We start from the raw sequence: 57,671 nt of genomic DNA, 5'->3' as shown, positions 1-57,671 counted from the left end.
CCTGGTTGGTCTTCGGGTCGAGGCCGATCGAGGTGTGCGTGACCGCGGGGAGCGCTTGCAGGGCGTCCTGCGCGGCGGCCAGCGCGGCGCTGGAGTGCTTGACCAGCCTTGCCTGCGCGCCCGTCGCGGTGACCTGGTCCGCGGCGGCCTGGTCGAGCACGTTGACCACCGGTTTCGCCGCGGCGTCGAGGTAACCGTCGGCGGCACGGGCGCCGAGCGAGGTCGTGACCTTCTGCAGGGTTTCGGCGCTCGCGGCCTGCGTGCGCAGCAGCTGCGTCGCGGCCGCCTCGGTGATCCCGGCCTCCGCGGCGAGATCCGCGACGGCGGCGCGCTGGACCGTGGGCGAATAGCCCTCGATGGTGGTCGCGGTGGCGGTGGCCGGGGCGACGAAGCAGATGGCCGCGCCCGCGGCTACCAAGGTGATGGCGGAGCGGGCGACGAGACGCCGCCCTGGAGACGTTGTGCGCATACCGGCAAACTCACTTTCGCGAGGGGAGGTCCGGCGCGAGGGATACCGCGCCGTTCACGCTGGCGTAGCCCGGACACGACACCGTGGCCGGGACCGGTGATCCGGTGCGCTCAAGGGTGATTCCTGCCGAGATGCGGTAGTAGCGACTTTCGTCGCGATCCGGGAAAAATAGGTACCCCCGATCCGGCTACCGCATTGTTCCCGCGCAGCAACCGGCCCGGCGGGGGCAGCGTCCCGCCCAGGTCCTCCGGCGGCGTTTTTACCGGTGTCCCTTCGGCTCCCGGCTGCTTGACTTGCCGGATGATCGACGGGAAGGACATGTTCACCGACCTCGGGCCGCTGATCGGCAGGCACCGGGTGGACAACCGGAAGCGGTGGGCCAACGCCGCCTGGGCGCTGGTGATCGCGGTCGCCAGCGGCTGGCTGGGGCTGTGGGCCCTGCTCGGGGGCGACGCCGGCAGCGCCGGCGGCCGCAAGGTGATCGGCGTGCTGCTCGGGCTCACCCTCGTCGCCGCGATCATCACGGTCTCCCAGGCGACCCGGGCGCTGCGCGGCGGGCGGGACGAGTTCGTCGAGGTGCGGGAGCACGGCGTGGTGCACGCCGGACGGCGACGGCTCGCGGGCTGGTCGTGGGATCGGGTCACCGCGATCACCGTCAAGGGCGGCGAAGCCCGGCACGCGCTCCAACGGCACCTGGGCACGGGGTACACCTGCGTGCTCCACTTCGCCGACGGCGAGCGGGTCCGGGTGGACGGGCTCACCGCCGACCACAGCGCGGTGGGCCGGACCGCGCTGGCGCGGTGCCCGGACGCGAAGCGGCTCACCGGTGAGGAGTGGCAGCGCGAGCGCGGCGGCTGGCTGCTGGCGGGCGCCGCCGCGTGCCTCGCCGCGATCGTCGCCGGGATCCTGTACCTCGTCACACATCCCGACAGCGAGGAGCGATACGTCGACCCGGACACCGGGATCTCCGGGGAACACCTCGTCCATGGCGTCTCCGAAGCCGGGATCGCCGTCATCGTGATCGGCGGTCTGGTGTGCCTGTGCGCCGCGGGCGGCTTCCTCACTTCCTACGTTCGGGGCAAAAGACTGCCGCGGTGAGCTTTTCCGATTCCCGGACCGCCGTCCGCCTGGCAAACTGCTCCCCCATGCGACACGGCGACCACGACGTCCACGCCTCTTCGCCGGAATGGGCGGACCTAGCCGAACGGGCCAGGGAAAGCGCCAAGTCGCACGGAGCATGGATCGCTGTCGGAACGACGCCAGACGCGCGGGTAGACGGGCCGCTGGCAGGAATTCCCTTGGCGGTCAAGGACAACATCGACGTCGCGGGGTTCGCCACCACCGCCGGTAGCCCGCTCTTCGACGGTTCCGTGGCCGAGGCGGACGCCGGAGTCGTCAGCGTCCTCAAGGAGGCGGGCGCGACGGTACTGGGAAAGACGAACCTCCACGAGCTCGCGTTCGGCATCACCAGCGACAACGCGTTCACCGGCCCGGTCCGCCACCCGCTGGATCCGTCGCTGTCGGCCGGTGGTTCCAGCGGGGGCAGCGCCGTCGCCGTCGCGCTGGGCATCGTGCCGATCGGCCTCGGCACCGACACCGGCGGGTCCGTCACCATCCCGTCGGCCTTCTGCGGGATCGTCGGGTTCCGGCCGTCCACGGGCCGCTACCCCGGCGGCGGGCTGGTGAACCTGTCGCACAGCCGGGACACTGTGGGCGTCCATGCCCGCACCGTGCACGACGTCCGGATGGTCGACGAGGTGATCACCGGGACCTCGGCACCGGGCGGGCCGCTCGCCGTGGCCGGTCTGCGGATCGGCGTGCTGCGCAACCGATTCCGCGACGTCGACCCCTCCGTCGCGGCCGCCGCGCACGCCGCGCTGGCCGCGCTCGAAGAAGCCGGTGCGAAGCTCGTCGACGTCGAGGGACGCGACGACCTCACGACGGCCATCGAGTCCGGGATCGAGATCGTCCGCTTCGAATGCGCGCGCCTGCTGCGGCAGCGGCTGGTGCTCACCGGGTCACCGCTGGCCACCTCCGGATTCGACGAGATCGCGTCGCACGTCGCCTCACCGGACGTCCGCGCGTTGATCGAGGGCTTGGCCTCCGCACCCGCGACCGCGGAGCGCTATGCCGCCGCGTGCGCTGCCCGCTGGCGCTTGCGCGCGGCCTACCGGGAAGCGTTCGAAGCCTCTGGCGCCGAGGCACTGCTCTGGCCCACCTGCCCCGTCCCGCCGTCTCGCATCGGCGAGAACGAGACGGTCGTGCTCAACGGGCGCACCCTGCCGCGCTTCCCGGCCGTCATCCGCAACACCGAGCCGGGCACCGTCGCCGGCCAGCCCGCGGTGACCGTGCCCGCGCCGGCCACCCCCGGCACGCTGCCGGTCGGGATGTGCCTCGAAGGCCGGATCTTCGAAGACGGCGAGCTGCTCCGGATCGCCACCGCCGTGGAAGCCGTGTTCGCCGCGGACCGGAGCGCGACAACGTACTGATCGCGCGAATTCCGGCGAAGTACTCTCGCCATCTGGGATGTCCTTTGTGGATGTCAGCCTGTGAAATTTCACAGTGCGGTCAAGGGAATTCGGCGCATCATCGCGTCCGTGAGGCCGTGAGCGCGGAAAATCCCGTGCTCAACGGACGTTCACGGCGATGTCCCCACAGGACAGTCCACCTGTACCAGCCGTGACGGAGCAGACACAAGGAGTTCCAGATCACAGGGCGCTTTCCCGCGACCGTCCGAATGCGAAGCGTAAATTTAGTTGTAGTGCACATCTACTTTCCGGTGTCAGTGCCGCCACCGGAACCCAGGAGGTCGAGACCCAAGGAGGGCTGAACGATGGCGAACAACGCCGGGGCCGACGAACGGGAAGCACGCCGGATCGCCGAGCTGTCCAAGACGGACCCGCAGGTCCGCGACGCTCAGCCGCTCGCGGGCGTCACCGAAGCGATCCACCGGCCGGGGCTTCCGCTCGCGGAGCTCGTGGCGACGGTGATGACCGGCTACGCCGACCGGCCCGCCCTCGGCGACCGCGCCGCGGAACTGGTCACCGATCCGGCCACCGGCCGGACCACCCGGCGCCTGCTGCCGCGGTTCGACACGGTGACCTACCGCGAGCTGTGGTTCCGGGTCGACGCGATCGCTGCCGAGTGGCAGCACGACCCCCACGCCCCCGTCCACGACGGCGATTTCGTGGCCACGCTGGGATTCACCAGCGCCGACTACGCCGCGCTCGACCTCGCGTGCATCCGGCTGGGCGCGGTGTCCGTCCCGCTCCAGGCCGGTGCCACCGCGGGTCACCTCAAGCCGATCATCGCCGAGACCGGCCCGCGCCTGCTCGCCACGAGCGTCGAAAACCTGGCCACCGCCGTCGAAGTGGTCGCGGGCAGTGAATCCGTGCGGCGGCTGATCGTCTTCGACTACCACCCGGAGGTCGACGACGAGCGCGAGGAGTTCGAGGCCGCCCGCGCCAGGCTCACCGAGCTGGGCAGCGCGATCGCGCTGGACTCGCTGGCCGACGTGCTGGAGCGCGGGAAAGCGCTGCCGCCCGCGGCGGAGTTCACCGACCCGGACGAAGACCGGTTGGCGCTGCTGATCTACACCTCCGGCAGCACCGGGACGCCCAAGGGCGCCATCTACACCGACCGGCTGGTCGTCGAGCTGTGGCGCGGCTTCTGGCCGGAACGGGCCGAGCTGCCGCTCATCGGCGTCAACTTCATGCCGATGAGCCATCTGGCCGGACGCGCGGTGCTGTTCGGCACCCTCGCCAAGGGTGGCACCTCGTACTTCGTCGCGAAGAGCGATCTGTCCACGCTGTTCGAGGACATCGGGCTCGTCCGGCCGACCGAGCTCATGCTGGTCCCCCGCATCTGCGACATGCTGTTCCAGCGCTTCCAGAGCGAGCTGGACGCGCGGGGCGCGGATCGCGCCGCACACGAGGACGAGGTGAAGGCCGAACTGCGGAAGAACTTCCTCGGCGGCCGGATCGCCTGGGCGGGCTTCGGATCCGCGCCGCTTTCGGCCGAGCTGACCGCGTTCATGGAGTCCATTTTGGACCTTCCATTGCACGATGCCTACGGCTCGACGGAGGCCGGTGGCGTCCTCTTCGACCGGAAGATCACGCAGGGGCGAGTGCTCGACTACAAGCTCATCGACGTCCCGGAACTGGGCTACTTCCACACCGACTCACCGCATCCGCGCGGCGAGCTGCTGCTCAAGTCGACCACCCTCGTGCCCGGCTACTTCAAGCGTCCCGACACCACCGCCGAGGTCTTCGACGAGGACGGCTACTACCACACCGGTGACATCATGGCGGAAGTCGCGCCGGGCGAACTCGTCTACGTCGATCGGCGCAAGAACGTGCTGAAGCTTTCGCAGGGCGAGTTCGTCGCCGCGTCACGGCTCGAAGCGCTGTTCGCCGCAAGCCCGGTGATCCGGCAGATCTACGTCTACGGCAGCAGCGAGCGCGCGTACCTGCTCGCGGTCGTCGTCCCCACCCCGGAGGCGCTCGAACGCGCCGGCGGCGTCACCGAGAAGGTGAAGACGCTGGTGAGCGAGTCCTTGCAGCGGATCGCCAAGGACGAAGACCTGAACTCCTACGAGATCCCGCGCGACTACCTCATCGAGACCGAGCCGTTCTCGCCGGAAAACGGCCTGCTGTCCGGGATCCGGAAACTGCTGCGGCCCCAGCTCAAGGCCCACTACGGCGAGCGGCTGGAGCAGCTGTACGCCGAGCTCGCCGACCGTGAAACCAGCGCGCTGCGCGAACTGCGCGCGACCGGGCGGGACAAGCCGGTGTTCGACACCGTCGCGCGGGCCGCCGCGGCGGTGCTCGGCTCGGCGCCCGGGGAACTCGGCCCGGACGTCCACTTCATGGACCTGGGCGGCGACTCCCTGTCCGCGTTGTCGTTTTCCACCCTGCTCAAGGAGATCTTCGGCGTCGAGGTGCCGGTGGGCGTCGTCATCAGCGCGGCCAACAACCTCGGCGCGCTGGCGGACTACGTCGAAAAGGCCCTCCAGCCGGGAGCGAAGCGGCCGACCTTCGCCACCGTCCACGGCGAGGGCAGCACCGAGGCCAGGGCCGCCGACCTCACGCTCGACAAGTTCATCGACGCGGACACCCTGGCCGGCGCGGCGGCGCTGCCCCGCCCGGACCGTCCTGTCCGGACAGTCCTGCTCACCGGCGCGAACGGCTACCTCGGCCGCTTCCTGTGCCTGGAATGGCTGGAACGGCTCGCGCCGGACGGCGGCAAGGTCATCTGTGTCGTCCGCGGCAGTACCGCGGAGGCCGCCCGCAAGCGGCTCGACGACGCGTTCGAGAGCGGCGATTCCGTGTTGCGGTCGCATTTCCAGGATCTGGCCGCCGAGCATCTCGAGGTGCTCGCCGGCGACATCAGCGAACCGGATCTCGGCCTCGACGAGCCGACGTGGCGGCGGCTGGCCGCCGACGTCGACCTGATCGTGCACCCGGCCGCGCTGGTGAACCACGTACTGCCCTACGACCAGCTGTTCGGCCCGAACGTCGTCGGCACGGCCGAACTGATCCGCCTGGCGCTCACCACAAAACCCAAGCCGGTCACGTACCTCTCGACCGTGGCCGTGATCGCGGCGCAGGCCTCGTCCGGCGACGAGGAGTCCGATATCCGCGTCACCAGTCCCGTTCGCGTCCTGGACGACAGCTACGCCAACGGCTACGCGACCAGCAAATGGGCGGGCGAAGTGCTGCTGCGCGAGGCCCACGAGCGGTACGGCCTGCCGGTGGCCGTGTTCCGGTCCGACATGATCCTAGCGCACAGCCGGTACACCGGTCAGCTCAACGTGCCGGACATGTTCACCCGGCTGCTGCTCAGCCTCGTCGTCACCGGCATCGCGCCGGGTTCGTTCTACCGGACCGCCGCACCCGCCCACTACGACGGCCTGCCCGCCGACTTCACCGCCGAGGCCATCGCCACGCTCGGCGCTGGGACCACCGAGGGCTACGAGACCTACAACGTGCTCAACCCACACGAGGACGGGATCTCGCTCGACACCTACGTCGACTGGCTGACCGCGGCCGGTTACCCGATCGAACGCGTCGACGACTACGACGAGTGGTTCACCCGCTTCGAGACGGCGATCCGCACCCTGCCGGAGAAGCAGAAGCAGCACTCGCTCCTGCCGCTCCTGCACGCGTTCGCCCAGCCCGCCGAACCCGTGGCGGGCAGCGGGATCCCGACCGCGCACTTCCGCGCCGCCGTGCGCGACGCCGAAGTGGGCGCGGACAAGGACATCCCGCATGTGACGGCGTCCTTGATCCGCAAGTACGCGGACGACCTCAAGCAGCTCCACCTGATCTGACCGGCGGCTTCCGGCCGGGCGGGCTGAAGGGGACTTTCCTCTCGTCGCATGCGAGGAAAGTCCCCTTCAGCTCATGCTGTGCGAGGAAAGTCCCCTTCAGCTCTCCGGCGCCGGGAGGACGCGGCCGCGCACCTCGCCGAAGCCGATCCGGGCGCCGTCCGAGCCTGGGGCGGTGGCCGAGATGACGACCTCGTCGCCGTCCTCCAGGAAGGTGCGTTCCTCACCGGCCACCCGGATCGGCTCCTTGCCGCCCCAGGTCAGCTCGATGAACGCGCCGCGCTGGGCCTTCTCCGGTCCGGAGATGGTGCCCGAGGCATACAGGTCGCCGGTCCGCGACGACGCACCGTTGACCGTCAGATGCGCCAGCATCTGGGCGGGTGACCAGTACATCGAGCGGTACGGCGGCCGGGAGACCTCTTGCCCGTTCCAGGAGACCGACAGGTCGATGTCCAGCCCCCACGGCTCGCTCTCCCGTAGGTACGGCAAGGGTTCCGGGTCCTGCACCGGAGTGGGCACGCGGGCGGCCTCCAGTGCGAGCAGCGGCACCACCCACGGCGAGATCGACGTCGCGAAGCTCTTGCCGAGGAACGGGCCCAGCGGCACGTACTCCCAGGCCTGGATGTCGCGGGCCGACCAGTCGTTGACCAGCACCGCGCCGAACACCCGCCGGGAGAACTCCGCGGCGGGCACGGCCGAACCCAGCGGCGAACCGGTGCCGACGATGAACCCCAGTTCGGCCTCGATGTCGAGGCGGCGGCACGCGCCGAACGTCGGCGCGCTCTCGCTCGGCGCCTTGCGCTGGCCGTTCGGGCGCACGATGTCCGTACCGGAGACCACGACCGTCCCCGCCCTGCCGTGATACCCCACAGGCAGGTGTTTCCAGTTGGGCAGCAACGGTTCGGCGTCCGGCCGGAACAGCCTGCCGAGGTTCGAGGCGTGGTGTTCGGAGGCGTAGAAGTCGACGTAGTCCGCGACCTCCACCGGCAGGTGCAGCCGCACCTCGCCCACCGGGTGCACGGCGCCGTCGGGCACATCCCCGGCGATCAGTTCGGTGATCCGGCGGCGCGTCTCGACCCAGAAGTCGTATCCCCGCGCCATGAACGCGTTCAGCGTCGGCCGCGCGAAGACGTCGTCGCCGAGCGCGACGGCGAGGTCGACGACGGAATCGCCGGCCCGCACGCCGACCCGTGGCTCCGCGCCGGGTGCGGAGAACACGCCGTAAGGCAGGTTTTCCTTGCCGAACAACGAATCCCGGGGGATTTCGATCCTGGTCACGCGGTCTCTCCCTCTTCCTCGGCCAGCTCGGCCGGTACCAGGCCGAGCGCCGCCAGCTCGGTGACGGGCTCGATGACACTGCAGGTGCCGAACGACCGGAACCGCTCGCGCACCGAACCATCCACAGTGGACACGCCGGCGGCGACCTTCTCGCTGTCCCGTTCGGCGAGCACGGCGACCAGCTCGGCGTCGCCGGCGCCGGACATCGCCGCCGCGGTGGCCAGCAGCAGGTTCAGGAACCCGTGCTGTTCGAAGCCGGTCTCCGGATCGGTGTTGCGGATCGCGTGGTGCAGCCCGGCGGTCGCCTTGAACGGCACCCCGGCGTCCACGACAGCGCGGATCGCGGCGGCCAGCTCGGCTTCGTCCGGATACAGGTCGGCGCGGACCCCGCCGGTGCGGAACTTGGCCTGACGGCCCGTTTCCGCGCAGGCCGCGATGAACTCCGCGCGGCGCTCGTCACGCGGGATCTCGACGAATACGGGCACTTCGCCCGCCGGGGCCAGCGCGCCGAAGAACTCCGCGGCGCTCATCCCCTCGGGCGCCGCGATTTCGAGGCCCTGGAGCCGGACAGGCAGTTCGGCGGCGGTGGTCATCACGCCGGGCAGCTGCGCGGGCCCGCCCGGCGCGGTCACCGCCAGCTCCAGCGGACCGGCCAGGAGCGCGCCCAGCCCGTCCAACGCGGGCGCGGCGAGGATGAGCGGGCCGACCAGCTCGGCGTAACGGGAACGCCGATGCCGGGCATGCGCGGGCACGGCCTCGGGCAGGGGCTTGAGTCCCGGTGGGAACACCGCCGCGTCGTCGAGCAACCCGGCAAAGACGCTCATCAGGCCGTTCCTTCCTCCGGTTCAGGGCGATGTAGTCAAGGTATTTACTACCTGAGGGGGACGCAAGGGTCCGAGGGTCCCCTCCTGCTCAGGTACGGCCGCGCACGTCGAACTGGTCTCGGTTGGCGATGAGCTTGTCCAGCAGCATGACCAGGATGCGCTGCTCGGCCTCGGTCAGCACGTTCGTCCATTCGTACTCGCGGCGGTTCTGCCGCTCGAACACCTCGACCATCTCGCGCTGTCCGCGCTCGGTCAGCGTCAGCAGCACCGAACGCCCGTCGCTCTCGCTCGGCGCCCGGTCCAGCAGTCCGTCCCCGACCAGGGGTTTGGCCAGGTTCGACACCGCGGCGCGGCTCATCCCGGTCAGTTCGGCGGCCTTCTTCGCCTCCAGCGGACCGGCGAGCCAGGTGACGAACAGCAGCCGGAACGCCGACCACGACCGGCCCCTCGGCCGGTGCACGCTCGCCTCCAGGTCGTAGGTGACGATGCTGGACGCCCGGTTGAGCGTCAGCAGCACCTCGGTGGCCAGCTGGTGCTCGAACCCGAACTCACCGGCGAGACGGCGGTGGGCGAGCTCGATGAACGACCAGAAGTCGAGCTCGCCCTCGGCCATGATCCCGCCTCACCGTCCGGACAAGTAGTCAACGTCTAAACTACCTGACACCGGCGTCTCGCGCGGACCGCGGGAGGCCTTGAGGAACGCGAGCATCACCGCGCAGACCACCAGGCAGCCGATCGGGAAGTAGAGCCCGACGGTCACGTTGTCGGCGGTCGCGTTCTTCCCGATCACGTACGGGCCGAAGAATCCGCCCAGCGCGGCGATCGAGTTGATCGCGGCCAGCCCCACCGCGGTGTGCTCCTTGGACAGGATCCGCGAGGCGAGCGCCCAGTACGGGGCCAGGTAGCCGAGCACGCCGACCGCGACCAGCGACAGGCAGATCAGCGCTGCCACCGGCGTGTGCCGGAACTGGATCGCCCCGAACAGCCCGATCGCGGCCAGCAGCATCATCGCGATGACGTGCCCGCGCCGCTCACCCGTCCGGTCGGAGTTGCGGGCGACGAGCAGCATGCCGAGCGCGCCGACCACCCACGGGATCACGCCGAGGAAGCCGATGTTGGTGGCCGAGTACGAGGAGTCCATCTGCTTGACGATCTGCGGCAGGAAGAACGTGAACCCGTACAGCCCGCACGCCGCGAAGAAGTTGGCGACGGCAAGGTGCAGCACCCGCCGGTCCTTCATGATCCGCAGCTGCCCGAGGAAGGTTTCCTTCTGCTCCGGCACGTAGTCCTTGTCGATCTCGCCCTGCAGCCACTTGCGCTCCTCACCCGAGAGGAACCGGGCCTGAGCGGGGGTGCTGGGCAGCAGGACCAGCACGAGGACGCCGATGAGCACCGCGGGCAGGCCCTGCAGGATGAAGACCCAGCGCCAGCCCGCCAGCCCGAACCAGTGCACGTGGTCCAGGATGACGCCGCCGGTGAGGCTGCCGAGGATCATGGCCAGCGGCTGGGCGAGCGCCAGCGTCGCGATCGCGCGGCCGCGTTCCTTGCCGCGGAACCACAAGGTCAGGTACAGCAGCAGCCCCGGATAGAGCCCGGCCTCGGCGACGCCGAGCACGATCCGCGCGATGTAGAGCTGCGGGACGTCCCGCACGAATCCGGTGACGGCGGTGACGATGCCCCAGCTGATCGCGATGCGGGCGAGCCACACCCGCGCGCCCAGCTTCTTCATGATCATGTTGCTCGGCACCTCGAAGACCACGTAGGCGAGGAAGAAGATCGCCGACGCGGTGCCGAACACGGCCGTGGTGATCGCCAGTTCGCGCTGCATGCCGAGCTGGGCGTAGCTGATGTTCGAGCGGTCCATGTAGTTGAACACGTACAGCAGGGCGACCAGCGGGAGGACGCGTCTGGTCACCTTGCGGACGGTCCGGCTGCCGATGTCGGTGTCCACGGTTGTCTCCTCGTCGTTGAGGCGGATGGTCATCGGGCGGGAAAGGCGTTCGTGGCGGCGATCCGGCCCATGGTGATGGCGTTGGCGACGGCGTTGCCGCCTCCGACGTAGCGCTCGCCGAGCACGCCCGCGCCCGCCTCCCCCGCCGCGAACAGGCCGGGGATGACGTCGCCGAGTTCGTCGCGGACCGCCCCGCGCGCGTCGATCTCCAGCCCGGCGTGGGTGCAGACCAGCTCGGCGGGCAGCGTCCGCGCCGCGTAGAACGGCGGTTCGCCGATCGGTTCCGGTGGCTCGGCCGATCCCTTGTTGGCCAGCGTGCGGTGCCGCAGGAATTCGGGATCGGTCCCGTGCGGCAGCTGCTCGTTCCACCGGCGCACGGTCGCGGTCAGCGCCGGAGCGGGAACGCCGATGTGCTCGGCCAGCTGCTCCAGGCTGTCGGCGCGGACAGTGCGCCCGGCCTCGGCCTCGCGCAGCACGGCGTCGGCGTCCCAATGCGCGTACCCGGCGGGCAGCGAAAGCCGGGCGCGCTCGTCGAAGACCGTCCACACTGGACCGTTCTGCGCGTCGATGATGCCGCTGGAGACCGCGTAGGAGGCGTCCTCGTCCATGAACCGGCGGCCGCGGGCGTTGACGAGGATCCGCGACTTCGGCGGGAAACCGGACTGCCAGTGGTGCAGCCGCTGGAAATACGCGGTCGGCAGCATCAGTCCCCAGCCGTCTCCGGCCACCGCCGCGCCGGCCTGTTCACCGAACCGCAGGTGATCGCCCCGGCTGCCCGGCGCGGCGACCACGAACAGGTCCTCGCCCGCCCGCAACGCCGTCGGGTAGTACCGCGCCAGGAGCGCGGGATCCTGGGCGAAACCACCGCTGGCCACCACGACGGCGCCGGCGCGCACCTCGACGTCGTCCGCCACCACACCCGTGACCCGGCCGTTCTCCGAGATCAGCCGGTCCACCCTGGTGTTCAGCACGATCTCGGCGCCGTGTTTCCTCGCCGCCTTCGCCAGCACTTGGACGATGCCGTAGCCCTGGTCCTTCGGCACGTGCCCGCGCCAGACGTCCTCGACACCGGCCTGGCACAGGCCCGGCATGTGCGCGTTGCCCGACACTCGCGCCGGGATCTCGACGCCGAGGCCGATCAGCCATTCCAGTGCCGGGCCCGCCTGCGCGCAGAACGCCGCCACCAGGCCGGGTTCGAGCATCCAGTGGTTGAGATCCATGTAGTGCTGGAAGAACTTCTCCGGCGAGTCCTCGATCCCCAGCCCGGCCTGAACGCTCGTGCCCGCCGCGGTGAACATCCCCGCGGACAGTTGCGTGGATCCGCCGAGTTCCGCCTCGGACTCGAACAGCAGCACCCGGGCGCCCCGTTCGGCGGCGGTGACCGCGGCGGCCAGTCCGGCTCCCCCGCCGCCGATCACGATGACGTCGTACTCGCTCACAGATTTCCTCCCGTGTCCGCGAGGATCCGGTGGTAGAGCCCGTTCGAGACGAGCCCTCCGTCCACGGTGACCTCACTGCCGGTCATGTAGCTCGAGCGATGCGAGAGCAGGAACAGCACGGCCTCCGTGACTTCCTCCGGACGCGCCATCCGCCCGGCGGGGACGCTGGCGAGCGCGGCGTCGACGAAGGTGTCCGATCCCGCCAGCAGCGCCGTTTCCACCAAACCGGGATGCACCGAGTTGACCCGGATTCCCCATTTCGCGAAGTTCCCGGCGGCGGATTTCGACAGCCCGGTCAGTCCCCATTTGCTCGACGAGTACGCGGGCGAGAAGTAGCCGATCTGGCCGGAGATCGAGGAGATGTTCACGATCGAGCCGCCGCCCGAGTCCCGCATCGGCTCCGCGACGGCCTTCATGCCGTAGAACGGGCCGGACAGGTTGACGCGCAGTACCCGCTCCCAGATTTCGTCGGTGGTGTCGAGGAATTCGAGCCGCCGCGAGATCCCGGCGTTGTTGACCAGCCCGCCGAGCGAGCCGTGGGCCGCGTGGATCTCGGTCACCACCCGTGCCCAGTCGGCCGGGTCGGTGACGTCGAGCCGGTGCGCGGACGCGGACCCGCCCGCCGCGATGATCTCGTCGGCCACCCCGCCGGCGTCCGCGACGTCGGCGAGACAGACGTGCGCACCGCGGGCCGCGAGCGCGCGGGCGTGCCCGGCGCCCATGCCCGCCGCGGCACCGGTGATCAGCACGACGTCCGGGTACTCGCCGTCAGACATGCCGTGAACCGCCATCGACGGCGATGCTGTGCCCGGTGACGTACCGGGCACTGTCCGACAACAGGAACAGCAGCGGGCCCGCGACCTCCTCCGGCGAGCCGAGCCGGTGCAGCGGCACGACGTCCAGCGCGTGCTGGAGCGCGGCCGGATCCTCCTTGACCCAGCGGGTCATCTCGGTGTCGACGTAGCCGGGCGCCAGCGCGTTGACCCGGATACCGCGGTCCCCGAACTCCACTGCCAGGGATTCGGTCAGGTGCGCGACCGCGGCCTTGGACGTGCAGTAGGCGCCGCGGCCCCGCCGCACCCGCACCGCGGAAACCGAGGACATGTTGACGATCGCGCCGCCGGGCTCCATATGCCGCGCGGCGGCCTGCGCGCCGAACAGCACACCCTCCACATTGACCGACAGGGTCGCGCCGATCTGTTCGGCGGAAATCTCGTCCGCGAGCGCGAACGGGAAGATTCCCGCGTTGTTGACCCAGAAATCGAGACGGCCGAACTGATCCAGCGCCAGCTGTGCCACCGCTTCGTGGTCGTCCGCCTTCGTGACGTCGGCGCGGGTGCCGACGACGCGGCCGGGCTTCTCGTGCACCGAACCGGCGGCCAGTTCGCGGTTCAGCTCCTCGGCGGTGGCCGTCATCCGCGCCTCGTCGATGTCGGCACCGACGACGTGGACGCCGCGGGTGGCCAGCGCCGCGGTGAACCGCGCGCCCATCCCCTGCGCCGCGCCGGTGACCACGGCGACTTTGCCCGGGAACTCCGGGTAGACGGCCGTCATCGACTCGTGCCGGGTTTCACTCATGCGCTGTTCTCCTGTTCGTCGTCACGACGCACGGTGCGGCGGCGGATCCGCCAGGCCCCGGCGCCGAGGACCAGTTCGTCGGTGATCGTGGTCTGGCGGACCAGCCGCGAAGGGCCGCCCGCGGGCGTGGCCACGATCTGCAGATAGGCGTAGGCGGTGGCCGTCCCCGGCCCGCCGGGCACCACGAAGACGTTCGTGACGACGTGCCGGACGACCTCGCCGGCTTGCCGGCCGCCCGCGAAGAACCGCTCGGCGAAGCGGGTCAGCTCCGCCGTGCCCGTCACGGGTGCCGGGTAACTCGGCGAGTGGAATTCGCCGTCCGCGGTGAACGTGCCCGCCCACGCGCGAGCGTGACCGTTGTCGATGAAATGGCTCTGCGCACCGTAAAGCTGGTGGACACGCGCGAGCGTCTCGGGATCGACGTCGACGACGGCGGTGTCGAACTTGGCTGGCACTACCTACCTCCGCGGCTGCACGTCTCGCCCGACGTGCTATTATAGCACGCATTGTGCGAACTTCGGAAACAGTAGGTCGGGTTCCGCGGGCCCGTCAAGAGGAGCGTGATGTCCGAAAACCCTGTCCAGCTCGACTCGGGTATGTCGAAAACCCTCCACAACGGACTGGAGATCCTCGAACTGCTCGTGACGCACCCGCGAGGACTGACGCTCACCGAGATCGCCGACGAGATCGGTGTCCACCGCACGGTCGCCCACCGGCTCGTGCGCACGCTGGAGGCGCACCGGCTGTGCCGCCGCGACCGGTTCAAGCGCATCTCGCTGGGCAACGGGCTGGTGCGGCTCGCCGAGCCGGTCGAACAGGATCTGCGCACCCTGGCCCGGCCGATCCTCGAAGAGCTGACGGAGCTGGCGCAGTCCACCGCGCATCTCGTGGTCCGCGAGAACGAGCGGCAGGTCCGGATGCTGATGATCGTCGAACCGCGGCAGGCGCGGATGCACGTCAGTTTCCGGCCGGGACAGATCGACCCGATCGACCGCGGCTCGGCGGGGCTGGCGATGCTGGCCGCCGCGCCCGCGGCGCCGGACGAACGGGACGAGATCACCCGGGCGCGCGGCCGGGGTTTCGCCGTGTCCTACGGGGAAATCGCACCCTCGGTCATCGGCATCTCCGCGACGGTCCCGCATCGCGACCCGGCCGGGGGAATCAGCATCGGCCTGTCGCTGTTCGAGGCACCGGACGAAGAACGCCTCGGCCGCGCCGTGGTCGACGCGGCGCAGCGGCTGGGCTCACTCCTGCGCTGACGCACATCAGGTCCGCTCGGCAAGGCCGATGCCGCCGCAGGAGTTCCCGGGGCGGCGTCTCCCGGCACACTCAGCTCACGCCCGGAGGGACGGCCAGTCGATGTCCTCGCCGCCGGCCCGCCGCACACGGCCGGAGATCCGGGCGATCGTCGTCGGGGTCCACGAGTGGACCGCGGCCGGGGAGCTCGCTCGGGTGGTCGATCTGGGAGACATCAGCGGTTCTTCCTTCACGGGACTGGTACGCGGTCGCGCCACGGGCGGTCAGAAGACGATGGTGCAGTGCGGCAGCGGTGTGTGGCCGAACGCGGCGTCGGCCACGGCGAGCAGCTCCGGGTCGCGGGCACGGACCCGGCCCGCGGCGGCCAGTGCGGCCAGGCTGGTGCCGCCCAGATAGACCGCGCCCAGCTCGGCCACGTCGAGGGCGAGGTCCGGTTCCCCCGATCCCCGTTCCACGACGGCCTTTCCCGACTCGTCGGCGACCAGCCGCCACAGCCCGGCATTGCCCGGCAGGAGCGCGTCGGTGACGGAAAAGGTGATGGACAGGGCGGTGCGATACCGCCTGAGCGCCAGTGCCCCGGGGACATCGGCCAGCCGGACCCACATCCCGTCCCGCACCGCCTGCTCGGCCGCGCGGGGATCGGCGAGCATGTGCAGCACCGGTTCGTCCGGTGTGGACAGTTCGAAATGGACGGACCCGCTGAGGTCGAGCCCGAGCACGTGACGCCAGAGCGCGGCGCGGACGGTGGTGTCCACGGCGGCCAGGTCCCGGATGTGCAGCTCGTGCCGCCGCCCCGCCGGCGTCACCTTCGGCACGACGCGATAGACGAGGTATCCGCCGTCGTGCAAGGCGAAGCGCAGGTCCGAAGGAGCCGCACCGCCGACCGGGTCCTCCAGCAAGAGCGTCCAATGCCCGTCGTCCCGGTGCAGCCAGCCGGCGTGGGATGGCGCGATCCGGTCGTGCAGCTCGCGGATCGCCGCCATCGCCCGCTGCCTCGGCAGTTCCCTGACCCGGCCCTCGGCGATCGGCACGCCGGGGCGCAGCCTCGCGCCGTGCCGGACGACGAGCGGGCCCTGCCAGGTGGCCGGGGCGTACCCGAAGCGCGTGTAGAGCGCGCCCTGCGACGGCCACAGCGCGCTGAGAACGGGCCCGTGTTCAGCGAGGTCCGCCAGCTGGTGCCGCACCAGGGTGGCGAAAACCCCGCGCCTGCGGTGGCTCGGTGACACCGCCACCGAGGTGACCGCGCTGACCTGCGCGACGATCCCGCCGGGCAGCGTCATCGGCCGGGTCGGCGCGGCGGCGACACCGACCAGCTCGGTGCCGTCGAAAACCCCGTAGTGCGCGCCAGGACGGGCATGGAAGGCCGCGCGCTCGCGCACCAGGCCCGCGGGCGGGATCTGCCCGAGGAACGCGTCGTTGAGCACGGTGAGATAGGCGTCCACCGCGCTCGTTTCCAGGCGGGTCACCCGCAGCTCGGTCACTTTCGCTCTCCTCGTCGAAGCGGAACGTTCAGTCCGCGGCCCGCGCGCCGGCGCGGTCCGCCCGGATGGTCAGCGCGGGCAGGAACGCCTGGGCCAGCGGGCCGATCGAGACCGCGTAGAGCACGGTGCCGACGCCGAAGGTCCCGCCGAGCAGCCAGCCCGCGACGACCACGGCCACTTCGAGCAGGGTCCGCACCAGCCGCACGGAACCACCGGTGCGCGCCACCAGGCCGGTCATCAGCCCGTCCCGCGGCCCCGGCCCGAGCCTCGCGCCGATGTAGCAGGCGGTGGCGACGCCGTTGAGCACGATGCCGCCCGCCATCACCGCCGAGCGCAGCACCAGGCCGTCCAGCTGCGGGACCAGCGCCAGGGTCAGGTCGACCGCCAGCGCGATGACGATCACGTTGGCCACCGTGCCGATCCCGGGCCGCTGCCGGAGCGGGATCCAGGCCAGCAGCACGATCACCGCGGTGATCGCGGTGATCACGCCGAAGCTGAGCGGCAGATGCTTGTGGAGACCTTCGTGCAGCACGTCCCACGGCGTGAGGCCGAGATGGGCCCGGACCAGCATCGCCATGCTGGCGCCATAGAGGGTCAGCCCGCCCAGCAGCTGCACGAGCCGCCGCACCGGGCTGACCCGGATCGTCAACGGTGAGAGGTCCGACGCCTCGCGCGCGGCCACGGCTCAGGCACCGTCCCCTGGCAGCGGCAGCGGGGCGCAGACCCGGGAGCCACGCGGGCGCATCACCGCGGACGCGCGGATGTCGGCGACGGTGAAACACCGGCGCAGCCAGCGATCCGTACCGTCGTAGCGTGGCCGGAAACCGGTCCGGCCGTGCACGGCCCGCCGGTTGTCCACGATCATCAGGTCCCCCGGTTCCAGCACCGTCCCGCGCAGTTCCGCCATCACCGCCGCGCGCAGCGCCAGCAGCGCGGCATCCGCGTCCTCGTCGAGGCTCTCGGTCGCGCCGAAGACGACCGAGACGTCCGGATCGGCCACCGGGCCGGTGAGGATCGCCGAGGCCGGGGCGTACCGCGCCGGTCCGCTGCCGGTGAACGAGGTGCTCAGCCGGGTGCGGAACCGCGGCTGCCGCAGGATGTCCACAGTGGACTCGTCGAGCGACGGCAGCACTCCGCGCATGCTGCCGACCACGGTGAGCCCGGCCAGTTCGTGGTCGCCCCGCAGGCAGTGCAGGGTGAGGAAGTCGGGGCGGAAGGGGTGGAAGGTGTCCTCGACGTGCAGTTCGAGCAGCGCGCTGTTGCTGTTCTCCTGCCGGGTTTCCGCTCCCTTCACCGGGATCGTGTCCTGGACGAGCCGTCCGGCCTTCTCGTCCGCGTAGGCGATCACCCCGCCGAGCACCGAGCTGATCGCGAGCTGGCCCAGCGTCGTCACCGGCAGTTCCCGCCAGTCCCGGGGCCCCATCCCGTCCGGCGGTGTCGGCGGCAGCGAAACGTCCACCGGCACCCGGCGCAGGATCAGCCCGCCGATGTCGTTGCCGTCGTCCCGGAAGGCGATCAGCTCACGCAGGATCCGGGGCGGCAGCGAGCGGCCCAGCGCCTCGGCGGCCGCGAGCAGCCCGGGGTGATCCAGCGGGAGGTCTTCGACCTCGTGGAGCAGCAACGCGATGCCGGTCAGCAGGGACGTCCTCTCGTCGTCGGAGAACTCCAGCACACACGTGCCGGGCAGCGGCGCGCAGCTCCAGTCGGCACGCTCGCTCAGTGCGGTGGTTCGGGCTTCGGTCACGACGGCACACTCCCCTTGTCTTGTCCGGTCTGGTTTTCTTCCTGTACTGACACGCGGATCCGCCGCAGGGCTCGTTCGGCCAGCGCGCCGGCCGACACCGCCGAAGTCCCGGTGGCGATCACGTACCCGATGCGGTCCTCGAACGAGTTCCGGCGTTCGTAGGCGGTACCGGTGCGCGGTGCGACACTCACCTCGGCCACCCCGGGAAGACCGCGGGCGTCCGCGACACCGTCGATCGCCCGGACGATCCCGTCACGACCGGGGATCACGAACCGGATGGCGGCGTGGCGCCGCAGCGTGGGAGTCACCTTCGGGGTACCGCCGGTGACCACTTCGAGCACGGCCGTGATCGGGTCGACCCCCGAAGCCAGCAGGACCAGCTGCGGGATCATCCCGCCGGCGGGGCGCGGATTCACCTCCACGACAACGGGTCCGTCCGGTCCGTACCGGAGTTCGGTGTGGGCCGCGACCGCTCCCGCGCCGAGTGCGGACAGCGCCCGGAGCGCCTCGCCGGCGATCAGGCCGGCGGTTTCGGCGGGCAGGGCGGCCGGGAAGTCGTGCCCGGTCTCGACGAAGTGGGGCTCGGGCCCGAGCAGGGTCGCGGTCACCCCGAGCACGTGGGTTCCCACGGTCTCCACGGAGAACTCCGCACCGGCCAGCTGCTGCTCGACCAGGACCATCGGGGCACCGGCCGGTGCGAGCAGGCGCTCCGCCCAGCTCCCGGCCTCCGCGGTGGTACGACAGGAGCGGACACCCGCCGAGCCCGTGCCGGTCACCGGCTTCACCACCACCGGCAGGCCGATCTCGGCGGCCGCGGCCGCCGCCTGCGCGGGGGACGCGCACACCCGGTACGCCGGGGTCCGTAGCCCCGCGGCCGCCATCGCCCGCCGCTGCTCCCCCTTGTCACGGCACCGTTCCACCGCGTCGGCGGATTCGCCGGGCAAGCCCAGCAACGCCGCCGCGCGGGCGGTCACCAGCACGGCGCGCTCGCTGCTGGTGGTGATCCCGCGACAGCCGTCGCCCGTCACCTCCCGCACCGCGGCGGCCACCGCGGCCGGGCTGCCGGTGTCCGTGACGACGTGGTCGACGCCGTCGGCTTCGAGGTAGCCATACCGCGCCGGATCGGCGCAGAGCAGCAACGGCCGCAGGCCCAGTTCGCGAACCCGGCGCGCGAAAATCCGGCCCGTGCCGGTGGTGTTGCTCTCCACCAGCGCCACCCAGCCGGCGGTCATGAGCCACTCCTCGCCGTCAGCGCGGCCACCGCCCGCGCGAGTTCCGTTTCGGCACCTGCCCATCCCCGGCGGAGTTCGCCGAGCCTGGCCACGTCCGCCGCCCACTTCCCCGCGGCCGCGCCGAACCCGGCGGCGAAGGACGCGGGCCCCGGCCCGCCGCCGTAGTCGCTGAGCTCGGTGACGCGGGAAACGGTGCAGGCGCGCAGTTCCCGATCGAGATCGGCGTCGCTCCCGCCGAGATCGCGGGCCCGCCGCGCGACCGCCGTGGCCAGCCGGTCACCGGACACCGGCCCGGCGGCGCAGACTTCCCGCACGGCCTCGCCCACGACGCGGTGCGCCGCGCGGAACGGCATCCCCCGCCGGGTGAGCCGGTTGGCGAGCGCGGTCGCCGTGGTGCCACCGGTGTCCGCCCGTTCGAGCATGTCCGCCCCGCGCGGCCGGGCGCGAGTCAGCACCAGCCGGAGCAGGACCAGCGCGTCCAGTGTCGTGGCGAGCCCGTCCCAGACCGGGCTCGTGCCCTCGGTCCCGGCCTCCACGGAGTTACCGAACGGGGTGCCGTGCATGGCGCCCGCGGCGGCGGTCCAGGCGGCCGCCACATGCGCGCTCTTGGCACGCACGTGTTCCAGCAGGAACGGATTGCGCTTCTGCGGCATCGCGGAACTCGATCCCACCAGTTCGTCGGGCAGCGACAGCAACGGGTTCTCCGCCGTGCACCACAGCAGCAGGTCGGTCGCGAGCCTGCTCGCCGTCACCGCCAGCGCACCCGCCGCGGCGAGCGCGCGCAGCACGTGATCGCGCGCCGCGACGGCGTCCACCGAGTTCGGCACCGGGCCGTCGAACCCGAGCAGCCGGGCGGTCACCGCGGCGTCGATCGGCAGATCGGACCCCCCGATGGCGCTCGCCCCCAGTGGACATTCCCGCAGTGATCCTTCGACGGCGAACAGGTCCTCGACATGCCGTCCCATCGCCGTGGCGGCCCCGAGCAGCCAGTGCCCATAGGTGATCGGTACCGCGGGCTGGTACTGGGTGTAGGCGGGCATCACCGTGGCGCGATGACGTCGTGCCGCCGACAGCAGCACCGCGGACGACCGGAGGGTTTCCCGGAGCAGCACGGCGATCCGCTCCCGCAACCGGAGCCGCAGGGTGGTCGCCTTGAGATCGTTACGGGAACGCCCCAGATGAAGCTTGCCGCCGTGCTCGATGCCGGTGACGCCGATCAGGTGCTCCTCGTAGAGCAGGTAGGCGCCGCGAGGTGCGTGCCGCCCGCGCAGCGGCGCGAACCCGTTGTCCCGCAACGCCTGGATGTGGGTGAGCAGGACCGCGGCGGTCGGCGCGCCGATCAGCCCCGCCCGCTCCAGCATGACCACGTGTGCGAGGTCCACTGTGGACGAATGACGCAGTTCGGTGTCCAGCTCCGCGTCGACGACATCGGCGAACACGATGGCGCGCGCGGTCGCCGACAACCCCCGCGCGAGCCGTCCGGTCCCTCCCGCCGGAGGTGTCATGCGCTCACCCGCCCAGATTGCCGGTGCTCCACGAGGCTGCGGCGATCCCACCGCAGCGCGGCCCAGCCCGAAGTCGTCGTGGTGACCGAGGAAAGCCAGCGCGGACCGTCCGGCACGGGAAGGCCGGCCAGGCCGCCGGCCCGCAGCCAGTCGTCGTCATACACCGTGTCGATGTAGCGGTGCCCTTCGTCCGGCAGCATCACCACCGTGGTCGCGTCGGGATGCTCCGCCGCCCACCAGCGCGCGACGCTCACCGCCGCCCCGCTGGTCGGTCCCATGAACAGCGCGTGCCCGCGGTGCAGTTCGCGGGTCGCGGCGTACGCCTGCCCCGCGCCGATCCAATGGACCTCGTCGAACACCGCGTGGTCCACGTTGGCGGGCAGGAGGCTGTTGCCCAGTCCCCGCAGCTGCCGCTCCCCGTCCGGCTGTCCGAAAAGGACACTGCCGTGGGTGTCCACGGCCACCGCGCGCAGGCCGGGAAACGCCGAGCGCAGGTGCCGGGCGGTACCGCACATCGACCCGCCCGAGCCGACCGGGCCGACGAGGCAGTCCACCCGGCCGAGCTGGTCGGCGAGGACCTCGGCCACCAGGTGGTAGGACGCGGGATTGCCCGGATTGCCGTACTGCTCGGGGCAGAAATGGTCCGGGGTGCTCGCGCGGATCTCCGCGAGCCTGGCGAGCCGGGCGCCCTGGACACCGCCCGGCTCCCCCGCCGAGGTGACGATCTCCACCCGCGCGCCGAGATCGGTCAGCCTGCGATGCAGCCGGACGTCGATCACCGGGTCCCCGACCAGGGTCAGCGGATTGCCGGTGAGCGCGCACTCCATCGCCAGTGCCAGCCCGAAGGTGCCCGAGGTGGTCTCGATCACCGCCGTGCCGGGCCCCAGCACGCCCGCTTCCCTTGCCTGGCGCAGGATGTGCCGGGCCGGTATCAGCTTCATCAGGAAGAACGCCGCGCCGAAGAGGTTCGGTCCCAGCCGCACCACCCGGGGGACCCGGTAGGTGTCGACGACGTCCGCCAGTGTCGCGGTGCTCATCGGGCCTCCTCCCGCTCCACCGGGCGGAACAGCGACACCGCGTGGAAACCCGCCTCCGACAACAGATCCGCGCAGTCCCGCGCCCTTCTCCCCGCGCCGGGATCCCGGTCGTCGAAGATGACCCCGGCGATCGTCCCGCTGTGCGCGACCTGCACCCCGAGCCCGCCGGTCCGCCCGGCGGCCGCCCGGATCCGGGCGAGACCGCGCTTGGGCAGGAACCGCTCGTTGATCCGTCCACTGTGGTCGGCGATCTCCGCCACCGCGGCCACGTCCTGGTCACGGCAGGCCGTGCGCAGCCCGTCCAGCAGGACGGGGAACAGCGCGGCCTCGGCATCCGAGTACTCCGCAGGCGGGAGCGCGAGGGTGTCGACACCACCGTCGCCCTCGGCCGTGTCGCATCCGACGACCAGGAGCGGCGGCAGTGCGGGCAGGTGCTCCAGCACTACGCCCTCGCGATGGGCGAACAGCACCGGCTGCCGCGCGATCATGGTGGAGTCGGCCGCGCCCTCGGCCGCGACCGCGATCTCGGCGACCTCCTCGTCGGCCAGGGTCGCCCGCAGGCTGTCGGCGACGGCGCGGATCGCCGCCGTCACGTCACTGGTCGAGGAACCGAGTCCCAGCCCCGGCCGCAGGTCGCTCTGCACCGTGAGCCTGCCGCCGACCGGCCCGCCCGTCAGCCGGCGCCCGGTGAGTTCGGCGGCCGCCGCGGCCTTGCCCCGCCATGACGGGACGACCGTGACGGCGGTGGCACCCGGCTCCTCGGGCTGGAAGACCGCCACGCTGCCGCGGCCGGGGCACGGCAGGGTCACCAGTGCCCGGACGGACCGGCCGCGATCCGCGCCGAAACACCCTTGCAGCAGTTCGCCGTGATGGGAGTGCGCCCGGCCGACTCCCAGCCGGTGGGACAGAAAGGAGTGGACGGTGTCGAGTCCTTGCGAAGCCACGATGGTTACCCCCCAGGGGAGCGTCGCTGTTGACAGGTGGGAAGTTCAGGCCAGGCTGCGGCCCACGATCTCGTGCGCGAAGGCCATGATCGTCCCTTGTGGACTGATCCCGGTCGCACCGGGCAGGACGCTGGCGTCGCACACGTAGAGATTCGAAAATCCGTGCGGCCTGCCGAGCTCGTCGCAGACCCCGCCGCGTTCCGGGAGCCCCATCCGGCAGGAGGCCATGGCGTGCACGGACACCATCTCCCACTGCCGCAGGTCGCCACGGGCCACCAGCTCGGTGGCCTCGCCGAGGTCGCGGACGGGCGCCGCCAGGGGAACGCCGGGGTAGAGCTCCACCGCGCCGCCGTCGAACAGCAGCCGCGCCGTCTCCCGCATGCCGAACCGCAGCAGGTCGCGGTCCCGCGCGGTCAGGCCGTGCCGGATCAGGCTCGTACCACCGGGAAGCGCGCGGACGGACGCCGTGCCTTCGACGCGGACCTGGGTCGTGAACACCCCGACCCGGTCGACGGCACCGAGCAGCCGGTTCACCGTCTCCGGCCCCTGCCCCACCAATGCCGCGGCGAGGCTGCCCGGCGAGAGGTTGGCGGGCATCACCAGCAGACCGCGGGACGAGAACTCCTGCAGCTGGGCGGTGAAGATGGTGCCAGCACGGGCCCGGATGTCCCGGTCGAACAGGGCGATCGTGCGCAGGTTCACGTGGAAGGCCAGCTCGCGCCCCGCCCGCCGCCGCTGAATGTCGCTGCGCTGCAACACCAGGGGGCTGCGGATCGCCCCGGCGGCCAGGTAGACGCTCTCCGGCCGGTAAACCACCTCCGCGCCGCCGGGCCGCGCCGCGACCACGGTGCGTACCCTGCCGCCCTCATGGCCCAGCCTGCGGACCCGGCAGTCGGGCACGACGTGCGCACCGGCGCGCTCCGCCGCGGGCAGATACGTCATCAGCATGCTCTGTTTCGCACCGGTCGGGCAGCCGGTGACGCACCGGTTGGAGTGCGTGCACCCGTTCACCGCCCGGCGCGCGTGCTTCCACGTCAGGCCGAGCCGGTCGGCCGCCGCGGCCAGCGCCCGCGAATCCTGGTTGCCCGCGCCGTGCCGCTGTTCCACCACGCCCAGCCGGTTCTCGATGCGGTCGTAGTGCCCGGCCAGCGCGGGACCGCGGTAACCGCCGATGCCCGACCGCTCGGCCCAGCCGTCGAGCAGCGCGTCCGGGGCACGCCAGAGCAACCCGCCGTTCACCACGGTGGTCCCGCCCACGCACCGGCCCTCGCCGAACGGGATGTTCGGCGACCCGTACATCGGCACGAGACCACCGCTGCGGTACATCCGCCGGAGGTTCTCCGCGGGGCTGGCCGCCGCGATCTCCCGCGTGCTGTACCGGCTGCCCTCCTCCAGCACGAGGACGTCCCGGCCGGCCTCGGCCAGGGTGGCGGCGGCCACGCTGCCGCCCGCCCCCGAGCCGATCACCAGCGCGTCACACGGGATCTCCCGGCGGCGCGGAGCCATCACTTCCTCCTCAAGGGACGGTTGCCGTCCAGCGCGCCGTAGAGGGCCAGCGTGGTGGTCACCCGGTAGACCTCGGCGATGACCGGCAGCCGCGTCCACCACGGGGCGCCCGTGCCGCCGGGCCCCGCCCAGCGGGACAGCAGGGCCGTCGCGCGCAGCGCGACCCCGAACGCGATCCGGTACGGGAGTTCGAGCGTCCGCAGGGTGGCCGCGACGTGGCCGACGGCGAGCCGCCTGCGGCCCTCGTCCCGCAGCGGCGGGAACTGCCGCGCCCAGAGCCCCGGCAACCCGCTGCGCTCGAGCACCCGCGTGCCCTGCCCGCCGATCGCGACGGTCACGACATCACCTTTTCCCGCACCAGTCCCGCCACGAGCGCGGTGAGCCCCTTGCCGAGTACGTCGTCGAGCGCCGACAGGAAACGCTCCACCTCTTCTTCGCCCGTGACCAGCGACGGCGAAACGATCAGGGCGATCTCGCGGTTGGAGCCGTAGAAACTCAGGATGTCGTGATCGCGGTAGAGGGCGCCGACCACCGCCGCGGTGACGATCTTGGACCGCACCTGCGGATCGCGGGCGAAGCTCGACGGCAGGCGCTTGAGTACCGCGTCGAGCGCCGTCGATCCCGCGCTGAGGAAGACTCCGTGCAGCGCGCCGACACCTTCGACCCGGTCGACCAGCTTCGGGTGCTTGGCCGCGATCGCGCGGAGGCCCCGCTCCAGCTGTTCGCCGATCGCGGTGGCACGGGCCGGGTAGTCGTCTTCGACCGTGATCGCGACGGCTTCGAGCGCGGTCGCCGCCTCCTCGCCGAACCCGAAGTACGTCGTGCTGTGCAGGGTCGCGTCCGACAGGTTGTCGTAGGCCTTGCGGAAGACCGGTTCCCGCGCGACGTAGCCGGAGATCGAGGATTTGCCGCCGCCGAACGACTTCGACGTCGTGAGGATGTCCGGCACCAGCCCGGGATAGCGCATGAAGTAGAACAGCGAACCGGTCTTTCCCCAGCCGGTGTACACCTCGTCGAAGATCAGGACGATGTCGCGCTCGTCGCACAACCGCCGTGCCTCGCGCAGGAAGTATTCCGGCGAGGCCCGCAGGCTGGACGCGCTGTACGGCTCGACGATCACGGCGTAGACGTCGCTGCCGGTGGCCGCCGTCTCGTGCCTGCTCAGCGCGAGACGCAGCGACTCGATGTCGCCGAAGGCGAACGAGTCGGTGCCGGGGATCTTCGGGTAGTGGAAGTGCAGCTCCGGGGAACCGGTCAGGCTGCCGGCGCCGAGCAGCTTGCCGTGGAAGGAGGTGTCGGCGTGCAGCACGGTGCCGCGGCGGCCCTCGTGGTACTTGTAGGCCATCTTCACCGCGCCCTCGACCGCCTCCGACCCCGAACTGGGGAAGTAGCCGATGTTCAGGTCGCCGGGGAGCAGTGCGGCGAGGTTGTGGGCGAGCGCGGCCGCGTACGGCGACAGGAAGTTCTTGTGCACCTCGAGCCTTTTGTGCTCCTGAAAGCGCTGCCGGGCCTTCAGGATCCTGGGGTGGTTGTGCCCGTGGTTGAGCACCCCGATGCCGCCGGTGAAGTCCAGGACACGGCGTCCGTCCTGGAGCCGGATCCAGCAGCCCTCCGCCGAGTCCACGAGATCACGGCCGAAGCCGAAGGTCCCGATCAGCGACACCTGGCTCTTGCTGATGTACCGCGCGTAGAGCTCGTGAAGTTCGGTGGTGTCCAGGCGCTCGGCCTGCTCCACGGTGATCAGCTCAGGCATGGGACGCTCCTGCGGGCTCGGCGGGGGAATGACGTGCTGGGGTGGTCCGGAGGTGGTCGGCGATCAGCTTCCCGGCCGACCTGCCGTGCCGGATCGCGTAGTTGGTACCGCGGTCCTCCGGGTAGATCTGGGCCATGCTCGACAGGTACAGGCCCGGCACCTCGGCCTGCATGGCAGGGATCAGGCGCGAGTACTCCGGCGTGATGACCGGCTGGGCGTGGTCGGCGCGCCACACGTGGAAGTCCTGGACCCACCGCTCCTGGAACCCGGGGAACATCTTCTTCAGGTGCGGGAGGCTGAACCGGAACACCTCCTCGTCCGGCATCCGGTAGAGGTCCGCGGACGTCGGCAGGTACTTCGACAGGTACACGACGTGCCTGCCGCCGTAGTTGCGGACGTCGTCGAGGTTCGTGTGCTCGATGACGCCGACGTAGGGGAACGACGGATCGGTGACGTTGAGCCAATAGGTGTCCGACAGCGGCCGGTCGTTCTCCAGGACCAGGCAGATGTTCGCCAGGTACCGGATCCGCCCGAGCTGCCGCCGCACGGCGTGCACCGCCGGATGTGCCCGCGACTCGTCGGTCAGCAGGCCCGCGACGATGCTCGGCGCCGCCGTGGCGAGCACCCGGTTGACCGCCAGATCGCCCTTCGAGGTGCGGACGCCCACGACACCGTTGTCGCTGCTCAGGATCTCCTGCACTTCGCAGCCGGTCACGATGCGCACGCCCAGTTCGCCGAGGCGGCGCTGCCAGGCCTCCAGCAGGGCGGAGCAGCCCCCATGCAGGTAGTAGAGAACCTCGCGGCCCGCCTTGTTCCTGCTCCCGCCGCGCAGGTTCAGCTTGGTCCACATCCAGGTCGCGCCCACCTCGGCGGCGTACTGCCCGAACTTGCCCTCCAGCAACGGCCGCCAGACCGTCTCGTACACGCGCCTGCCGCCGAGGCGGATCAGCCATTCCTCGGCGGTCATCGACTCCAGCTCGCGCCAGTGCCGGACCCGCTTCGCCTTGAGCGCCAGCAGCCCGAGCCGGATCCGGTCCAGCGGCGGCAGCGGCGCGAACCGGAGCACGTCCAGCGGGCGGGACAGCCGGTAGATGGAATTCGCGTAATACAGGCCGGTGCGGCTTTCGTGCTCGGTGACGATGTCCGCGATCCCCAGTTCCTCGCACAGCCCCGTGATCTCGCTGTCCGAGGAAAACCAGTGGTGGTAAAAGCGTTCGAGCATCCGGCCGCCGACGTCGAAACTCCCGCCGAGCCCGCCGACGGTGGGTTCGGCTTCGAACACCACCACCCGATGCCCCAGTTTCGCCAGTTCGTGTGCGGCCGCCAAGCCCGTGAAACCCGCCCCCACGACGGCGACGTCGGCCACATATCCCTCCAGCCCGGCGTCGCTATCCCGTTCCTTCACGAAACCCTCCGAATACCGTCGGCCAGTTCGGCCGACCGACGTTCCTGGTTCTGCATGACGTCTTCGACGATGTAGGGCGGGCGTCCCCGCACCTGTTCGTGCACTACCTGCAGGTACTCCGCGAGCACCCCGGTCAGCAGTGCCTGCAGCCCGAACTGCGCGGCGGCGCCGCTGAATTTCTGCCTGCGCCGCACGCTTTTGGCCGCCGCGGCGGCGGCGAGGCTCGCCAGGCCCACGGTCATCGGCAACCGCAAGGGCATCGACGAAGTACTGATGAGTCCTTGCCGCGAGAGCCGTATCATTTTCTTCAACGTATATTTCGTCTCACCCGCGGCGCGCGGCGCGCGGACGAATTCGACGACAGTTTCCGAAAGCCCGGTCCAGCTGATCACGCCGCGCAGGTAGAGCTGATTCTCCGGAAGGCTGATGATCGCGTCGACCGCCGCCCTGTCCAGGAGCCGGAAATCACCCGTGTCCAGCGCGACGGGATGATCGGCGACCTGCCACAGCGCGCGATAGAAGCAAAACGCCGTCCATTTCTTGAAAAGGCTTTCACCGTTTCTGGACAATCGCCGCCCGGTCACGATCCGCCAGCCGGCCCGCCATTGGGCGACCATCTCGACGATCACCTCGGGCGGATCCTGCAGATCGGCGTCGATCATCACGACCGCGTCACCCGCCGCCGCCTTCAAGCCGGCGAAAACCCCCGCCTGGTGGCCGAAATTCCGCCCGAACCGCACCACCCGAACCCGCGGGTCGCGCTCGACGATCCCGGCGAGCAACTCGGCCGTGGAATCGGTGCTGCCATCGTTGACATAGACGATCTCGTAGCCACAGCCGTCCAGCTCACGCAGCACGCAGGACAGCCGCGCATGCGTCTGCTCGATGACTTCCTCTTCGTTGAAGCAGGGGACGACGACACTGATCAGTGGCGCCCCCTGAAAAGGGGACCCCTCCTTGCCAGATTCCCGCTTGAGCAATTGTGCACCGCCTTTCATCGAGCACAAAAAGTCGCATCACGACTCTTCGCCCTAATGGAGGTTACGTGCGAAGGCAGGGATTCATGAAAGCCGACGGGCACCCCTGCCCGAGGACTCGCCCCGACCCGATCCCGGAATATCGCTCCGGATGCAAGAAACGTTTGACTCCCTCGGTTCCGAGGGTATACCGAACCGAGATCACACGCAAGAGTGCGAGCGTGAGCCCAGTCACGCGAAAAAAGCCCCCGCAATTAGTGCACATCGCACACGAACACAGAAGGAGTAGGGGGTCAACGCTGGGTATGATACCACTACGACATTAGAGCGAACAGCACCGCATTCGCGCACAGGCGCACGAAAATCAATCGACAAATAAATATGAGAGGCCGCGGCGAACCAGCGCATCCCGCGCAACGGAATTACCGCGAAGTTCACTCGCGCATACTGTGCCGTTCGTTACTAATCCGACCACAGTCACGGCGGAAACGGGTCTATACGAGCACACCGGTTGCGAACCGTCTCCGCCTACTTCTGGTCGGATTAGTAAAATGAACATAAAAAGCGGCGAGGCCGCGGCGCCGGAAATCCGGAAACGCTTCAGCGCCCTTCGGGCCGCTCGCCGGGGACGGAACGCGGGACAGTCCCGCGGTTGTCCCGTTCCTCGGCCCGGTGCCGGAAATCGCGGCGCGCCAGGTCCAGCAACACGCCGGAGGGGTTCATCGTCCGCAGTGTCCAGGCGTCGATCGCCCGCACCACCACCCGGAGCCGGGACACCCGGGCACCGTCAGCCGGATCCACCATCAGTCACGCCTCCTCGTCCTGTCGCCATCCCGGCCGCCCGCCCGCTTGATCCAGCAGACGAGCGCCAGACACGCCAGACCCAGCACCGCGAGCAGGATCGGCACCGAAACCACCGACGTCACCTCGATGCCCATGCCCAGCAATGGCGGGAAGACCACGCCGCCGACCATGGACGCGGCGAGCACGTAGGCACCGGCACGCTGCGCGTCCCGCGGCGCCAGCTGGTGCAACCAGGCCAGCCCGGTGGGAAAGGTCGGCGCGATGAACAGCCCGACACCGAAGTAGGTGAACGGGGCGAGCGCGGGAATCACCGACAGCGCCGCGCACACGAGCACCCCGGCCGAACTCCAGATCACGATGCCGGACGCCGGCCAGCGCGCCGCGACCGGGACGATGGCGAACCGGCCCAGCGTCATCGCCAGCCAGTAGGCCGCGGTCGCGGTCGTCGCCGTGCCGAGCGAGTAGCCGACGGCCTCCAGATGCGTGGGTTCCCAGCCGCCCACCCCGGATTCGAGCCCGATGTTCAGCACGTAGAAGACCACGAAGGCCGCCAACACACCGAAACTCCGCTTCTTGGCAACATCGGCGGCGGCCTCACTCGCCGGCTCGTCGCTTCCGGCGGACCGCTCACGGACGCCACCGATGCCGAGCAGCAGCAACGCGGTCAGGCCCGCCACGACGAGGAAAACCACCGGATAGTGCCGGGGCCCGATCCAGGCGATGACCGCGGGTGCCACGATCGACCCGATCCCGAACTGCGCGTTCAGCAGATTCAGCATCGCGGTGCCCCGCTTGCCGAATCCGATCGCGAACATGTGGTTCAGGCCGTAGTCGATACCGCCGAAGCCCACCCCGCCCACGAACGCGAAGAACAGGGCCACCGGCCAGGACCCGGCAAGGACGAAACCCGCGGCGCCGGCCGCCATCGCGACGTAGCAGGCGCCGAGCAGCAGCCGGCTGTGCACCCGTGCGTACCACCGCGAGAACACCAGCACGCCGAGCAGCGCCCCGACGAAATGCGCGCTGAGCGCCAGGCCCGCGCTGGCCGGGGTCAGCCCGAAATCCTCGCGGAGCCCGGGGATCGCCGGCCCGTACAACGCCTGCAAGGCACCGATCAGCACGAAGGCGGCGAACGCGGTGACCACCCCGCTCGTGGTGAACAGCCGCTCGGTCCGCGGGTGCGTCGCGATGGCGATGACGGCCTCCCATGTGAACGTTCACGTTACCGGTCACATGCAGTATGGCAGCTCACCCCGGGGAGTCAACACACGACCGGTCAGGTCGATCCGCCCACCACGAGTCTGGGCTGCAGGAGCACCTGCGACGTCGCCGTTTCCTCCGGCGGATTCGCGATCATCGCCTCGACCTGTTCCACGGCCAGCGCCCCGAGCCTGCGCGTGTCGATGTGCAGGGAAGTCAGCGTGGGCGTGACCAGCCCGCCGATCGCCAGGCCGTCGAAACCCAGGACCGCGCAGTCCCCGGGCACGCGCAGTCCCCGCGCCCGCAGGGCCCGCAGCGCGCCGATCGCCACGACGTCGTTGAACGCGAAGATCGCGGTCAGCTCCGGATCGCCGTCCACCAGGACATGCGTCGCGGCCGCCGCGCCGTCGAACGACTGGTCCGTCATCCGGATCCGGCCTTCCGCCGGCGGAATCCCGTGCTCGGTGAGCACCCGCACGAACGCCTCGCGCCTGCGATGCCGGTCGCAGGTGGTCGAGCAGTCCAGCATCCCGATCTCGGTGTGCCCCCGCTCCAGCAGATGCCCGATCCCCTGCCGCACGGCGTCTTCCACATCGATCTGCACCCCGCACGCCTGCGGTCCGTCGAGCTCGTTGTCCAGCGCCACTACCGGGACGTCCCATTCCCGGCCGGACGACGGCACGCCGGCGCTGGTGAAGTACCCCACCACGGCGTCGGCGGACCGGATCGTCGCCCGCAGCACCTCCCGCTCGTCGGACCGCCCCGTGGTGCGGATGGTGACCTGCCAGCCCCGCTCCCCCGCCGCGTCGAGGACCCCTTCGATCACCTCGGGGAAGAACGGGTTGGTCAGATCCGGGACCAGCAGGCCGATCGTCTTCACGTCCGGTTTCGCCAGTGCCCGCGCGTGGCGGCTCGGCCGGTACTTCAGGACGTTCGCGGCGTCGAGCACCCGCCGCCGGGTCTCCGGATCCACGTTCGGGCTGTCGTTGATCACCCGGGACACGGTCTGATGGGAGACCCCGACCATGTTCGCGACGTCGCGAATCGTGGCGGGACGGGAAGGGAGCACCATGCCGACATCGTAAGTCAGCGCGCTCCCCTGCCGCGGTCACTCGACGGTGAACCGCACCGAGCCGGTCAGCCTCCGGACCAGGTCACGCGCGGCTTCCGGAGTGTCCGCGCCGGCCGCCACCACGCCCGCCCGGTCACCGGACTGGTGTACCGGGCCGATCCGATCGCCGGGGGTGACGGTCAGTTCGGCGTGCAGCACGGCCGGATGCGCCCGCACCCGTTCCCAGCCCTCGATCCGCACCAGACGTCCGGGCGGCGGGGTGAGAAAGCCGACCGCTCCCGCGCGGGCCGGCTTCGGGCATTCCCTCGACGGCCTGCCGAGCAGATCGTCGAAGATCACGCCGAACAGTTCCAGCCCCGGAACGGCGTGGGCGAGCAGCCGGTGCAGCCAGTCCCCGCCGGGCCGGACGTGCACCTCGCCGAGCACGACTTCCCCGGCGTGCAGCCACAGTTCGACGTGGAAGACGCCGAAACGCAGCTCCAGCGCGGTGAGCGCGGCGGTCACCTGCCGCTCGATCTCGGCGGCGCACTCCCCCGGCAGAACCGCGGGGAGCAGATGACCGCTTTCGACGAAATGGGGCGGGGGCAGCTTTTCCTTCTCGGTCACCGCGAGCACGCGGGGCCTGCCGCCGAGGAACACGCCTTCCACGCTGAATTCGGGACCGGACACGAATTCCTCGACGAGGAACAGCTCGCGGTCCGGGAGTTCCGCCAGCGCGGCGGGGAGATCGGCGGGGGCCGACACCTTCCGCACGCCGATGCTGGCCATGCCGTCGCGCGGTTTGACCACCCATGGGCCGGTGGAGCACGCCAGGAATTCGGCCGCCTCGGCGGCGCCGGTACACAACCGCACGGCGGGCTGGCGGAATCCGGCCGCGGCGAGCGCCGTCCGGCAGGCGTCCTTGTTACGCACGCGGGAAACGGCTTCCGGCGAATTCCCCGGCGCACCGAACACCTGCGCGCATTCCGCGACCGCGGCCAGCACCGTGTCCCGCAGGCCCAGCACCGCGTCGAACCGGTCGCCCGCCGCGAGCCGGTCGCGCGCCCACCGCGCGCAGGCCACGGGGTCATCGGGATCCACAATGGACACCTCGTCGGCGAGCGCGGTGACCTCCCTCGTCCCGGCCAGCAGATCGGGGCGGCTGAGGATGTGGGTGCGGACGCCGCGGGCCCGTGCCTGGTTCAGCGCGTCGGACACGATGTCCCGGCTCGACGAGATGGGGCTCGCCCCGCCCACGAACAACAGGCGCATGGCCTTACCGCGCCAGCAGACGGCGCAGCCAGTCCAGCCGAGCACGCTGGGCGGTTTTCGAGACGACGGCGTCCGGCACCCATTCGTCGAAGCTGTGGAACGCGCCCGACCAGACGTGCAGTTCGGCCTCGCCGCCCGCCCGCCAGATCCGGCTCGCGTACTCGACGGCTTCGTCGCGCAGGGCCTCCACCGAACCGACGTCGATGAACGCGGGCGGGAGACCGGCCAGGTCGTCCGCCCTCGCCGGTGCAGTGTAAGGGGAAACGTCGCCGGTGCCCCGGCGCTCGCCCAGCAGCGCCGTCCAGCCCGCGAGGTCGGAGAGCCGGTCCCACAGGCCGACACCCTCCATCTGGAACGACGACGGCGTGTCACACCGGTCGTCGAGCATCGGGCACTGCAGCATCTGGCCCAGCAGCGCCGGCCCGCCCCGGTCGCGGGCCAGCAGGCTGACCCCGGCCGCGAGGCAGCCGCCCGCGCTGTTGCCGCTGATGACGATCCTGGCCGGGTCGAACCCCGGCTCGCCCGCGACCCATTCGAGCGCCGCGTAGCAGTCCTCCAGCGGTGCGGGATCGGGGTTTTCCGGCGCCAGCCGGTAATCCACCGCGACCACCGCGAGCTGGAGCTCCTGTGCCCGGTCGAGCTCGCCCGCCAGTTCGACCGTCCGGTTGTTGCCCGCCACCATGCCGCCGCCGTGGGTGTTGTAGAGCACCGGATGCGGCCCCGGCGTCGCGGTCGGGCGGCACACGAGCACGGGGACGTCCGGGGCGCCCGGCGGCCCCGGCACCCACAGTTCCCGGAGTTCGAACGCGCCGCCCCGCCGGATGTCCTCATCGGACAGACTGCCTGCCACGGTCCGCGCCCGGCGGTCGGCGATCAGCTCCGGGGTCAGCGGCCCGCCCAGATCCGCGAGAATGTCCCGCAGCGGTGCGGCCAGTTCGTGGTCGAGCGGCGGTGGCGGGCCGACGCGGGTGCCTTCGGAACCGGTGCGGGCGATCGTGCCGGTCATTCTGCTCCTGCCGGGTTCGACGCCGCGGCCAGCTGACGCTGGAGCAGGGCGTAGGGCGGGTTCGGGGTCAGATAGAAGTGATCGCCCGGCACGACGTGCTCGTCCAGGGCCGAGCTGGTCAGTTCCCGCCACGGCCTGCGATCGGCGTCGACGTCCTCATCGCCGAAGATCGTGGTGACCGGGCACTGCAGGACGGGTTCCATCGGATTCGGGTAGGCGTGGAACATCGCGCCGTCGCTGACGATGTAGGGCAACACCAGTTCCTGGAAGTACGGATCCGCCACCAGTTCCGCGTCGGTCCCGCCGAGTTCGACCAGCCGCTGGGCGACCGACTCGGGCGACTGATCCTCGTATTCGGCGGCGTCGGGCAGCGGGGCGTCGCGCGACCCGGAGGCGAACAGCCGTGCCGGGCCGCGCCCGAGTTCCTCCAGCCGCCGGGCGGTTTCGAGCGCGACGACCGCGCCGAGGCTGTGCCCGAACAGGGAAACGGGACGGTCGTCGCCGAGCGACACCACCGCGTCGGCGATGTCCGCGCCGAGCTGGATCAGATCCGTCGGCGGCTCCTCGGCGATCCGCTCCGCGCGGCCCGGGTAGCACACCGCGAACACCTCGATGCCGGGCAGGTTTCCGCCCCAGTCACGGAAGAACGACGCCGACCCGCCGGCATGGGGGAAACAGACGAGCCGGGCTTCCGCCTCCGGTCGTTCGACCGTGCGGTGCAGCCAGACCATCGCGTCCCCGGTCATCGGGCGGGCCCCTCGGCCGCGCGCTGCCTTCTGGCCCGCAGCATCCTGGCGCGGCGGGCCGCCGCCTGACGCTGCTCGGCCGACGCCCCCTCCGCTCCCTTGCCGCCCCCGCTGATCAGCTCCGCCTGCGCGGCGACCGTGGTGTGGCGGAACAACGTCACGACCGACGGCCGGGTGCCGGTGTGCTGTTCGAGGGCGTTCTGCAGCTGGAACAGGGTCAGTGAATGGCCGCCGAGGTCGAAGAAGTTGACGTCGACGGGCACGTCGGACAGCTGGAGGACCTCGGCCCAGGCCGCCGCCACCCTGGCGGGCATCCCGCCGGGTGCGGCGTGGCCGTTCCCGGCGGGGCCGGTCCGCCGCAGCACCTCGTCGGCCGCGGCGCGCAGCTTGACGCGGTCGAGTTTGCCGCTGAAGGTGACCGGCAGGGCGTCGAGCAGCTCGATCCGGCCGGGCAGGGCGGCGGGGCCCAGCCGGTCGGCCAGGTGCGCGCGGATCGATTCCGCGGTGACACCAGGGGAAACCACCGCGAAGGCCACCAGCCGGGTCACCCCGGAATCCGGCGACACCGCGCCCGCCTGTACGCCCGGCGCGCCGAGCAGGGCCGCCTCGACGGCGCCGAGTTCCACCCGGTGACCGCGGATCTTGACCTGGTGATCGCTCCGGCCGAGGAACTCCAAGGTGCCCTCGTCGGTCCAGCGAACCCGGTCACCGGTGCGGTACATGCGCGCGCCCTCCACGCCCGCGAACGGATCGCGGGTGAACGCGCGGGCGGTCGCCTCCGGACGGCCGAGATAGCCGAGGGCCACGCCCACGCCGCCGATGTACAGCTCGCCGGCCACTCCCCGCGGCTGCGGCCTGCCGTCCTCGTCGAGCACGTACAGGCGGGCGCCGGGCACCGGACCGCCGATGGAAACCGGGCCGGGGCGGTCGAACCGGCGGTAGCTCGCCCAGACGGTGGCTTCCGTCGGGCCGTATTCGTTGACCAGTGCGACGGAGTGGTCGTGCACGGCGAAATGCCGCTGTACCAACGCTTCCGGCAACGCCTCCCCCGCGACGATCACGGTGTCGAGACTCGACAGCCGCTCCGTCCCGGCTCGTTCGGCCGCGTCCAGCAGCACGCCGTACAGGGAGGGCACGCACAGGAGCCGGGTCACCCTGTGGGTGTGGACCAGCTCGACCAGCCGCGCCGGATCGCTGACCTCGTCGGGGCCCGCGACGACCAGCGTGCCGCCCGCGGTGAGCGTGCCCCACAGGCCCGCGACCGACGAGTCGAAGGCGAGCGGGGAAACCAGCAGGAACACGGGCTCGCCGGGGTAGACGTGCCGCCGGGCGGCCGTCGAGGCCGCGAGGGCCCCGTGATCGACCAGCACCCCTTTCGGCTCACCGGTGCTGCCCGAGGTGTAGATGACGTACGCGGGGTCGCCGATCCCGGCCACCGGCAGCGTCACGTCCGGCACCGGCTCGTCGTACTCGGCACGGACCCGGAGCACGTCGAGTTCGGCGAGACGGTACGCCGTGCCCGCGGAGACCACGGCGATCTCGGCGTTCGCGTCTTCCAGCACCGCGGCCACGCGGCGGCCCGGCTGGGCCAGGTCCACCGGGACGTAGGCCGCGCCTGCCCGCAGCACACCGAGCACGGCGGCGATCATCGCCACGGACGGCTCGACCAGCACGGCGACCCTGCTCCCGGGCTCGGCTCCCGCCGCGACCACCCGTGCCGCGACGCGCCCGGCCCACGCGTCGAGTTCCGCGTAGCTGACCGATTCCGAGCCGGACCGGACGGCGACGGCGTCCGGCGTGCGCCGCGCGAACTCCGCGGCCAGCTCGTGCACGGGCCGGGGATCGTGCTCCGGCGGCGGGGCGCAGCCCAGCGCCAGCACGTCGGCTGCCGGGCCGCCGGCACTGTGCCCGGTCTCGCGCAGCCGGTCAATCTGTTCCAACGAGAACATCACAACTCCTCCGGCGATCGTCGGATGCGGTGTTCGGGCCGGGTGCCGGGATGTGGTCACCCGGTGCTTCGGCCGGTTCCGCCTGTCTCAGGCTCTCGGCCAGCACGGCGATCTGACGGCCGAGGGTGCGGCCCGCCAGCATGGCCCGCAGCGGCACCCGCACTCCCAGTGCCTGGTGGACGCGCCGGGCGAGATGCGTGATCAGCAGCGAATCACCGCCCAGCGCGAAGAAGTCGGAATCCACGCCGACCTCCGTGGTACCGAGCAGCTCCCGCCACAGCGCGGTCAGCAGCTCGGCCGGATCGGACGGCGCGGCGGCCGGCGCCTCCGGTGCCGTTTCCTCGGCCACCACAGGCTTTCTGCCCATCTCGGGCGCCATCCACCGTGGCCCCGCGAACGGATAGGCCGGCAGCCGGATCCGCCGCCCGCCCGCGCACACGGACGTGATCGCGAGCGGTTGACCGCGGACCCACAACTCGCCGAGCGCGCCGAGCACCTCGCGTGCGGGGGCCTCAGTGCGCTGTGCGGACAACGGGACGGCGGACAGCCCCGCCGCCTCGGCCAGGCCCGACAACGCCCGCCCCGGCCCGGCCTCGATCAGCAGGGCACCGGGGAACCGCCGCGCGATCGCCGCGAGCCCGTCGCCGAACAGCACCGGGCGGCGGGCCTGCTCGACATAGGTGTCCGGGTCGAGCACCGCGCCGGGCTCCACCCAGTCGCCGGTGAGGTTCGACGCGAGCGGCAGCCGGGGACCGCCGAGCCCCACCGTCGACAATTCCCTTGCCAGCGCGGGCAAAGCGGGTTCGATCAGTCTGGTGTGGAACGCGTGGGACGTGTGCAGGATCTTCGCGTGGACACGATCACCGAGGAAGCGCCGGAAGGCGGCCACCTCCTCCGCCGAACCGGCCAGCACACAGCTGTCCGGTCCGTTGGCCGACGCGAGTTCCAGGTCGGCGCCCGCCTCGGCGGCCAGCGCCGACGCCGTTTCCCGGTCACAGCCGAGGGCGAGCATCGCGCCCGGCGGGCACTGGTGCATGGCGTGCCCGCGCGCGGCCACGAACCGGGCGGCGGCGGGAAGCTCGAAGATCCCGGCGAAGCACGCGGCGGTGATCTCGCCGAGGCTGTGTCCCGCCAGTGCGACCGGTTCGACGCCCAGCGCGGCCAGCGCCGTCGCGGCCGCGTATTCCACCGCGAACAGCGCGGGCTGGGCGAGATCGGTCGCCGCGAGTTCCGCGGCGGGGAATCCGGGATCGGACAACGCGGCGCGCACCCGGTCCGCGAGCGGCGACGCGAACGCGTCGAGACAGCGTTCCAGTGCTTCGGCGAATCCGGGCATCCCGGCGAAGGCCGTCGCCATCCCCGGCCGTTGCGTGCCTTGGCCGGGGAACAGGAACACCACCGGAGCGGCGCCCTCGGCGTCGCGCTCGCCGCGTACGACACCGGAGCCGCCGGTCAGCCGTTCCGCGAGTTCCACCGGATCCCGGCCGACGACCGCGAGCCGGTGGGCGAGTTCGGCCCGTCCCGCCGCCAGCGTGAACGAAACGTCGCTCGCGAGTGGCCGTTCGGCGGACAGGTGCGCGGCCAGCCGTTCGGCCGACCGCGTGAGCGCTCCCGCGTCGGCCGCGGAAAGAACCACGAGCCGGTCGACGTCGTCGGCGGTGTCACTCGCGGCGAGCACGGGTGCCTGTTCGAGGACGACATGGGCGTTCGTGCCACCGATACCGAACGAGCTCACCCCGGCCCGGCGCGGCTCCGGCCCGGACCACTTCTCGCGCTCCGCCGGCACGTACAGCGGCGAATCCGCGGACTCGAGCAAGGGGTTCAGCCGGGTGAAGCCGGCCACCGGCGGCACGATCCCGTCCCGCAGCACCAGCATCGTCTTGATGAGCGAGGCGAGCCCCGACGCGGAGTCGAGGTGCCCGATGTTCGCCTTGAGCGCCCCGACCGCCACCTGTCCCGGCGCGGCACCCATCCCAGAGAGGGCGGCGGAGGCCGCCGACCATTCGATGGGATCGCCGACCCTGGTGCCGGTGGCGTGGGCTTCGAGATAGCCGAGCGAACTCGCGTCGACGTCCGCCGCGGCGAGCGCGGCGCGGATCACCGCTTCCTGGCCGGCGACCGAAGGCGCGTAGTAGCCCACCTTCGCCATTCCGTCGTTGTTGACCGCCGAGCCGAGGATGACGCCGTGCGGCTGCGGGCCGTCCTCGAGGACGTCGGACAGGCGGCGCAGGACGACGGCGGCCACACCGGACCCCGCCACGACGCCGTCGGCGTTCTCGTCGAAGGGCCGGCAGTCGCCGGACGCCGACTGGATGCCACCGGGGACGTGCAGGTGCCCGCCCTGCGGGAAGTCGATGCCCGCCGCCACGACGACGGCCTGGTCGCAGTCGCCGTTCATCAGCGCCTGCCCGGCCAGGTGCAGCCCGACCAGGGAAGAGGAACACGCGGTCTGGACGCCGACGGCGAGGCCCGTGAGCCCGAGCTTGTAGGACACCAGGCTGGCGATGAAATCCGGGTCGGTGCCGTGGATGGCCTGATCGAGCGTCTGCGGGTCCAGCGGCCCGTTGGCCAGCATGGTGCGCAGGTAGCCGCTGCCGCTGCCGCTGGCGAACACCGCGGTCACCCGGTCGCCGCCGGGACGGCCCGCCCCCGCGTCCTCCATCGCCTGCCAGGCGACTTCGAGCATCAGCCGGTGCTGGGGATCCATCAGTTCGGCGTCACGGGCGCCCACCCGCAACGCGACGTTGTCGAAGCGGTCCGCGTCGGCCAGCCTGCCGCGGACGGGCACATAGTCGGGGTCGTCGGCCAGCTCCGCGGGCACCCCGGCTTCGAGCAGCTCCTCGCGGGTGAGCCGCGTGGTCAGCGTCCGCCCGTCGAGCAGCGCCGCCCACCACGTGGCCAGATCCGCGGCGCCGGGCATGCGCATCGCCATGCCGGTGACGGCCAGGTCCAAGGACCGGTCGCGGTCCATTCCCACCCCCTCGGCTCCCGCGTCCGGGCGATTCGCGCACGGATGCATGGCAAACAGATTGCCATCTGTTCCCAAGCAATGGCAACCTAGTTGGCATAAGTTGGCAACCACCTGCGGCGGGCCGCGTGCCGCACCGGCCGCCGTCCCCGCCACGAGGAGCCCCAGCCATGACGGACCCCGCCCGGCTCGCCGATCCCGCGTTGCACGCGGAGGAGGACCCCCACGCGGTGTGGCGCTGGATGCGCCGTCATTCGCCGGTGCACCGGCACGAAGCGACCGACCTCCCCGCGTTCTGGTCGCTGACGAGGTACGAGGACGTGCGTGCCGCCTATCGCGATCCGAAGGTGTTCAGCTCGGCGCGGGGTGTGCTGCTGCGCCCGGCGAAGCTCGGCGAGGACCCCGGTGCGGGAATGACGCTGGCGCTGACCGACCCGCCGCGGCACAAGGATCTCCGCGCCGTCGTCGCCGGCCTGTTCACCACCCGCGCCGTCCGGCAGCTGGAGGAGTACATGCGCACGGCCGTCCGGGCGATCCTCGCCGAGGTGGCCGAACTGGAGCGGTTCGACTTCGTGCACGACGTCGTCGGCCGCCTTTCCATGTACACGATCGGGCACATCATGGGGGTGCCCGCCGAGGACCACGAATCGCTCTACCGCTGGACCAACGAGGCGTTCGAAGCGGGGGTTTCCCTTGCCGCGCACCAGGAACTCATGCGGTACTTCATCGACCTGATGTACGCCAGGATGGCCGCCCCCGCCGACGACGTGGTGAGCCTGCTGGCCGGGGACACCGTCGAAGGCGAACTGCTGCCCGAGGAGGAGATCCTGCTCAACTGCGAGAACCTGGTCGGTGCCACGGAAAACGGGCGGCTCGCGCTCGCCGGCGGGATGGGGGCCTTCCTGGAGCACCCCGGCGAATGGGAGCGGCTGCGGGCCGACCGGGATCTGCTGCCCTCGGCCGTCGAAGAGATCCTGCGGTGGACGTCCAGCGCCGTCCACAGCATGCGTTCGGTGACCGAGCCGGTGGTCATCGGCGGCAGGCGGATCGAAGCGGGCGAGTGGGTCGTGCTGTGGGTGCCCTCGGCCAACCGCGACGAAGAGGTGTTCCCCGACGCCGATCGCTTCGACATCGGGCGGACGCCGAACCGCCATCTCGCGCTCGGCGGGGGCGAGCACTTCTGCCTCGGCAGCGTCCTGGCCAGGGCGCAGGCCCGCATCCTGTTCACCGAACTCCTCGACGCGCCACGCCGCGTCGAACAGACCGGCCCCGCCGCCAGGGTGCACTCGATCGCGGTGGGCGGACCCGAGACCCTGCCCGTGCGGTTTGCCTGACCGGGACCGAGAAAGGACACGAGATGGCGAAGCGGAACGTGCTGCTCATCGGCTGGCGCCCGGAAGCGGTGCGGGCGCTGCACACGCTCGGCGCCGAGGTCACCTGCGTGCTCTCCGCGGGCGAGGACCACGAGCGGGAAGGAGTGCTCGACGACGCGCACGTCGTGCCGGTACGGAATCCGGCCGACACCGAGTCCACGCTGGCCGGGCTGCAGCGCAGCGGGGTCTCCCCCGCTGCCTTCGACGTGGTCTGCAGCCAGTACGAATTCACCCTCGTCAACGCCTCCGTGCTCGGCGGTCCACTGGCCCCGCACCGCCCGGAGGACGCGTTGTTGTTGCGCGACAAGGATCTGCAGAAACGACGGATCCGGGCGGCAGGCATCCCGGTGGCGGATTCGGCCCTGGTGGTCCGGCCCGGCGACCTGGCCGCGTTCGACCAGCCGCGTGGCGTGCTCAAGCCGCTGGCGGAGTCCGGCACCCGCGGCGTGCAGGCCTGGCGCAGCCCGGCGGAGCGCGCCGGGCTGGCCCGCGAATTCGACGTCGCGGCGGGCCCGTGGCTGGCCGAGGAATGGATCGACGGCCCCGAACTCCATCTCGACGGCATCGTGCGGGACGGCCGTGTGCTGTTCATCTCCGTCGGCCGCTATCTGGACAACGTGCTGGCGATCCGGCAGGGCGGCATCGTCGCGACCGTGGTGCAGCATCCGTCGGTGTGCGAAAAGCTCTACGACCGCTGCCGCGAACTCGCCGAAAGCTGTATGGCCGCGCTGCGCCACCGCGACGGCGTGTTCCACTTGGAGGTCTTCGAAAACGGCGACCGGCTGGTGTTCGGCGAATGCGGCGGCCGGATCCCCGGCGGGTCGTTCGACGAGATGATCCGCCGCCAGCACGGGGTGGACCTGCACGACGAATGGGCGCGGGCGGTGCTGGAACTGGACTCGGCCGCCGTTCCCGAGGTCGCGGACGGCTGGTACGGCGACCTGTTCCTGGCTACCGGGCCGGGTGTGCTGCGGTCCTGTCCCGGCGAAGCGGAAATCCTCGCGCAACCCGGTGTCCGGCACGTGGTGCTGCGCGCACGGCTCGGCGACACGCTCTCCGACGCCGCGGCCGCCTCCAACGTCAACGCGGGTTCCGCCGTGGTCGAAGGAATCGACGAGCACGACGCCGCGGACCGGATCCGGCGGCTCGCCTCGTGGTTCTCCGCCGAGGCCGTGCTCACTCCCGCCTAGTCCCGCCGGCGGCCCGGCGGTTCCGGCGCGCCGAGACGACCAGCAGCGCGCCGACCCCGGCCAAGGTCGGCCAGGCGAGCAGATGCCAGTAGAGCCAGGCTTCACCACGAAGCCGGAGCCACAGGAAGAGACTGCCGCCCGCGAGCGAGCCCAGTGCCTCGCCCGTGGTCCAGCAGATCTGCCGGAGATTGAAGGACTCCAGGCTGGACTCGATCGGCAGACCGGCGAACGCCGTGCTCACCATCGGGGCGAACAGCATCTCCGCCGAGGAGAACACCACCACCGCGAGCGCGGCCCCGGCCAGCACCGGCAGGCCCGCCCCCAGCAGCAGCATCGCCACCCCGAAGACCACGGTCCCCGCGCCGAGCACGGCGAACGGCCTGACCCCCGCCTTCAGCAGCCGGGTGACCACCCTGGTCACACCGGCCTGCAGCAGCACGATCAGGACCGCGGGCGCGGCGAGCAGAGCCGCGCGCAGCACCACCGAGTCGAACGATCCGGCCACGAAAAGCGCGAAGGCGGAGAAGAACTGGGCGTACACGAACGCGCCCACCACGCACACCACCAGCACCCGTACGGTTTCCGCGCTGCGCAGGGCCCGGCCGAGCACGGCCCGGCTCACCGGCCACCGGCCACTCGTGGGCGGCGGATACTCCCGCGACGGCAGGGCGAAGAACAGCGTCGCGGCGCCGCCGGTGTAACACAGGGAAACGAGGGCGAGCAGCAGCCGCGGGTCGACGGCGAAGGTCAGGCTCGCGACCAGCGGGCCCACCGCGGCCGCGGCGTTCACCGCGATCTGCAGCAGGGAATAGATCCGGTTGCGGCCGATGTCGTCCGGCACCAGTTCGGCGATGAACACCCTCGACAGGACAAAGTGGACACTCACGCCGAGGCCCGCCAGCACGAGCAGCCCGCACAGCACCCAGCCCGCCCGGACGTAGGGCAGCAGCCCGAACGCGACGGCCGAGAGCAGCGCGCTGCCCGCCATACCGTGCAGATAGCTCAACCGGGGCAGCCATCGGTTGAGCAGCAGGGCGGAAAGACCCGCCGAAGCCGTGTAGCAGAACAGCCCCACGCCGACCAGCGCCGTGCTCTGCGGCTCTCCCCGCGACGCCAGCATGACGCCCAGCACCGGGAAGAGACTGAACAGCCCGAGCGCGACCAGCAGCTGATCCACCGCCAGAACGGTGCGTATCCGCAGACCCCCTGGGGGAACCGCGTCATCCCGGAGCACCGACCGCCGACCGATTCCACCCAGCATGGCAAAAATGTTGCCATGCTGTGCCAAGCTATGCAAACAGCTTGTCTTCGCCGGAGGAGCGACCGGGTCCGGGAACCGAGGGACGCCCTGGGTGCACTCAACGCACCCAGGGACGCCCCTGGTGCACCCGACGCACCCAGGGACGCCCTTGTCACACCCGGGCCGGCGCGGTGAAGGACACCTTCGGCGCACCAGCGGTGGTGAAGGCGCCCTTCACCACGTCCGGCAGCGCCACAGCACCTTCCCGTCGACTGTCCTTTGCGGACAGCCGGGGTCAGAGGAACTGGCCGCTGGCGAGGTAGGGGCGTGGATCCGCCATGCCCCGGACCGCGAGATAGCCCTCCTGCCCGATGTCGAGCCGGGCGGCGAGGCCGACGTCGACGGCCCAGTGGTTGGCCGCGGTGATGCAGTTGACCAGGGTCTCGCCCTTCGCCGAGGCCAGCGCCTCCCACAACAGGTCGCTAGCGGTCTCGGTGTCTTCCGCGGCCAGCAGCGCCGCGCGCCCCGCGTCGTCGATGTAGACGTAGCCACGCCGGTTTTCGGACTTGGCGACGACGAGCCGCATGGTGTTCAGCAGGTAACCGTGGTCCGGCCCGTGGCCCGCGCCGCGCAGCTTCGTGTCCAGCCGGTCCATCCAGGCGAAGTCGTCGGCCGTCCCGTCGCGGAGGCCACCGATCGCGGGCAGGGTCGACCGGTCCACGGTGCCGACCATCCGCAGCTGCGGGTGCAGGGTGAAGCCCGCGAGCCGGTAGCGGCGGGTCGCGCCGGGGTGCACGGTGGAGGAGAACATGCCCTGGCGGCCGTCGGCGTAGGCCAGGACGGCGTCCATCAGCCGCTTGCCGATGCCACCGCCCTGCCTGTCCGGCAGCACGCCGTAGGTGGCCAGATACCAGAACCGGCCACGGTTCTGGGAGATGGCGAACCCGACGATCGCGCCGTCGTCCTCGGCGACCCAGCAGCCGGCCGGATCGACGTCGAGGTAGTACCGCATCCGCGCGATCCACTTCTCCGCCCCGGCGGCGTCACGCGGCTGCGGCTCCGGCTCGCTGACCCTCCTGGAGAGCTGATCGGCCACGTAGAACGTCTCCGACGACGTGCGTTCCGCGCGGGCGAGATCCGCGACGGCCATCGGCCTGACCACGACATGATCCATTCGCCCATCGTACAAAGACTTGCCAGGCGCGCGCATCCGTTCCGCGGGCCCGGCGCGGCGGGATTGCCACGTTGGCAAGTCGCTCCCCTCACCCGGCAGGGACGTCACCCGACACCGCCCGCGCCCCGCCGCGCTCGGCCAGGCCACTGGCCAGCACGATGACGACGGAGATCACCCCGCCACCGAGAATCGCGACCGTCGGCGAGGCATGCGCCATCACCAGCGCCGCCGTCACCGCCACGATGCTGTAGCCGACGCCGGTCGTGGCGTACATGATCGCGTAGCCCGCGGTGTGCGCCGCCGCCGGGAGACGCCGCCGCAGTGACAGGTTCCTGGTCACCAGGACACAGGACTGGAAGATCCCGCCCACGGCCAGGGTCGCCCCGATGGCCACGACCCCGGGCAGCACCGCGACGAGGCTGATGGCCGTGATCGTGATCAGCAGGACCACGAATCCCTGCGCGCGCACGGTGCCCGGCCACGTGCGCCTGCCGTAGAGGAAGCCGCCGACCACGCTGCCGACCCAGAACACCACCAGCAACGGCGCGACCGTCGCCACCGGGATGCCCTTGGACTCCAGCAGCGCGGGCAGCACCAGCTCCATTGTGGACACCATCGCCATCGACGCGGCGGCAGTGAGGTAGATCGGCCACGCCGAAACGAGCGTCCGGGCCCGGGATCCGGTGTGCTGCGCGGATTCGGCGTCGTCGGTCACGGTCAGCTCCGGCAGGAGGAAAACCAGGGCGACCGCGGCGACGTCCAGCACCGCGCCCAGCGCCATGGGCACGCCGGGGCCGGCCTGGAGGGCGAGCACCGCCACCAGTGCCGGAGCCGCCGCCCACACCAGGCCGTTGAGCACCGCCTCGGCGCTGAGCACCTTCGGCGCGTCGCGCTCGGGCACCAGGTTCGTCAGCAGCGCGCGCATCCCGCCGGGCGACGCCGCCGGGCCGAAGCCGGAAAGGAACGTGACGGCGAACAGCAGCCACGTGGGCAGGCTCTGGCCGAAACCGAGCACGGCGTAGGACACCGCGCCGAGACCGAGCCCGCACCCGAGGTGGATCCTGGCGTGGCGCGGTGAGAACCACATCCCCAGCAACGGCGCCCCGACGACCTCGGCGATGACCCAGACCGCGGCGAGTGTCGCGCCCAGCGTGTACCCGCCGGGGAGTTCGCGGGCGAGGAAGACGAACGCGAGCGGTGCCATCGCGATCGGCAGTTTGTTCGCCAGCGCGGCGAGTCCCCAGACCAGGACCTCCCGGGTGGCGATGCTCCGGTAGCCGACCGTCGCCGTGTCACTCATGAAACGTCGTGTTCCTTCCCCTTGATCCGTCCCGGCCGGCCGACGCGGTTCAGTCCGGGAACACCCTCAGCAGCTCTCGCTCCAGTATCTCGGCGCTCGCGACGTCCTCGCCGATCACGCACGCTTCCCCGCCCGTACCGTCCGGCCGCGTGCCGGACACCGCGATCACCACGCCGGTGCGGGTGAGCGGATCGTAGGCGAGACCGCTCGCGGAAAGCTTCTTGACCGCCAGATCGAATTCGGGGAAGGCGACCTCGCGGCGTTCGATCAGGCAACGGTCGGCGAGGTAGTCGCCGCCGACGACGCGGGAGCCGATGGTGAACAGATGGGTCGATCCGCCGCAGCGCGCGTTGAACTCGTTGAACAGGATCCGCCCGTCCGGCACCAGCATCGCGTCGATGTTGTTCAGACCGCGGTAGCCGATCGCGCGCAGGGCCCCGGCCAGCCGGATCAGCTCGGCGAGGAAACCGGAGAACGCCGGGCTCTCCGCGGTTTCCGGGCGGACCGGGATGAGCACGCCCTCGATCACCGGTTTCATCCGGATCTGGCCGTGTCCCAGCACTTCCACGCCGTCGTCGGTGATCGCGACCTCGCCCCAGAGCGGGACCGCGCCCGGGATGTAGTGCTCCACCACCACCCGGCGGCGTCCGCCGTGGGTGTACCAGTCCCATCGCTCGCGCACGTGGGCGTCCAGTGCGGCGCGGTCGCCGAAGCACGCGCTGCGCAACGCACCCGCCACCTCGACGTCGTCCCGGCTCAGCAGGACTTCGTTGCCGAACCCCGCGACGTTCACGTCCTGTTTGACGATGACGGCCCCGCCCGCCGACAGCAACCGCCACGCGAAATCCACGACGGTCTCCGGCCGGTCGGCGACCACCCCGTCCGGGACGGGCAGGCCGATGCCGCCGCTCATCGCCCGGAACACGACCTTGCTGTTGCCCAGTTCGTTGCCGCCCTGGTCCATGAAGGTAAAGCCGGTCGTGCCGTGCTCGAGGCCGAGCTCCCTGGTCAGCTGGTTCACGGTGGTGTCGAGATAGAACGCGTGGAGCCCGGTCAACGCCCTGTCGCGTACGTGACCGGCCAGCGCGGAAACGAAGCCGGGATCGGCCAGCCGCCCGGCGGTCAGCACGTCGGGCAGCCCCGCCTCCGGCGGCACCACGACCTCGATCGAGCCCGGGTCGATCCCGAGAAGTTCGGCCACGTAAGGAAGCACGCCGTCGGGTGGCCGGATCGGGAGGACCACCGTGTCGCCGGCACGCGCGTCCCACAGCATCCGCTGTCCCTGTGCGCCGATGTGCCGACGCGACTCGGCGGACAGCTCCGCGTACCCCGCCTCGTTCGACCAGTTCCCGACTACCAACCGTCCCACGGGGTCTCCAATCAGCGCGCTGGGCAGGATCAGAAGAACGTGCGTACCAGCTCGACCACCACGTCGCCCCTGGTGACCGGGATGAGCTGCCATTTGTCGAACGCGGTGCACGGATAGGCCAGGCCGAGGCCGACCCAGTCGCCGACCGCGATGGCGTTGCCCGCGGCCACTTTCACGAAGACGTGCTGATCGTTGATCTGGTCCGCCGTGCAGTCGGTCAGCGGCCGGATCACGCCGTCGGCGCCGCGGACGACCTGCGGCTCCGGCGGCCACGCGTCGAAGGACAGATCCCGCTTGCCCGCGGTGAGCAGGGCGAGGCCCGGCTCCGGAAGGGAGGTGACCCTGGCCCACGCGCGCATCGCCGGGCGGAGCGTCCATTCGCCGGACGTCTCCCGGGAGAACGGGTCCATCCAGCGGTAGAAGCCGTCGTCGTGGGTGATGTAGCAGCCGCTGCGCAACACCGTCCGCACGGACATCTCCGCCGGCCACGGCGCGCCGAGGATTTCGGCGACCCGGTCGAAGAAACAGCTTCCGCCCGCGCTGACGATGACGGTTTCGGATTCGAACAGCCCGTCCTCGTGCAGGCGTACGGTCAGGTCCCGCATCCGGTGCAGGAATCCGTCGATGACGCCGAGGCTGCTCGGCGAAGGATCGTTGACGAGAACACCTTCGTAGCCGCCGACGCCGATCAGGCGTACGCGGGGGCTTCGCGCGGCGGCCCGTGCGGTGGCGAGGGCGTCCTCGACCGACCGGGCGCCCGCCCTGCCGCCGGTCCGGCCGACCTCGACCAGGACGTCGACCGGCCGGTCGGCGCCCACCTCGGCGAGGGCGTCCGTCATCCGGGCGACCACCTCCGGCGAATCCACGAAGCAGGCGAACTCGAACTTGCCGTCATGCGCGAGTTCACGCGTCACCCAGCGCAACGCGGCGGCGTCGACCAATTCGTTGGCGAAGAGCACGCGGGCTACCCCGAACGCGCGGTAGACCCGCAACTGCGCGGCGTTCGCCGCCGTGATGCCCCACGCGCCCGCCGCCAGCTGGCGGGCCCACAGCTGCGGAGCCATCGTGGTCTTTCCGTGCGGTGCCAGCTCGACCCCGCGTTCGCCGCACCATTTCGCCATGGTGGCGATGTTGTGGTCGAGCGCGTCGGCGTCCAGCGTCAGGATCGGGCCGAGGAAGCCGTCGTCGAAGAGGTGGAGCCCGGCGGCGGCCAGCTCGGCCACCGTGTCCCCCTCGGCGCGGACCGGCAATCCCTTGAACCGCCAGTCGATCCGCTCGGCGCCGAGCCGGTGCACCGCGCCCATGTCGATCCCGTCGAAGGTCATCCGATCCTCCCATGTCACGCCGGATCCCGAGGTTGCCACACTTGCCAAATTGTGGCAACCTCTTGGATATTCCCGGCAACATCGTTCTTCCGCGCTGTCCAGCCGTGCCGGGAAGCCGTGGCCGATCGGGGGTGATGCCGCAGGCCCTTCACCGACCGGGAACCCGAGCCGTACCAGAGGGAAAGGCACGTCAGCATGACTGGAACCATTTCGTCAGCGACCGACATCGGGGTCACCAAGCTGGCAGGCAACGTCGGTGCCGAGATCACCGGTGTGGACGCCGGGCAGCCACTCGGCGACGAGGCGGTGGCCGTGCTGCGCAAGGCGCTGCTCGACCACAAGGTGATCTACCTGCGCGACCAGCACATCGACTACGCCGCCCAAGTCGCCTTCGCCCAGCGCTTCGGCGAACTGACCCTGGGGCATCCGATCTACGGCGGCCCGGAGAACAAGCCCCTCCTGCGCGAGGTGGACTCCCGTGGCGACGGCACCCGCGCCAACCACTGGCACACCGACTTCAGCTACATGGAACGCCCGCCGTCCTTCGCGTTCCTCTACAACGTGGTCTGCCCGCCGGTCGGTGGCGACACGATCTGGGCGAACACCGCCGCCGCCTACGCCGCCCTCCCGGAGGAGCTGCGCGATCTCGCCGACCGGCTGAGGATCGTCCACTCCAACGACGCCGACTTCACCGACGACACCTACAGCGGCGACTCCCGCACGAACTACCTGGACAACGTCTTCGAGACCGAGCACCCGGCCGTGCGGGTCCACCCCGAAACCGGCGAACGGTCCCTGCTGCTGGGCGGTTTCGCCCGGCGCGTGGTCGGCATGAGCCCCCACGCGGGCCGGGACCTGATCCGCGTGCTGCAGGAGTACGCCACGAAGCCGGAGTACACGGTTCGCTGGAAGTGGCGCGTGAACGACCTCGTCATCTGGGACAACCGGGCCACGCTGCACTACGCGATCTACGACTACGACGGCCAGCACCGTCGCGGCGAGCGGGTCACCGCTTCGGGCACCGCCCCGGTCGGGGTCGACGGCAGGCCCAGCGTCACGCTCCGCGGCGACACCACTGCCTTCAACGAGGGCCGTAACTGAGGCCCGTCTCCGGCAAGCACGCGCACGGCCGTCGCCGACGGCCGTGCGCGCACCACCCGTGTTCCAGGGCGGTGATCGTCCGATGTGGACTCCGGCACTTTCCGTCTTGAGGAGCCCTGACCACGATGTCCCTAGCCGACAAGGCCGAGTCCGACCTCGACTTCGCCCGACTGTCCCCCCGGATCCGCCGGGACCTCCGTGTGCTGTGCAAGCTGGACAACTACCACGGCGCCCTCGGCCTGCTCTTCGACTACGCGGTCATCGCGGTGTCCGTCTACCTCTGCGTCGGCGTGTCCTACTGGTTCTACCCGCTGTCCCTGCTGTTGATCGGCTCCACCCAGCGCGCGCTGGTCAACATCCTGCACGAGTCCTCGCACAAGGTCCTCGCCCGCAACGGGGTACTGAACGTCCTGCTCGGGACCACGTTCTCCGGGCACCTCGTCTTCCACCTCTACAACCCTTACCGCAGCTCGCACATCGGCTTCCACCACCGGTTCCTCGGCGACGCCGAAAAGGACCCGGACTTCGAGTTCCACCGCAACTGCGGGATCTACGACCCGGCGCTGGGCAACCGCACCTTCTTCCTCCGCAACATCCTGCTCGCAGTGCTCGGGATGCGGTCGTTCGAGTACATCCGGTACGTCTTCGAGGACCGCATCCTCTTCAAGTCCACCGACGTCGCGGTGTCGATGCCGCTCAGTCTCCGCGCCGAGCGCTGGATGATCCTCGGCCTGTGGGCGGCGATCCTGACCCCGCTCGCGCTCGGCGGGTTCCTGCTGGAGTTCCTGCTGTTCTGGATCGTGCCGCTGCTGACCACCGCGATCGCCGTCGGCTGGCTGTCCGAGCTGGCCGAGCACTATCCGCTGCCGGAGAGCGAGAACCGGCAGATCCTGATGACCCGCAACCGGCACGGGTGGCCGGTGGAGCGCTTTCTGCTGGGGCGGCACAACGACAACTACCACCTCGTCCACCATCTGAACCCCGGCATCCCGTTCTGGAACATGCGCAAGGCCCACCGCGTCCTGCTCGGCGATCCCGCCTATGTCGCCTGGGACGGGCTGTGGGCCGGCATCCTCACGCGGTCGTTCGGCCGTCGTGGCAAGGAAACCCTGATCAGCTACGCGTCGAAGTACCGCGACTGGCGGCGGGCGGGCGGTGACCCGCGGGCGCTGGAACGCAGCTTCGCCGAGCTGGCCGCGCTTGGCCGCTACCCGGACACTCAGACTTCGATTTCCTCGGGGCGGCAATGACCTCGCGCGTCCACCTGAACACCGCGGGCGCCGGGCTACCCGCCCCCGGCGTACTGGACGCGATGTCGGAGTACCTCGCGGCCGAGGCGGCACTGGGGCCGTACGAAGCGGAAGCGAGCCGCGAGGAGGATCTGACCCGGACGGTGTACCAGCGCCTCGCCCGGCTCATCGGGGCCTCGCCCGACGAGGTCGCGCTGTTCGGCAGCGCGACCGACGCCTGGTGCCGGGCGGTGTGCACCCTCGAACTTCCGGCGGGCAGCCGGATCTGGACCGGCCCCTACGAGTACGCCGGGAATCTCATCGCGCTGCAGGAACTCTGCCGGCGTCGCCGGTGCACCCTCGAAGTCGTCCCTGCCCTGCCCGGCGGCGACCTGGACCTGGACTGGATGCGCGCGGAGCTGGACGAACGGGTCGCGCTGGTGTCGATGGTGTACCTGCCGTCCGGGATGGGCGTCGTCCAGCCGGTGGCGGAGATCGGCGCCCTGCTGCGGGATTCCGCCGCCGTGTACGTCGTCGACGCCTGCCAAGCCGTCGGCCAGCTGCCGATCGACGTCGCCACGATCGGCTGTCACGTCCTCACCGCGGCGGGCCGCAAGTTCCTGCGCGGACCACGGGGCAGCGGGTTCGGCTACCTCCGGCGTGACCTCTGGCCGCGGATCCGGCCCCCGTTCCACGATCTGCACGTCGCCGAGGTGCGGTCCCGGGACGAATACGACGTCGACCGCGGGCGCGCGATCCAGTTCGAGACGGCCGAACGCAGCAACGCGGTGGTCCTCGGCCTGCTCGCCGCCGCGGAGCACGCACTGTCCACACCGGACGGTGCCACGGCCGAGGTCTACGACGCGCTGGTCGCGGCCGTCGCCGAAATCCCCGGCACCGTATTGCTGGCGCCCGGGGAGAACCGGGCGGGCATCCTTTCGTTCGTCCACGACCGGGTCACGCCGGACGCCATCCGCGACGGCCTCGCCGCGCACGGCGTGACGGCGTGGGTCGGCGTCGGCGCGCACACGCCGCTCTATCTGCCCGGCGCCGGGGTGGACCGGTTCGTCCGGACCTCGGTCCACCACTACACGACGCTCGAGCAGATAGCCGTCTTCCGCGCGGCGCTGCGTACCGTACTCGGCTAGGCCCCCGCGCCCTGGATGCGTCGCCCGACGCGTAACAGGTATTCCTTGCGGTTGAGCGGATTGTGGTCGGTCCGCGCCCTGCTCGGAATCGCGCCGGTGACCGGTTCGTAGCGATCGAAGGCGTATTCGAGCAGGCCCTCGCCCCTGGTCAGCCCCGGTAGCCGCCGTTCGAGCTCGTGCACCCGCGCGGCCGGGATCGAACCCTCCACAAAGGACGACGCGCCCCGCCCGGCCGGCGCGCCCGGCACGGCACGCAACCGGACCAGCACCGGCAGCACCGACCGGAACGTGTCGGCGGGCAGCTCCAGGCGGAAGTGGTGGACCGGCTCGCACACCACCGTGCCCGCCTGCTTCAGCGCCGCCATCAGCACCAGCGGGGTGAGGTCCTTGAAGTCCCCCGCCGTGCTCGACATGCTCTTGTCGAAGGTGCCGTGCGCGTGGCTTTGCCGTGCCCAGTAACCGGACCGCGTCATGGTGACCACGCAGTCCACCACCTGCCACCCGTACAGTCCCTGGCCCAGCGCCTCGCCGACGGTTTCCCGCACGGCGTTGACGAAGGCCAGCGGCATCGACCCGAGCTCGACCTCCAGCCGGAACCGCACCCCGGCCCCGATCTCGGCGGGCTCGACCCGCAGGCCGACGGTGGCGAGGAACGGATTGGGGTGCTTGCCGATGAGCTCGACCGCGTTCCCGGTACCCACCGGCCGTTCGACGCAGATCGTGGTCGACTCGCGGAAGACGACGGACAGGCCGTACTGCTCGGCCAGCGTCGCCTCGATGACCTCCTTCTGCACCTCGCCGTAGAGCGACACGGCGAACTCCTGGCGGACGTCGTCCTGGCGCAGGTCGATCAGCGGGTCCTGCTCGGCGAGCTGGACGAGCGCCACGTGCAACGCGGCCTTGTCGGCCTGGCTGCGGGGCACCACGACGGTTTCCAGAGTGGGCGGGGCGAAGTGGTGTTCCCCGACCGGTGCCCGGGAGTCGCCGACGCCGTCCCCGATCCGGATGTCGCCGAGGCCCCACAGCTTGCCGATCTCCCCCGCGACGACCGCGTCGCGCGCACGGGCCGCGCCCCGGTCGAACACGCCGATCGCGGTCACCTTCCCGGTGCCGCCGCGGCCGAAGCGCAGCCGGTCCCTTACCCGAACGGTGCCGGAGAACAACCGGACGTAGGCGATCTTCTCCCCCGCCGGTCCCCGTTCGACCTTGAAGACCGTGCCCGAGACCGGGCCGCCGGCGTCCGCGGCCGCCGAGGGCAGGAACTCGGCGATGCCCGCGATCAGCGCGTCCACCCCGGCCCCGGTGATCGCCGACCCGAAGTACACCGGGTGTGCCAGCGACCGCCCTGTCTGTGCGGCAAGGGTCTCGCGAAGCCGGTCGTAGCAGAGGCTGGACTCGTCTTCGACGTACGCGGTCAGCAACGCGTCGTCGTGCTCGGCGAGCAGTTCGACGAGCCGGGTGGTGAAATCCGGATCGGCCGGGCCGTACGGCACCGCGTCCGCGGCCGGGGTGCCCAGCGTCTCCGGCCGCGCCATCGAGACGACCGAGGGCGTCAGCTTCGCCGCCAGCTCCCGCAGCAGTTCGTCGCCGCGCGCACCGGCCCGGTCGATCTTGTTGACGAATACGAGCGTGGGAATACGGAGCCTGCGCAGCGTCCGCATCAGCACGCGAGTCTGTGCCTGCACCCCTTCGACGGCGGAGACGACGAGAACGGCTCCGTCGAGCACGCTCAGCACCCGTTCCACCTCGGCGATGAAATCGGGGTGCCCCGGCGTGTCGATCAGGTTGACCGCGATGTCCCCGATGACCAGCGAGGCGACGGCGGATTTGATGGTGATCCCGCGACGGCGTTCCAGCGCCAGCGAGTCGGTCTGGGTGCTGCCCTCGTCGACGCTGCCGATCTCGTCGATGACGCCGACGGCGTGCAGCAACCGCTCGGTCAGGCTCGTCTTTCCCGCGTCAACATGCGCGAGGATCCCCAGGTTCAGCGTCGTGCGCAAACTCCATGCCCTTCAGGTGGGTGACAAGGACTTCCACGGCGGACACGAACGCTCGGCGCATGACGGACTCCTTTCGGGGATGCGGCGACGATACAACAGGCGGTAAGCCCATTGGCAAATCGTTATCGGGCGCGGCCGCGCGGGGCCCGCTGGCCGGGACAACGCTGTTGCCAAGGCTCCCGGCGCGCTCATCCGGCCGCGACACGCCCGGCGACCTGCGCGTGATGTACACCCCGTCGGGCTACCGCGCCCTGGTGAACCAGTACGATGTACTACGTGTTGCCAAACAGTCGGCAATCCGGTCAACCACAGGCCGGTAGTATCACCCCGGTAATGCGCCGCCCGGCCAGCACTTCCGGGTCGCGATGGCAGGGAGGAACGTTGGAACAGCCGACTTTCGGTCTGCGCCTGAAGGCACTGCGGCTAGAGCACGGCCTGTCCCAGGCCGCCCTCGCCGACGGGATCATGTCGACCGGGTACCTGTCCCGGCTGGAGTCCGGTGCCCGGCCGCCGACCGGGCGCGTGGTGGAGATGCTGGCCCAGCGGCTGGGCGTGTCGGTGTCGTCGTTCGAGACGGCGCAGGCGCCCACGCTCGCCCAGGTGCTCGCGGCGGTGACCTCGGCCGCCAGCGACGACGACCTCGCCGGGGTGCTGACCGACGCCCTGCGCACCGGTGACGGGCTGGAGCCCGCCCTGCGCTGGCAGGCGCTCTGGTTGCTCGCCAGGATGCGCGGCGATCAGGCCCAGCACGAGCAGGAGCACGAGCTGCTCACCGAACTGAGCACGCTCAGCGACACGCTGGGGGCCGACGAGTTGCGGGCGCGTGCCCGTATCCGGTTGTCCCGGTGTGTGCGCATCCTCGGCGACAACGTCAAGGCCCGGCAGCACGCCGAGGAGGCCTATGAGCTGGCACAGGGCCTGGCCGTCCCGGACCGGGCGGCCGCGCTGCAGGCCCTCGTCTCGGCCGAGGCGGAGGCGGGCAGGCTGGCCGAAGCCAGCGCGCACGCCGACGAGCTCTGCGAGCTGACCGAGCAGTCGACGGGCACACTGCTCATCGAGGCGCTGTGGGCGTCGGCGACGGTACGCATCCGGCAGGGCGACTACGACGCCGCCCGCCGGCTGCTCGAACGCGCACTGGCCAAATTGGACAGTCGCGAGGACCTGATGCTGTGGCTCCGGCTCCGGCTGGCCGCGGCTTCCCTGTACCTCCAGATCACCCCCACCGCCACCGACCGGGCGAGCGCGCTGCTCGACGAGGTCTCCTCGGTGCTCGATCTGGTGGGCACCGACCAGCACAAGCAGCAGATGCTGACGTTGCGAGCACATCTGGCGTTCGAGGAGGGCCGGACCGAGGACGCCAGGGAGCTGTGCCGCCGGATCGACCGGGAGCCGCTGCTGCTGTCCTTCCGCGACCGGATCCGGTTCCGCGTGCTGCAGAGCGAACTGGCGATCCTGGCGGGCGAGGTCGAGGAGGGCGCCAAGGCGATGAACGATCTCGGCCAGCAGGCGCGGGATTCGCTCAACGTCGAACTGGCCGCCGAGATCTGGCGGAACCTGGCCAAGATCCTGGCCCAGGTGCACGGCGTCGGCAACGGTACCCCGGCCTCGGCGAAGCCGGCCAAGCGCGCGGGGAAGTCCTGACCGGCGGCCCGTGCCCGGCGGCGGCGCGTCACGCTCCGGCGGCCGAGAGCGTGTTCAGCGCGGCGTCGGCCAGGAACTTGGTCGCCCAGTTGGGAAAGGCCAGTGGTTCGAAGCCACCGGTCAACGGCCACGAGCCGGCGAGCGCGCCGACCGCGGCGGGCTCGATCGGTTGCCGCACCTGCAGTTCCGCCAGCCGGGCCATCGTGAGCCCGCAGCGGGCGAGCAGCTCGGCGTCCCCGGTACGCCCCGCCACGTCCAGCCAGACCGTGACCAGCTGGGCGTCGCCGGTGAGGCACGCGTAGTCGGACATCGGCTCGAAGCCGGGGCCGATTTCCCCTGGCAGCAACGGATAAAGCGGGGTGCGCAGCTCCGCCAGCCCGCGGGCGCACGTGATGGCGGCCTCGGCGCAGCGGGCACCGAGCTCCCCGCCCGCCAGATCCGCGCTGCGCAGCAGACCCCGCAGCATGTAGCCGATCGTGTGCGTCCAGGGGACCTGCTCGGCGCGGAACGCGGCGCGGCCGATCCAGCCGTCCGGCCCGGCCTGCGCCAGCAGCCAGTCCAGCGATCGCGTGACGCAGGCGAGGTGCGCCGGGTTCCCGGTCAGCTCCCACGCCTCGGCCACCGCCCAGGTCACCCGCGCGGAATACGTGTTGGGATAACCGAAGTGGGACAACCAGGCGCCGGAGGGCTGTTGCGCGGCGACCAGCCAGTCCGCCGCCTTCGCGATCGCCTCCAGCACGGCCGGATCACCGTCCCGGCGCCCGAGCTCGGCCAGTCCGAGCAGGATCTGCCCGACGTCGAACACCACCGGCGGCCCGTCGGTCCCCATCCCGCCGGGGAACGCCCCGTCCGGCGATTGCAGTCCCAGCAACCACTTGCCCACTTCGCGGGCCCGGCTCGCCAGCTCCGGCCGGTCGAGCGTGTCGGCCGCGCGCAGCATGGTCGGGATCAGGTACCCGCTGGTCTCCGGGTACGGGGGCAGCCAGCCCTTGGTGAGGTCGTACCCGGCGGAGACGCCGTTGCGGCCGGTGGCTTCGTGCGCCGACACGACCCAGGTCATCGCGTGCGAGAGGACTTCGCGCAGGGGCTCGCTCATCGGTCGTTCTCCTTGTCCCGCCGGGCAGGCCGGCCACACGGGTGCCGTGGAGCGATGCGTGCTGGGGCGGCGGCGGGGCGGCCGGGGCCGTCCACTGAGGACAGTAGCTCCCGGCGTCGCATGGAACTCCCCCTTGTGCCATGACGTGCGCCCGGCGGCCGCACACTCCATGTTGGTAACGATCATGGCACAGGGTTTCCACGCGGGCAACGGTGGCGCACCACAGACCTCGGCACCCTGCTCTCGCACGTCGACACGGCCGTCGCACAAGATGCGAATGATGCCGTGATCCGAGAACGCGAGGGCGAGTTCATGATCAACAGTCCACTCGGGTGAGATCTCTTGCCTTGCGTTTGCCAAGCGGATTGGAATAGCTCTAGGCTCCACTCAGTGTCCGCTATGGTGGAAAATCCCTAGAAGCGCCCTGGGGGGCTCAATTGATCATGACCTGGTCCTTGAATTCTGCGCTCTCGCCGGTCACGGGGATATCGCTGCGGCCGCCGACGCGTTCGCACGCCGGCCTGCCACACCCGCCGGGGCCGTGTCCCACGGCCGCCGCGCTGGTGTCCAGCCCGCCGGACTCGGATATCGACTGGCCACAGTAAGCGGTTTCCCGTCATACCGAGCCGAGCGGCCGGTAAAGAATACCAGCGGTCCGCGAAGTCCGCCCGTCATTGTCGTGGGGGGGGGGGGCGGCGCGCGGGCGCGGGCGCGCGCGCGGCGGCCCGCGGCGATGCCGCCGGTCGCGGCGGTCGCCTCCGCGTCGTAGCCCGCGCCGCCG

Annotated in this window: 47 protein-coding genes (1 of these 47 cut by a window edge); 10 read left to right on the top strand and 37 right to left on the bottom strand. The window is 71.0% G+C overall.

Going from position 1 to position 57,671, the window contains the following annotated elements; all coding sequences use genetic code 11:
• On the bottom strand, nt 1–469 hold the start of the coding sequence (locus ACFWX1_RS04445; RefSeq protein WP_378383743.1) for a S1 family peptidase. It extends 638 nt beyond the left edge of the window; the window shows 469 of its 1,107 coding nt (coding positions 1–469); it begins with the start codon at nt 467–469; its stop codon lies off the left edge, out of view.
• Nucleotides 470–769: 300 nt separating this feature from the next.
• Between ACFWX1_RS04445 and ACFWX1_RS04440 the strand changes: the two genes are divergently transcribed.
• The 3 genes from ACFWX1_RS04440 (at nt 770) to car (ending at nt 6,800) form a co-directional block, all read left to right on the top strand.
• The gene (locus tag ACFWX1_RS04440) at nt 770–1,567 is read left to right on the top strand and encodes a hypothetical protein (RefSeq protein WP_378383742.1); all 798 of its coding nucleotides are present in this window, start codon (nt 770–772) and stop codon (nt 1,565–1,567) included.
• A 47-nt stretch (nt 1,568–1,614) separates the two neighbouring features.
• Nucleotides 1,615–2,958, top strand: coding sequence for an amidase family protein (locus ACFWX1_RS04435; protein ID WP_378383740.1), 1,344 nt, complete (start codon nt 1,615–1,617; stop codon nt 2,956–2,958).
• A gap of 344 nt (nt 2,959–3,302) precedes the next feature.
• Nucleotides 3,303–6,800, top strand: coding sequence for a carboxylic acid reductase (gene car / locus ACFWX1_RS04430; RefSeq protein ID WP_378383738.1), 3,498 nt, complete (start codon nt 3,303–3,305; stop codon nt 6,798–6,800).
• A 96-nt stretch (nt 6,801–6,896) separates the two neighbouring features.
• Here car and fahA read toward each other — a convergent pair whose 3' ends face one another.
• From fahA to ACFWX1_RS04390, 8 genes are all read right to left on the bottom strand, one after another.
• A complete protein-coding gene (gene fahA / locus ACFWX1_RS04425) occupies nt 6,897–8,075 on the bottom strand; it encodes a fumarylacetoacetase (RefSeq protein ID WP_378383736.1) in 1,179 nt (392 codons plus the stop codon).
• Nucleotides 8,072–8,899: a hypothetical protein gene (locus ACFWX1_RS04420; RefSeq protein ID WP_378383734.1), complete on the bottom strand. Its 828-nt coding sequence runs from the start codon at nt 8,897–8,899 to the stop codon at nt 8,072–8,074. The genes fahA and ACFWX1_RS04420 overlap by 4 nt, the downstream gene beginning before the upstream one ends.
• Nucleotides 8,900–8,987: 88 nt before the next feature.
• A complete protein-coding gene (locus ACFWX1_RS04415) occupies nt 8,988–9,512 on the bottom strand; it encodes a MarR family winged helix-turn-helix transcriptional regulator (RefSeq protein ID WP_378383732.1) in 525 nt (174 codons plus the stop codon).
• 9 nt (nt 9,513–9,521) lie between these two features.
• The gene (locus ACFWX1_RS04410) at nt 9,522–10,850 is read right to left on the bottom strand and encodes an MFS transporter (RefSeq protein ID WP_378383730.1); all 1,329 of its coding nucleotides are present in this window, start codon (nt 10,848–10,850) and stop codon (nt 9,522–9,524) included.
• A gap of 29 nt (nt 10,851–10,879) precedes the next feature.
• Nucleotides 10,880–12,289 (bottom strand): FAD-dependent oxidoreductase, encoded by a 1,410-nt coding sequence (locus ACFWX1_RS04405; RefSeq protein WP_378383728.1) that lies wholly within the window; start codon nt 12,287–12,289, stop codon nt 10,880–10,882.
• Complete coding sequence (locus tag ACFWX1_RS04400; protein ID WP_378383726.1) at nt 12,286–13,065, bottom strand: SDR family NAD(P)-dependent oxidoreductase; 780 nt, start codon at nt 13,063–13,065, stop codon at nt 12,286–12,288. Before ACFWX1_RS04400 ends, ACFWX1_RS04405 begins: the two co-directional genes overlap by 4 nt.
• A complete protein-coding gene (locus ACFWX1_RS04395; RefSeq protein WP_378383724.1) occupies nt 13,058–13,867 on the bottom strand; it encodes an SDR family NAD(P)-dependent oxidoreductase in 810 nt (269 codons plus the stop codon). Before ACFWX1_RS04395 ends, ACFWX1_RS04400 begins: the two co-directional genes overlap by 8 nt.
• On the bottom strand, nt 13,864–14,322 hold the full coding sequence (locus ACFWX1_RS04390) for a nuclear transport factor 2 family protein (protein ID WP_378383722.1): 459 nt from the start codon (nt 14,320–14,322) through the stop codon (nt 13,864–13,866). Before ACFWX1_RS04390 ends, ACFWX1_RS04395 begins: the two co-directional genes overlap by 4 nt.
• Before the next feature lie 108 nt (nt 14,323–14,430).
• On the opposite strand from ACFWX1_RS04390, the gene ACFWX1_RS04385 reads away from it, so the two are divergent.
• On the top strand, nt 14,431–15,126 hold the full coding sequence (locus ACFWX1_RS04385) for an IclR family transcriptional regulator (protein WP_378383720.1): 696 nt from the start codon (nt 14,431–14,433) through the stop codon (nt 15,124–15,126).
• Nucleotides 15,127–15,201: 75 nt separating this feature from the next.
• On the opposite strand, the gene ACFWX1_RS04380 is transcribed toward ACFWX1_RS04385, so the two are convergent.
• From ACFWX1_RS04380 to ACFWX1_RS04280, 21 genes are all read right to left on the bottom strand, one after another.
• The gene (locus ACFWX1_RS04380) at nt 15,202–15,339 is read right to left on the bottom strand and encodes a hypothetical protein (RefSeq protein ID WP_378383718.1); all 138 of its coding nucleotides are present in this window, start codon (nt 15,337–15,339) and stop codon (nt 15,202–15,204) included.
• A gap of 48 nt (nt 15,340–15,387) precedes the next feature.
• Complete coding sequence (locus ACFWX1_RS04375) at nt 15,388–16,605, bottom strand: GNAT family N-acetyltransferase (RefSeq protein ID WP_378383716.1); 1,218 nt, start codon at nt 16,603–16,605, stop codon at nt 15,388–15,390.
• 28 nt (nt 16,606–16,633) lie between these two features.
• Nucleotides 16,634–17,287, bottom strand: a complete 654-nt coding sequence (locus tag ACFWX1_RS04370) for a YitT family protein (RefSeq protein ID WP_378383714.1) — start codon at nt 17,285–17,287, stop codon at nt 16,634–16,636.
• A gap of 3 nt (nt 17,288–17,290) precedes the next feature.
• Nucleotides 17,291–18,349 carry a TauD/TfdA family dioxygenase gene (locus ACFWX1_RS04365; protein WP_378383712.1) on the bottom strand — a complete coding sequence of 353 codons (1,059 nt, stop codon included), beginning with the start codon at nt 18,347–18,349 and terminating at the stop codon, nt 17,291–17,293.
• On the bottom strand, nt 18,346–19,581 hold the full coding sequence (locus ACFWX1_RS04360) for an ATP-grasp domain-containing protein (protein WP_378383710.1): 1,236 nt from the start codon (nt 19,579–19,581) through the stop codon (nt 18,346–18,348). The genes ACFWX1_RS04365 and ACFWX1_RS04360 overlap by 4 nt, the downstream gene beginning before the upstream one ends.
• Nucleotides 19,578–21,086 (bottom strand): lyase family protein, encoded by a 1,509-nt coding sequence (locus tag ACFWX1_RS04355; RefSeq protein ID WP_378383708.1) that lies wholly within the window; start codon nt 21,084–21,086, stop codon nt 19,578–19,580. The genes ACFWX1_RS04360 and ACFWX1_RS04355 overlap by 4 nt, the downstream gene beginning before the upstream one ends.
• Nucleotides 21,083–22,123 (bottom strand): cysteine synthase family protein, encoded by a 1,041-nt coding sequence (locus ACFWX1_RS04350; protein WP_378383706.1) that lies wholly within the window; start codon nt 22,121–22,123, stop codon nt 21,083–21,085. Before ACFWX1_RS04350 ends, ACFWX1_RS04355 begins: the two co-directional genes overlap by 4 nt.
• Nucleotides 22,120–23,067: a hypothetical protein gene (locus ACFWX1_RS04345; protein WP_378383704.1), complete on the bottom strand. Its 948-nt coding sequence runs from the start codon at nt 23,065–23,067 to the stop codon at nt 22,120–22,122. The genes ACFWX1_RS04350 and ACFWX1_RS04345 overlap by 4 nt, the downstream gene beginning before the upstream one ends.
• A gap of 45 nt (nt 23,068–23,112) precedes the next feature.
• Nucleotides 23,113–24,573, bottom strand: a complete 1,461-nt coding sequence (locus ACFWX1_RS04340) for a GMC family oxidoreductase N-terminal domain-containing protein (RefSeq protein WP_378383702.1) — start codon at nt 24,571–24,573, stop codon at nt 23,113–23,115.
• Complete coding sequence (locus ACFWX1_RS04335; RefSeq protein ID WP_378383700.1) at nt 24,573–24,911, bottom strand: hypothetical protein; 339 nt, start codon at nt 24,909–24,911, stop codon at nt 24,573–24,575. The genes ACFWX1_RS04340 and ACFWX1_RS04335 overlap by 1 nt, the downstream gene beginning before the upstream one ends.
• Nucleotides 24,908–26,326 (bottom strand): aspartate aminotransferase family protein, encoded by a 1,419-nt coding sequence (locus ACFWX1_RS04330; protein WP_378383698.1) that lies wholly within the window; start codon nt 26,324–26,326, stop codon nt 24,908–24,910. Before ACFWX1_RS04330 ends, ACFWX1_RS04335 begins: the two co-directional genes overlap by 4 nt.
• Entirely contained in the window at nt 26,319–27,731 is a 1,413-nt protein-coding gene (locus ACFWX1_RS04325) for an NAD(P)/FAD-dependent oxidoreductase (protein WP_378383696.1), read from the bottom strand. The genes ACFWX1_RS04330 and ACFWX1_RS04325 overlap by 8 nt, the downstream gene beginning before the upstream one ends.
• Nucleotides 27,728–28,729: a glycosyltransferase family 2 protein gene (locus ACFWX1_RS04320; protein WP_378383694.1), complete on the bottom strand. Its 1,002-nt coding sequence runs from the start codon at nt 28,727–28,729 to the stop codon at nt 27,728–27,730. The genes ACFWX1_RS04325 and ACFWX1_RS04320 overlap by 4 nt, the downstream gene beginning before the upstream one ends.
• A 579-nt stretch (nt 28,730–29,308) precedes the next feature.
• Entirely contained in the window at nt 29,309–29,512 is a 204-nt protein-coding gene (locus ACFWX1_RS04315) for a hypothetical protein (RefSeq protein ID WP_378383692.1), read from the bottom strand.
• On the bottom strand, nt 29,512–30,657 hold the full coding sequence (locus ACFWX1_RS04310) for an MFS transporter (protein ID WP_378383690.1): 1,146 nt from the start codon (nt 30,655–30,657) through the stop codon (nt 29,512–29,514). Before ACFWX1_RS04310 ends, ACFWX1_RS04315 begins: the two co-directional genes overlap by 1 nt.
• Before the next feature lie 131 nt (nt 30,658–30,788).
• Nucleotides 30,789–31,784 (bottom strand): LacI family DNA-binding transcriptional regulator, encoded by a 996-nt coding sequence (locus ACFWX1_RS04305; protein ID WP_378383688.1) that lies wholly within the window; start codon nt 31,782–31,784, stop codon nt 30,789–30,791.
• 36 nt (nt 31,785–31,820) lie between these two features.
• Nucleotides 31,821–33,035, bottom strand: coding sequence for an ATP-grasp domain-containing protein (locus tag ACFWX1_RS04300; RefSeq protein ID WP_378383686.1), 1,215 nt, complete (start codon nt 33,033–33,035; stop codon nt 31,821–31,823).
• A gap of 4 nt (nt 33,036–33,039) precedes the next feature.
• Nucleotides 33,040–34,041 carry an alpha/beta hydrolase gene (locus ACFWX1_RS04295; RefSeq protein ID WP_378383684.1) on the bottom strand — a complete coding sequence of 334 codons (1,002 nt, stop codon included), beginning with the start codon at nt 34,039–34,041 and terminating at the stop codon, nt 33,040–33,042.
• Entirely contained in the window at nt 34,038–34,787 is a 750-nt protein-coding gene (locus ACFWX1_RS04290; protein ID WP_378383682.1) for a thioesterase II family protein, read from the bottom strand. The genes ACFWX1_RS04295 and ACFWX1_RS04290 overlap by 4 nt, the downstream gene beginning before the upstream one ends.
• The gene (locus tag ACFWX1_RS04285; RefSeq protein WP_378383680.1) at nt 34,784–36,736 is read right to left on the bottom strand and encodes a non-ribosomal peptide synthetase; all 1,953 of its coding nucleotides are present in this window, start codon (nt 36,734–36,736) and stop codon (nt 34,784–34,786) included. Before ACFWX1_RS04285 ends, ACFWX1_RS04290 begins: the two co-directional genes overlap by 4 nt.
• The gene (locus ACFWX1_RS04280) at nt 36,714–39,707 is read right to left on the bottom strand and encodes a type I polyketide synthase (RefSeq protein ID WP_378383678.1); all 2,994 of its coding nucleotides are present in this window, start codon (nt 39,705–39,707) and stop codon (nt 36,714–36,716) included. The genes ACFWX1_RS04285 and ACFWX1_RS04280 overlap by 23 nt, the downstream gene beginning before the upstream one ends.
• A 167-nt stretch (nt 39,708–39,874) precedes the next feature.
• On the opposite strand from ACFWX1_RS04280, the gene ACFWX1_RS04275 reads away from it, so the two are divergent.
• The gene (locus tag ACFWX1_RS04275; protein WP_378383676.1) at nt 39,875–41,038 is read left to right on the top strand and encodes a cytochrome P450; all 1,164 of its coding nucleotides are present in this window, start codon (nt 39,875–39,877) and stop codon (nt 41,036–41,038) included.
• A 23-nt stretch (nt 41,039–41,061) separates the two neighbouring features.
• Nucleotides 41,062–42,267: an acetyl-CoA carboxylase biotin carboxylase subunit family protein gene (locus ACFWX1_RS04270; protein ID WP_378383674.1), complete on the top strand. Its 1,206-nt coding sequence runs from the start codon at nt 41,062–41,064 to the stop codon at nt 42,265–42,267.
• On the opposite strand, the gene ACFWX1_RS04265 is transcribed toward ACFWX1_RS04270, so the two are convergent.
• From ACFWX1_RS04265 to ACFWX1_RS04245, 5 genes are all read right to left on the bottom strand, one after another.
• Entirely contained in the window at nt 42,254–43,444 is a 1,191-nt protein-coding gene (locus ACFWX1_RS04265; RefSeq protein WP_378383672.1) for an MFS transporter, read from the bottom strand. The genes ACFWX1_RS04270 and ACFWX1_RS04265 overlap by 14 nt on opposite strands.
• Before the next feature lie 358 nt (nt 43,445–43,802).
• Nucleotides 43,803–44,681, bottom strand: a complete 879-nt coding sequence (locus ACFWX1_RS04260; protein WP_378383670.1) for a GNAT family N-acetyltransferase — start codon at nt 44,679–44,681, stop codon at nt 43,803–43,805.
• Nucleotides 44,682–44,769: 88 nt separating this feature from the next.
• Nucleotides 44,770–45,981, bottom strand: a complete 1,212-nt coding sequence (locus tag ACFWX1_RS04255; protein ID WP_378383668.1) for an MFS transporter — start codon at nt 45,979–45,981, stop codon at nt 44,770–44,772.
• A gap of 49 nt (nt 45,982–46,030) precedes the next feature.
• Nucleotides 46,031–47,350, bottom strand: a complete 1,320-nt coding sequence (locus ACFWX1_RS04250) for a peptide ligase PGM1-related protein (protein ID WP_378383666.1) — start codon at nt 47,348–47,350, stop codon at nt 46,031–46,033.
• A gap of 29 nt (nt 47,351–47,379) precedes the next feature.
• Nucleotides 47,380–48,675: an alanine racemase gene (locus tag ACFWX1_RS04245; protein WP_378383664.1), complete on the bottom strand. Its 1,296-nt coding sequence runs from the start codon at nt 48,673–48,675 to the stop codon at nt 47,380–47,382.
• Between the two features lie 195 nt (nt 48,676–48,870).
• On the opposite strand from ACFWX1_RS04245, the gene ACFWX1_RS04240 reads away from it, so the two are divergent.
• The 3 genes from ACFWX1_RS04240 (at nt 48,871) to ACFWX1_RS04230 (ending at nt 52,153) form a co-directional block, all read left to right on the top strand.
• Nucleotides 48,871–49,776: a TauD/TfdA dioxygenase family protein gene (locus tag ACFWX1_RS04240; RefSeq protein ID WP_378383662.1), complete on the top strand. Its 906-nt coding sequence runs from the start codon at nt 48,871–48,873 to the stop codon at nt 49,774–49,776.
• 125 nt (nt 49,777–49,901) lie between these two features.
• Nucleotides 49,902–51,026 carry a fatty acid desaturase gene (locus ACFWX1_RS04235; protein ID WP_378383660.1) on the top strand — a complete coding sequence of 375 codons (1,125 nt, stop codon included), beginning with the start codon at nt 49,902–49,904 and terminating at the stop codon, nt 51,024–51,026.
• On the top strand, nt 51,023–52,153 hold the full coding sequence (locus ACFWX1_RS04230) for an aminotransferase class V-fold PLP-dependent enzyme (protein ID WP_378383658.1): 1,131 nt from the start codon (nt 51,023–51,025) through the stop codon (nt 52,151–52,153). The genes ACFWX1_RS04235 and ACFWX1_RS04230 overlap by 4 nt, the downstream gene beginning before the upstream one ends.
• On the opposite strand, the gene ACFWX1_RS04225 is transcribed toward ACFWX1_RS04230, so the two are convergent.
• A complete protein-coding gene (locus ACFWX1_RS04225) occupies nt 52,150–54,153 on the bottom strand; it encodes a GTP-binding protein (protein WP_378383656.1) in 2,004 nt (667 codons plus the stop codon). The two genes, ACFWX1_RS04230 and ACFWX1_RS04225, sit on opposite strands and share 4 nt — an antisense overlap.
• A 381-nt stretch (nt 54,154–54,534) precedes the next feature.
• On the opposite strand from ACFWX1_RS04225, the gene ACFWX1_RS04220 reads away from it, so the two are divergent.
• On the top strand, nt 54,535–55,794 hold the full coding sequence (locus ACFWX1_RS04220) for a helix-turn-helix domain-containing protein (RefSeq protein WP_378383654.1): 1,260 nt from the start codon (nt 54,535–54,537) through the stop codon (nt 55,792–55,794).
• A 28-nt stretch (nt 55,795–55,822) separates the two neighbouring features.
• Here ACFWX1_RS04220 and ACFWX1_RS04215 read toward each other — a convergent pair whose 3' ends face one another.
• Complete coding sequence (locus ACFWX1_RS04215; RefSeq protein WP_378383652.1) at nt 55,823–56,890, bottom strand: prenyltransferase/squalene oxidase repeat-containing protein; 1,068 nt, start codon at nt 56,888–56,890, stop codon at nt 55,823–55,825.
• Nucleotides 56,891–57,671: the final 781 nt, after the last annotated feature.

It is taken from the genome of Amycolatopsis sp. NPDC059021 (genome assembly GCF_042739895.1).
GTDB lineage: Bacteria > Actinomycetota > Actinomycetes > Mycobacteriales > Pseudonocardiaceae > Amycolatopsis.
The sequence above is the reverse complement of the archived record's forward strand: the minus strand, read 5'-3'. Positions and strand labels throughout refer to the sequence as shown.

Bases quoted from the DNA above. Each gene is read 5' to 3' on its own strand.
- ACFWX1_RS04440 (WP_378383742.1), top strand. From the start codon at position 770: ATGATCGACGGGAAGGACATGTTCACCGACCTCGGGCCGCTGATCGGC.
- ACFWX1_RS04355 (WP_378383708.1), bottom strand. From the start codon at position 21,086: ATGACACCTCCGGCGGGAGGGACCGGACGGCTCGCGCGGGGGTTGTCG.
- ACFWX1_RS04385 (WP_378383720.1), top strand. From the start codon at position 14,431: ATGTCCGAAAACCCTGTCCAGCTCGACTCGGGTATGTCGAAAACCCTC.
- car (WP_378383738.1), top strand. From the start codon at position 3,303: ATGGCGAACAACGCCGGGGCCGACGAACGGGAAGCACGCCGGATCGCC.
- ACFWX1_RS04270 (WP_378383674.1), top strand. From the start codon at position 41,062: ATGGCGAAGCGGAACGTGCTGCTCATCGGCTGGCGCCCGGAAGCGGTG.
- ACFWX1_RS04380 (WP_378383718.1), bottom strand. From the start codon at position 15,339: ATGTCTCCCAGATCGACCACCCGAGCGAGCTCCCCGGCCGCGGTCCAC.
- ACFWX1_RS04420 (WP_378383734.1), bottom strand. From the start codon at position 8,899: ATGAGCGTCTTTGCCGGGTTGCTCGACGACGCGGCGGTGTTCCCACCG.
- ACFWX1_RS04230 (WP_378383658.1), top strand. From the start codon at position 51,023: ATGACCTCGCGCGTCCACCTGAACACCGCGGGCGCCGGGCTACCCGCC.
- ACFWX1_RS04285 (WP_378383680.1), bottom strand. From the start codon at position 36,736: ATGTTCTCGTTGGAACAGATTGACCGGCTGCGCGAGACCGGGCACAGT.
- ACFWX1_RS04320 (WP_378383694.1), bottom strand. From the start codon at position 28,729: ATGAAAGGCGGTGCACAATTGCTCAAGCGGGAATCTGGCAAGGAGGGG.
- ACFWX1_RS04340 (WP_378383702.1), bottom strand. From the start codon at position 24,573: ATGGCTCCGCGCCGCCGGGAGATCCCGTGTGACGCGCTGGTGATCGGC.
- ACFWX1_RS04275 (WP_378383676.1), top strand. From the start codon at position 39,875: ATGACGGACCCCGCCCGGCTCGCCGATCCCGCGTTGCACGCGGAGGAG.
- ACFWX1_RS04395 (WP_378383724.1), bottom strand. From the start codon at position 13,867: ATGAGTGAAACCCGGCACGAGTCGATGACGGCCGTCTACCCGGAGTTC.
- ACFWX1_RS04255 (WP_378383668.1), bottom strand. From the start codon at position 45,981: ATGAGTGACACGGCGACGGTCGGCTACCGGAGCATCGCCACCCGGGAG.
- ACFWX1_RS04235 (WP_378383660.1), top strand. From the start codon at position 49,902: ATGTCCCTAGCCGACAAGGCCGAGTCCGACCTCGACTTCGCCCGACTG.
- ACFWX1_RS04330 (WP_378383698.1), bottom strand. From the start codon at position 26,326: ATGCCTGAGCTGATCACCGTGGAGCAGGCCGAGCGCCTGGACACCACC.
- ACFWX1_RS04400 (WP_378383726.1), bottom strand. From the start codon at position 13,065: ATGTCTGACGGCGAGTACCCGGACGTCGTGCTGATCACCGGTGCCGCG.
- ACFWX1_RS04240 (WP_378383662.1), top strand. From the start codon at position 48,871: ATGACTGGAACCATTTCGTCAGCGACCGACATCGGGGTCACCAAGCTG.
- ACFWX1_RS04435 (WP_378383740.1), top strand. From the start codon at position 1,615: ATGCGACACGGCGACCACGACGTCCACGCCTCTTCGCCGGAATGGGCG.
- ACFWX1_RS04315 (WP_378383692.1), bottom strand. From the start codon at position 29,512: ATGGTGGATCCGGCTGACGGTGCCCGGGTGTCCCGGCTCCGGGTGGTG.
- ACFWX1_RS04260 (WP_378383670.1), bottom strand. From the start codon at position 44,681: ATGGATCATGTCGTGGTCAGGCCGATGGCCGTCGCGGATCTCGCCCGC.
- ACFWX1_RS04280 (WP_378383678.1), bottom strand. From the start codon at position 39,707: ATGGACCGCGACCGGTCCTTGGACCTGGCCGTCACCGGCATGGCGATG.
- ACFWX1_RS04295 (WP_378383684.1), bottom strand. From the start codon at position 34,041: ATGACCGGCACGATCGCCCGCACCGGTTCCGAAGGCACCCGCGTCGGC.
- ACFWX1_RS04305 (WP_378383688.1), bottom strand. From the start codon at position 31,784: ATGGTGCTCCCTTCCCGTCCCGCCACGATTCGCGACGTCGCGAACATG.
- ACFWX1_RS04350 (WP_378383706.1), bottom strand. From the start codon at position 22,123: ATGAGCACCGCGACACTGGCGGACGTCGTCGACACCTACCGGGTCCCC.
- ACFWX1_RS04245 (WP_378383664.1), bottom strand. From the start codon at position 48,675: ATGACCTTCGACGGGATCGACATGGGCGCGGTGCACCGGCTCGGCGCC.
- ACFWX1_RS04360 (WP_378383710.1), bottom strand. From the start codon at position 19,581: ATGACCGCCGGCTGGGTGGCGCTGGTGGAGAGCAACACCACCGGCACG.
- ACFWX1_RS04415 (WP_378383732.1), bottom strand. From the start codon at position 9,512: ATGGCCGAGGGCGAGCTCGACTTCTGGTCGTTCATCGAGCTCGCCCAC.
- ACFWX1_RS04215 (WP_378383652.1), bottom strand. From the start codon at position 56,890: ATGAGCGAGCCCCTGCGCGAAGTCCTCTCGCACGCGATGACCTGGGTC.
- ACFWX1_RS04290 (WP_378383682.1), bottom strand. From the start codon at position 34,787: ATGACCGGGGACGCGATGGTCTGGCTGCACCGCACGGTCGAACGACCG.
- ACFWX1_RS04300 (WP_378383686.1), bottom strand. From the start codon at position 33,035: ATGCGCCTGTTGTTCGTGGGCGGGGCGAGCCCCATCTCGTCGAGCCGG.